The organism is Enterococcus sp. DIV1314a, assembly GCF_051713805.1.
Lineage (GTDB): Bacteria > Bacillota > Bacilli > Lactobacillales > Enterococcaceae > Enterococcus_I > Enterococcus_I aquimarinus.
In genome coordinates this window covers 2,047,228-2,104,898 of sequence record NZ_JBIOQP010000001.1, presented here as the reverse complement: position 1 = coordinate 2,104,898, position 57,671 = coordinate 2,047,228, and the positions used below count along the sequence as shown (strand labels likewise).

Annotated in this window: 58 protein-coding genes and 1 pseudogene (2 of these 59 only partly in view); 18 read left to right on the top strand and 41 right to left on the bottom strand. The window is 38.7% G+C overall.

Annotation, left to right across the window (positions count from 1 at the left end; translation table 11 throughout):
- On the top strand, positions 1–418 hold the 3' portion of the coding sequence (gene recU, locus IGI68_RS10000; protein ID WP_273231189.1) for a Holliday junction resolvase RecU. 257 nt of this gene lie to the left of the window's left edge; only the last 418 of its 675 coding nucleotides appear in the window; its start codon lies beyond the left edge, outside the window; the stop codon is at positions 416–418.
- Positions 364–2,640, top strand: coding sequence for a PBP1A family penicillin-binding protein (locus IGI68_RS09995; RefSeq protein WP_438732570.1), 2,277 nt, complete (start codon positions 364–366; stop codon positions 2,638–2,640). The genes recU and IGI68_RS09995 overlap by 55 nt, the downstream gene beginning before the upstream one ends.
- Positions 2,641–2,696: 56 nt before the next feature.
- Here IGI68_RS09995 and nth read toward each other — a convergent pair whose 3' ends face one another.
- From nth to IGI68_RS09965, 6 genes are all read right to left on the bottom strand, one after another.
- On the bottom strand, positions 2,697–3,359 hold the full coding sequence (gene nth, locus IGI68_RS09990; protein ID WP_273231984.1) for an endonuclease III: 663 nt from the start codon (positions 3,357–3,359) through the stop codon (positions 2,697–2,699).
- Positions 3,352–4,056, bottom strand: a complete 705-nt coding sequence (locus tag IGI68_RS09985; RefSeq protein ID WP_273231985.1) for a DnaD domain protein — start codon at positions 4,054–4,056, stop codon at positions 3,352–3,354. The genes nth and IGI68_RS09985 overlap by 8 nt, the downstream gene beginning before the upstream one ends.
- A 73-nt stretch (positions 4,057–4,129) precedes the next feature.
- Positions 4,130–4,513, bottom strand: a complete 384-nt coding sequence (locus IGI68_RS09980; protein ID WP_273231986.1) for a RidA family protein — start codon at positions 4,511–4,513, stop codon at positions 4,130–4,132.
- A gap of 11 nt (positions 4,514–4,524) precedes the next feature.
- Positions 4,525–4,953, bottom strand: coding sequence for a Fur family transcriptional regulator (locus tag IGI68_RS09975; RefSeq protein ID WP_273231987.1), 429 nt, complete (start codon positions 4,951–4,953; stop codon positions 4,525–4,527).
- Positions 4,954–5,081: 128 nt separating this feature from the next.
- A complete protein-coding gene (gene tkt, locus IGI68_RS09970) occupies positions 5,082–7,076 on the bottom strand; it encodes a transketolase (protein WP_273231988.1) in 1,995 nt (664 codons plus the stop codon).
- Between the two features lie 100 nt (positions 7,077–7,176).
- Positions 7,177–7,419: a DUF896 family protein gene (locus tag IGI68_RS09965; RefSeq protein WP_273231990.1), complete on the bottom strand. Its 243-nt coding sequence runs from the start codon at positions 7,417–7,419 to the stop codon at positions 7,177–7,179.
- Positions 7,420–7,563: 144 nt separating this feature from the next.
- Here IGI68_RS09965 and lexA point away from each other — a divergent pair, with 144 nt between their 5' ends.
- Both lexA and IGI68_RS09955 read left to right on the top strand, forming a co-directional pair.
- A complete protein-coding gene (gene lexA, locus IGI68_RS09960) occupies positions 7,564–8,181 on the top strand; it encodes a transcriptional repressor LexA (RefSeq protein ID WP_071873790.1) in 618 nt (205 codons plus the stop codon).
- Positions 8,182–8,588: 407 nt separating this feature from the next.
- On the top strand, positions 8,589–8,807 hold the full coding sequence (locus IGI68_RS09955) for a hypothetical protein (RefSeq protein WP_273231991.1): 219 nt from the start codon (positions 8,589–8,591) through the stop codon (positions 8,805–8,807).
- Between the two features lie 47 nt (positions 8,808–8,854).
- Here IGI68_RS09955 and IGI68_RS09950 read toward each other — a convergent pair whose 3' ends face one another.
- The 9 genes from IGI68_RS09950 to IGI68_RS09910 form a co-directional block, all read right to left on the bottom strand.
- A complete protein-coding gene (locus IGI68_RS09950; protein ID WP_438732565.1) occupies positions 8,855–9,367 on the bottom strand; it encodes an adenine phosphoribosyltransferase in 513 nt (170 codons plus the stop codon).
- Between the two features lie 14 nt (positions 9,368–9,381).
- Positions 9,382–11,688: a single-stranded-DNA-specific exonuclease RecJ gene (gene recJ / locus IGI68_RS09945; protein WP_438732563.1), complete on the bottom strand. Its 2,307-nt coding sequence runs from the start codon at positions 11,686–11,688 to the stop codon at positions 9,382–9,384.
- A gap of 96 nt (positions 11,689–11,784) precedes the next feature.
- A complete protein-coding gene (locus tag IGI68_RS09940) occupies positions 11,785–12,105 on the bottom strand; it encodes a LapA family protein (RefSeq protein ID WP_071873786.1) in 321 nt (106 codons plus the stop codon).
- 11 nt (positions 12,106–12,116) lie between these two features.
- On the bottom strand, positions 12,117–12,905 hold the full coding sequence (locus tag IGI68_RS09935; protein WP_438732561.1) for an SDR family NAD(P)-dependent oxidoreductase: 789 nt from the start codon (positions 12,903–12,905) through the stop codon (positions 12,117–12,119).
- 1 nt (position 12,906) lies between these two features.
- On the bottom strand, positions 12,907–13,848 hold the full coding sequence (rnz, locus tag IGI68_RS09930; protein ID WP_071873784.1) for a ribonuclease Z: 942 nt from the start codon (positions 13,846–13,848) through the stop codon (positions 12,907–12,909).
- Positions 13,849–13,887: 39 nt separating this feature from the next.
- The gene (locus IGI68_RS09925) at positions 13,888–14,439 is read right to left on the bottom strand and encodes a DUF1269 domain-containing protein (protein WP_438732558.1); all 552 of its coding nucleotides are present in this window, start codon (positions 14,437–14,439) and stop codon (positions 13,888–13,890) included.
- Positions 14,440–14,555: 116 nt separating this feature from the next.
- A complete protein-coding gene (obgE, locus tag IGI68_RS09920; protein WP_438732556.1) occupies positions 14,556–15,869 on the bottom strand; it encodes a GTPase ObgE in 1,314 nt (437 codons plus the stop codon).
- 220 nt (positions 15,870–16,089) lie between these two features.
- Positions 16,090–17,181 (bottom strand): DUF871 domain-containing protein, encoded by a 1,092-nt coding sequence (locus tag IGI68_RS09915; protein ID WP_071873781.1) that lies wholly within the window; start codon positions 17,179–17,181, stop codon positions 16,090–16,092.
- 163 nt (positions 17,182–17,344) lie between these two features.
- The gene (locus IGI68_RS09910; RefSeq protein ID WP_438732553.1) at positions 17,345–17,884 is read right to left on the bottom strand and encodes a guanylate kinase; all 540 of its coding nucleotides are present in this window, start codon (positions 17,882–17,884) and stop codon (positions 17,345–17,347) included.
- 232 nt (positions 17,885–18,116) lie between these two features.
- Here IGI68_RS09910 and IGI68_RS09905 point away from each other — a divergent pair, with 232 nt between their 5' ends.
- Positions 18,117–18,860 (top strand): peptidylprolyl isomerase, encoded by a 744-nt coding sequence (locus IGI68_RS09905; RefSeq protein ID WP_071873779.1) that lies wholly within the window; start codon positions 18,117–18,119, stop codon positions 18,858–18,860.
- 125 nt (positions 18,861–18,985) lie between these two features.
- Here the strand turns inward: IGI68_RS09905 and fabZ are convergent, their stop codons facing one another.
- Positions 18,986–19,435, bottom strand: a complete 450-nt coding sequence (gene fabZ / locus IGI68_RS09900) for a 3-hydroxyacyl-ACP dehydratase FabZ (RefSeq protein ID WP_071873778.1) — start codon at positions 19,433–19,435, stop codon at positions 18,986–18,988.
- Positions 19,436–19,625: 190 nt separating this feature from the next.
- Here fabZ and fabI point away from each other — a divergent pair, with 190 nt between their 5' ends.
- The gene (gene fabI / locus IGI68_RS09895; RefSeq protein WP_071873777.1) at positions 19,626–20,381 is read left to right on the top strand and encodes an enoyl-ACP reductase FabI; all 756 of its coding nucleotides are present in this window, start codon (positions 19,626–19,628) and stop codon (positions 20,379–20,381) included.
- Positions 20,382–20,600: 219 nt separating this feature from the next.
- Entirely contained in the window at positions 20,601–21,500 is a 900-nt protein-coding gene (locus tag IGI68_RS09890; RefSeq protein ID WP_438732550.1) for a mechanosensitive ion channel family protein, read from the top strand.
- A gap of 59 nt (positions 21,501–21,559) precedes the next feature.
- On the opposite strand, the gene cbpB is transcribed toward IGI68_RS09890, so the two are convergent.
- Genes cbpB through racE form a run of 4 tightly spaced genes read right to left on the bottom strand, consistent with a single transcriptional unit; the run spans position 21,560 to position 24,751 of the window.
- The gene (cbpB, locus tag IGI68_RS09885; protein WP_071873874.1) at positions 21,560–22,039 is read right to left on the bottom strand and encodes a cyclic-di-AMP-binding protein CbpB; all 480 of its coding nucleotides are present in this window, start codon (positions 22,037–22,039) and stop codon (positions 21,560–21,562) included.
- Between the two features lie 5 nt (positions 22,040–22,044).
- Entirely contained in the window at positions 22,045–22,590 is a 546-nt protein-coding gene (locus IGI68_RS09880) for a metallophosphoesterase (RefSeq protein ID WP_438732548.1), read from the bottom strand.
- A 1-nt stretch (position 22,591) separates the two neighbouring features.
- Positions 22,592–23,938, bottom strand: a complete 1,347-nt coding sequence (rph, locus tag IGI68_RS09875; RefSeq protein ID WP_438732546.1) for a ribonuclease PH — start codon at positions 23,936–23,938, stop codon at positions 22,592–22,594.
- Entirely contained in the window at positions 23,939–24,751 is an 813-nt protein-coding gene (racE, locus tag IGI68_RS09870; protein WP_273232013.1) for a glutamate racemase, read from the bottom strand.
- 206 nt (positions 24,752–24,957) lie between these two features.
- Between racE and trpS the strand changes: the two genes are divergently transcribed.
- The gene (gene trpS / locus IGI68_RS09865; protein WP_143139402.1) at positions 24,958–25,965 is read left to right on the top strand and encodes a tryptophan--tRNA ligase; all 1,008 of its coding nucleotides are present in this window, start codon (positions 24,958–24,960) and stop codon (positions 25,963–25,965) included.
- Between the two features lie 303 nt (positions 25,966–26,268).
- Here the strand turns inward: trpS and pheT are convergent, their stop codons facing one another.
- The 6 genes from pheT to IGI68_RS09835 all read right to left on the bottom strand — a co-directional run bounded on the left by pheT (position 26,269) and on the right by IGI68_RS09835 (position 38,535).
- Entirely contained in the window at positions 26,269–28,686 is a 2,418-nt protein-coding gene (pheT, locus tag IGI68_RS09860) for a phenylalanine--tRNA ligase subunit beta (protein WP_438732543.1), read from the bottom strand.
- A gap of 6 nt (positions 28,687–28,692) precedes the next feature.
- On the bottom strand, positions 28,693–29,736 hold the full coding sequence (gene pheS, locus IGI68_RS09855) for a phenylalanine--tRNA ligase subunit alpha (protein WP_071873770.1): 1,044 nt from the start codon (positions 29,734–29,736) through the stop codon (positions 28,693–28,695).
- A gap of 337 nt (positions 29,737–30,073) precedes the next feature.
- Entirely contained in the window at positions 30,074–33,781 is a 3,708-nt protein-coding gene (gene addA, locus IGI68_RS09850; protein ID WP_438732541.1) for a helicase-exonuclease AddAB subunit AddA, read from the bottom strand.
- On the bottom strand, positions 33,774–37,352 hold the full coding sequence (locus IGI68_RS09845; protein WP_438732539.1) for a PD-(D/E)XK nuclease family protein: 3,579 nt from the start codon (positions 37,350–37,352) through the stop codon (positions 33,774–33,776). The genes addA and IGI68_RS09845 overlap by 8 nt, the downstream gene beginning before the upstream one ends.
- 21 nt (positions 37,353–37,373) lie before the next feature.
- Positions 37,374–37,889 carry a signal peptidase I gene (lepB, locus tag IGI68_RS09840; RefSeq protein WP_071873767.1) on the bottom strand — a complete coding sequence of 172 codons (516 nt, stop codon included), beginning with the start codon at positions 37,887–37,889 and terminating at the stop codon, positions 37,374–37,376.
- A gap of 166 nt (positions 37,890–38,055) precedes the next feature.
- Positions 38,056–38,535: a hypothetical protein gene (locus tag IGI68_RS09835; RefSeq protein WP_071873766.1), complete on the bottom strand. Its 480-nt coding sequence runs from the start codon at positions 38,533–38,535 to the stop codon at positions 38,056–38,058.
- Between the two features lie 304 nt (positions 38,536–38,839).
- Here IGI68_RS09835 and IGI68_RS09830 point away from each other — a divergent pair, with 304 nt between their 5' ends.
- From IGI68_RS09830 to IGI68_RS09820, 3 genes are all read left to right on the top strand, one after another.
- Complete coding sequence (locus IGI68_RS09830; RefSeq protein WP_438732537.1) at positions 38,840–39,358, top strand: HdeD family acid-resistance protein; 519 nt, start codon at positions 38,840–38,842, stop codon at positions 39,356–39,358.
- An 89-nt stretch (positions 39,359–39,447) separates the two neighbouring features.
- Entirely contained in the window at positions 39,448–39,894 is a 447-nt protein-coding gene (locus IGI68_RS09825) for a hypothetical protein (protein ID WP_273232365.1), read from the top strand.
- A gap of 26 nt (positions 39,895–39,920) precedes the next feature.
- On the top strand, positions 39,921–40,091 hold the full coding sequence (locus IGI68_RS09820; protein WP_273232362.1) for an SPJ_0845 family protein: 171 nt from the start codon (positions 39,921–39,923) through the stop codon (positions 40,089–40,091).
- Positions 40,092–40,129: 38 nt separating this feature from the next.
- On the opposite strand, the gene yihA is transcribed toward IGI68_RS09820, so the two are convergent.
- The 7 genes from yihA to IGI68_RS09785 form a co-directional block, all read right to left on the bottom strand.
- Positions 40,130–40,720, bottom strand: a complete 591-nt coding sequence (gene yihA, locus IGI68_RS09815; RefSeq protein ID WP_071873763.1) for a ribosome biogenesis GTP-binding protein YihA/YsxC — start codon at positions 40,718–40,720, stop codon at positions 40,130–40,132.
- A gap of 69 nt (positions 40,721–40,789) precedes the next feature.
- Positions 40,790–42,028 carry an ATP-dependent Clp protease ATP-binding subunit ClpX gene (gene clpX / locus IGI68_RS09810; protein WP_438732534.1) on the bottom strand — a complete coding sequence of 413 codons (1,239 nt, stop codon included), beginning with the start codon at positions 42,026–42,028 and terminating at the stop codon, positions 40,790–40,792.
- A 238-nt stretch (positions 42,029–42,266) separates the two neighbouring features.
- The gene (tig, locus tag IGI68_RS09805) at positions 42,267–43,550 is read right to left on the bottom strand and encodes a trigger factor (protein ID WP_071873761.1); all 1,284 of its coding nucleotides are present in this window, start codon (positions 43,548–43,550) and stop codon (positions 42,267–42,269) included.
- Between the two features lie 111 nt (positions 43,551–43,661).
- Positions 43,662–44,591 carry a hypothetical protein gene (locus IGI68_RS09800; RefSeq protein ID WP_438732532.1) on the bottom strand — a complete coding sequence of 310 codons (930 nt, stop codon included), beginning with the start codon at positions 44,589–44,591 and terminating at the stop codon, positions 43,662–43,664.
- Between the two features lie 18 nt (positions 44,592–44,609).
- The gene (locus tag IGI68_RS09795; RefSeq protein WP_438732530.1) at positions 44,610–44,894 is read right to left on the bottom strand and encodes a hypothetical protein; all 285 of its coding nucleotides are present in this window, start codon (positions 44,892–44,894) and stop codon (positions 44,610–44,612) included.
- 313 nt (positions 44,895–45,207) lie between these two features.
- Positions 45,208–45,873 carry a Crp/Fnr family transcriptional regulator gene (locus tag IGI68_RS09790; protein ID WP_071873759.1) on the bottom strand — a complete coding sequence of 222 codons (666 nt, stop codon included), beginning with the start codon at positions 45,871–45,873 and terminating at the stop codon, positions 45,208–45,210.
- A gap of 15 nt (positions 45,874–45,888) precedes the next feature.
- Positions 45,889–46,110: a heavy-metal-associated domain-containing protein gene (locus IGI68_RS09785; RefSeq protein WP_071873758.1), complete on the bottom strand. Its 222-nt coding sequence runs from the start codon at positions 46,108–46,110 to the stop codon at positions 45,889–45,891.
- A 151-nt stretch (positions 46,111–46,261) separates the two neighbouring features.
- On the opposite strand from IGI68_RS09785, the gene IGI68_RS09780 reads away from it, so the two are divergent.
- Positions 46,262–46,450, top strand: coding sequence for a hypothetical protein (locus IGI68_RS09780; protein WP_438732528.1), 189 nt, complete (start codon positions 46,262–46,264; stop codon positions 46,448–46,450).
- Between the two features lie 14 nt (positions 46,451–46,464).
- Positions 46,465–46,707, top strand: coding sequence for a hypothetical protein (locus IGI68_RS09775; protein ID WP_438732526.1), 243 nt, complete (start codon positions 46,465–46,467; stop codon positions 46,705–46,707).
- 44 nt (positions 46,708–46,751) lie between these two features.
- Here the strand turns inward: IGI68_RS09775 and IGI68_RS09770 are convergent, their stop codons facing one another.
- The 3 genes and pseudogenes from IGI68_RS09770 to IGI68_RS09760 all read right to left on the bottom strand — a co-directional run.
- Positions 46,752–47,597 (bottom strand): class C sortase, encoded by an 846-nt coding sequence (locus IGI68_RS09770; RefSeq protein ID WP_438732524.1) that lies wholly within the window; start codon positions 47,595–47,597, stop codon positions 46,752–46,754.
- 82 nt (positions 47,598–47,679) lie between these two features.
- Positions 47,680–48,144, bottom strand: a complete 465-nt coding sequence (locus IGI68_RS09765; RefSeq protein ID WP_438733274.1) for an isopeptide-forming domain-containing fimbrial protein — start codon at positions 48,142–48,144, stop codon at positions 47,680–47,682.
- Positions 48,133–48,327 (bottom strand): annotated as a pseudogene (locus tag IGI68_RS09760) (pilin N-terminal domain-containing protein); the annotation flags it as partial. The pseudogene IGI68_RS09760 and the gene IGI68_RS09765, both read right to left, overlap by 12 nt.
- 74 nt (positions 48,328–48,401) lie before the next feature.
- On the opposite strand from IGI68_RS09760, the gene IGI68_RS09755 reads away from it, so the two are divergent.
- The gene (locus tag IGI68_RS09755) at positions 48,402–48,731 is read left to right on the top strand and encodes a hypothetical protein (RefSeq protein ID WP_438732522.1); all 330 of its coding nucleotides are present in this window, start codon (positions 48,402–48,404) and stop codon (positions 48,729–48,731) included.
- 55 nt (positions 48,732–48,786) lie between these two features.
- On the opposite strand, the gene thrC is transcribed toward IGI68_RS09755, so the two are convergent.
- Positions 48,787–50,274, bottom strand: coding sequence for a threonine synthase (thrC, locus tag IGI68_RS09750; RefSeq protein WP_438732520.1), 1,488 nt, complete (start codon positions 50,272–50,274; stop codon positions 48,787–48,789).
- A 77-nt stretch (positions 50,275–50,351) separates the two neighbouring features.
- Entirely contained in the window at positions 50,352–51,581 is a 1,230-nt protein-coding gene (locus IGI68_RS09745) for a M28 family peptidase (RefSeq protein WP_438732518.1), read from the bottom strand.
- A 115-nt stretch (positions 51,582–51,696) separates the two neighbouring features.
- Here IGI68_RS09745 and queG point away from each other — a divergent pair, with 115 nt between their 5' ends.
- Positions 51,697–52,854, top strand: coding sequence for a tRNA epoxyqueuosine(34) reductase QueG (queG, locus tag IGI68_RS09740; RefSeq protein WP_438732516.1), 1,158 nt, complete (start codon positions 51,697–51,699; stop codon positions 52,852–52,854).
- A 131-nt stretch (positions 52,855–52,985) separates the two neighbouring features.
- Here the strand turns inward: queG and IGI68_RS09735 are convergent, their stop codons facing one another.
- Positions 52,986–53,522 (bottom strand): ECF transporter S component, encoded by a 537-nt coding sequence (locus IGI68_RS09735; protein ID WP_438732514.1) that lies wholly within the window; start codon positions 53,520–53,522, stop codon positions 52,986–52,988.
- Between the two features lie 154 nt (positions 53,523–53,676).
- On the opposite strand from IGI68_RS09735, the gene IGI68_RS09730 reads away from it, so the two are divergent.
- Positions 53,677–53,919, top strand: a complete 243-nt coding sequence (locus IGI68_RS09730) for a hypothetical protein (RefSeq protein ID WP_438732512.1) — start codon at positions 53,677–53,679, stop codon at positions 53,917–53,919.
- Between the two features lie 275 nt (positions 53,920–54,194).
- Positions 54,195–55,604: a helix-turn-helix domain-containing protein gene (locus IGI68_RS09725; RefSeq protein ID WP_438733272.1), complete on the top strand. Its 1,410-nt coding sequence runs from the start codon at positions 54,195–54,197 to the stop codon at positions 55,602–55,604.
- A 19-nt stretch (positions 55,605–55,623) separates the two neighbouring features.
- Here IGI68_RS09725 and IGI68_RS09720 read toward each other — a convergent pair whose 3' ends face one another.
- Positions 55,624–56,097 carry a nucleoside 2-deoxyribosyltransferase gene (locus tag IGI68_RS09720; protein ID WP_438732510.1) on the bottom strand — a complete coding sequence of 158 codons (474 nt, stop codon included), beginning with the start codon at positions 56,095–56,097 and terminating at the stop codon, positions 55,624–55,626.
- 61 nt (positions 56,098–56,158) lie between these two features.
- The gene (locus IGI68_RS09715) at positions 56,159–57,379 is read right to left on the bottom strand and encodes a GNAT family N-acetyltransferase (protein WP_071873742.1); all 1,221 of its coding nucleotides are present in this window, start codon (positions 57,377–57,379) and stop codon (positions 56,159–56,161) included.
- A 154-nt stretch (positions 57,380–57,533) separates the two neighbouring features.
- On the opposite strand from IGI68_RS09715, the gene lepA reads away from it, so the two are divergent.
- Positions 57,534–57,671: the 5' portion of a translation elongation factor 4 gene (gene lepA, locus IGI68_RS09710; RefSeq protein ID WP_071873741.1), read on the top strand. The gene runs 1,692 nt beyond the window's last position; the window shows 138 of its 1,830 coding nt (coding positions 1–138); the start codon lies at positions 57,534–57,536; its stop codon lies beyond the right edge, outside the window.

The following is a 57,671-nucleotide window of genomic DNA, read 5'->3' as shown; positions in this document are numbered from 1 at the left end:
TTCAACAACCGACTACAACGGCGTTTATCAAGGGTATTATATTGATTTTGAAGCCAAGGAAACAAAAAATAAAACCTCTTTTCCGTTAAAAAACCTACATGCCCATCAAATTGAGCACATGAAAAAGTGTCTGAGTCATAGAGGAATTTGTTTTGTTTTACTTTGGTTTTCAAGTCTAAATCGTTGCTTTTTTATTGATAGTCATTATATTGTTCATTACTGGGAGCAACAAGCAACCCAAAAAAAATCACTCTCTCTCGCAACCATTGAAGAAATTGGAATTGAAATCATTCCTGGGGTGGCACCAAGAATTCCGTATCTCCAGGCAGTTGATCAATTCATTGAATTAAAGGAGCAAACATCATGTCAAACAATACACGAACACAGCGTCATGAATCACCAAAAAAGAAAACAGTAAAAAATAAAAAGAAACGTTCCACCGGCTCAATTATTTTGAAAATTACTCTTGGTCTTGTTTTTGTCGGCTGTCTCCTTTTTTTATCAGGAGTCGCTCTGTTTTGGAGTTATGCAAAAGATGCTCCTAAATTAGAGGATGCCAAACTTGAATCACCGAACTCTTCAAAATTTTTCGCAGCTAATGGCGACTTATTTCAAGAAGTCGGTGCAGAAAAAAGAGAAACGATCGAAGCGACTGAGATTCCCCGTTTATTAGAAGATGCGATCATCTCAGTTGAAGATCGCCGTTTTTATGAACACGTCGGCATTGACCCGATTCGAATCGTCGGCTCGGTAATTTCAAACGTCAGTACCGGCGGCATGCAAGGCGGTAGTACGTTAACACAGCAATTAATTAAACTCTCTTTCTTCTCAACCGACGCTTCTGATCAAACGCTCGAGCGAAAAGCACAAGAAGCATGGATGGCGGTTCAATTAGAAAAAGAAAAATCAAAACAAGAAATTTTAACCTATTACATTAACAAAGTCTACATGTCAAATGGGCTATACGGGATGCAAACAGCGTCCAAAGCGTTTTATGGGTTGTCGTTAGAAGAGTTAAATCTTCCACAAACCGCACTGATCGCAGGCTTACCAAATGCCCCTTCTTACTTTGATCCGTATGCGAATCCCGAAAACGCCAAATCAAGACGAGATATCGTTCTCTTTTCAATGAGAGAAAACGGAAAAATTACCGACGCTGAATACGAAGAAGCCATTGCGACACCGATTGAGGAAGGGCTAAAACCACTCAGCACTACGAATGATTCTTGGAAGTATTATGATAATTATTTAACAGAAGTTATCAATGAAGTGGAAGAAAAAACCGGAAAAGACGTGTTTACTGACGGACTAGAAATTTATACGAATCTCGATATTGATGCACAAAAACATTTATATGAAGTGACCAATAGTGATACGTATGTGCAATACCCAGATGACGAAATGCAAGTAGCCGCTACTTTAATCGATGCTAAAACCGGAAAAGTCACCGCACAAATTGGGGGGCGAAATATCGAAGAAGGAACACGGTTAGGAGATAACTTAGCAGTGAACACTAAGCGCGATGTCGGATCCACGGTTAAACCGATTACGGTCTACGCGCCTGCTTTTGAATATCTAGATGTTTCGACTGGTAAAACAATTGTCGATGAACCGTATAAGTATGTCGGAACGAATACTCCTGTTCAGAACTGGGATAATAAATATTGGGGAACCATGACGCTTCGTACCGCATTAATCGAATCTCGTAACGTCCCAGCTGTCAAACTTTTTAACGAAGTCGGTGCAGATAAAATTGAAGACTTTTTAAGTCGTTTAGGCATTCAATATGCCAAAATCCAACAAGCCAATGCGATTTCAAGTAATACGGTAGATCAAGACGGGACAAAATACGGCATGTCTAGTTTAAAACTCGCCGCTGCCTACGCCGCTTTATCAAATGGCGGAACATACAATGAACCACAATACGTAAATAAAATTGTTTTTGCTGACGGTTCTGAGGAAGTGGAAGCCTTTAAAACTCCAGGGATTAAAGCAATGGAAGAAACGACAGCCTACATGGTGACAGATATCTTAAAAGGTGTTATTGAATCTGGTACAGGTTACAACGCGACTATCCAAGGACTGTATCAAGCAGGTAAAACGGGGACCTCTAATTACACTGAAGAAGAATTGGAAGCTTTGAATGCTGCTTCTACCGTCTTCCCTGACTCCACTTTTGTAGGGTATACGGTGAATTATTCGCTAGCGGTATGGACGGGTTATCGTGATCAAAAAACACCGATTACCAATGAATATTCAGGAGTAGCAAGTGATGTCTATCGAGAAGTCATGCAACATGTCTCAGCTTCGGTTGTCAACGAAGATTGGGTGATGCCAAAAGGTTTAACTCGAATCGGACGAGAACTCTACTTAGAAGGACAATATGTAGCGCCTCCTGTGGCACCACCAGTTGAATCTAAACCGGCCGAAAGTTCATCAGAAAGTTCCGAGTCGTCGAGTTCTTCAACCACTTCTTCATCAGAAAGTACGACTCCAAGTAGTTCGTCCTCTGAAACGACTCCACCGGCTGTTTCGACACAACCACCAGCAGTTGAACCAACACCGACGCCAAGTACAGAAGAAGTACCACCAACGGTTCCAGAGACACCTGTTAGTCCTGAAACCCCCGCTACACCTTAATGATAAGGACACTAAAAAATCGTAAAGACAATCTCGTCTTTACGATTTTTTTACTTTTATCTTTGCTTTTGTTGTTTGGCTTTCATCCGATCTTTGCCTTCTTGACACATCGTCAATAATGGACACACTTCGCATTTTGGTGCACGCGCAGTACAATGATAGCGGCCGAAAAAAATCATTGTATGGTGCATTTTAACCCAATCTTCTTTTGGAACTTTTCGCATCAGTGTCTCTTCTACTTCACTTACAGAAGCATCCAATTTACAAATTCTGAGCCGTTTTGATACGCGTTCGACATGCGTATCGACTGCAATTGCTGGTGTGTTAAATGCGTCGCCTAAGACAACATTCGCGGTTTTTCGTCCCACACCCGCTAGACGCATTAATTCTTCTCGTGTCTCAGGAACGTTCCCATCAAATTCTTCCATAATTTGTTGCGCGCACCGTTTGATATTTTTCGCCTTATTTCGATATAAGCCAATTGTTCGAATGTATTCAGTGATTGTCTCAAGCGGTGCGTTAGCTAATTGCTCGGCATTTGGATAAGCAGCAAACAAATGAGGTGTCACCTTATTTACCGAGACATCGGTTGCTTGTGCACTTAAAATCACGGCAATTAGTAACTGAAACGGCGTCTGATGTTCTAATTCTCCGACCGCATCTGGAAACATGGCATACATTTTTTCTAAAGCCATTTTTGTCTTTTCTTTACTAATCATTTGACTCCTCTTCTAACCAATTATGAAGGGATATTTTCGGAAGTGTTTTGGTCGTCGGTTCTTCTTTTTGCATCATTTGACGTTTTCTACGTTTTTGCTCATCCATTACTTGCTCAGAAGTCCGAATATTTTTCCGTTCCCATGATAATAAAATACGATCAATATAATTTAAACTGTATGCTTGATTTAATACAGCTTCGCGCAAGGCCAGTTGAATCAGCTCGACTTGATAATGATCCTCTTCCAACCATTGCCCAATTCGTTGGTATTCCATTGGTGATAATGGACGCCCGAATTCTGCTTCAAAATTTTGATATAACTCACTAATTTTTTCTTGTAATTGTTTTTCTTCCACTTGCTTTGTCTTTTGTGACAATAAAAGTGCTAATTTTTGATAGACTAAAGTTAAATCATAGGAATCATGCATCATTCCTCGGAGATCTTTTTGCGAGACAATTTGAATGAATTGTTTTTGAACGAGCTGATTTAACAAATAATAAATTTCTTGCTGGTTATAACTCATATCTTCAGCAATTTTCATTAAATCAGGAAATGAATCGCCTGCCTCAACATAGCGATGTAATTGCAACCAGAGTAAAAATTCTTCGTTTGACATCCCGATACGGCGATAATTTTCTACTAATAAATTGGAAATCGTCGTTTGACCATTTTTTAAAAAAACTTCTAATGAAATCATTGATTGTTCCCTTCTCACATACATAGATGATTAAAAAAAGAGAGACTTCAATCAGCTCTCTTTTTTTATTGACTTATTTTTTTGAGACGTCTGCAATAATCTCAATTTCAATTAACACGTCTTTTGGTAAGCGAGCCACTTCGACCGCCGAACGTGCCGGTAAAACATCATGGAATAATGTGCCATAGACCTGATTAAACGCGACAAAATCATCCATATTTTTTAAGAAACACGTTGTTTTTACGATATCATTTGGGGTAATTCTCGCTTCGGTTAAAATCGCAGAAATATTTTTTAAAACTTGTATTGTTTGTTCTTCAATCGTAGAACCAACAACTTCACCCGTTACCGCATCTAAAGGAACTTGACCCGATGCGAATAAAAATCCATTCGCAATTCTTCCTTGAACGTAAGGTCCGATTGCTTTTGGCGCTTGATTGGTTTGAATGACTGTCATATGAAAACTCCTTATTCTGTTATATTTTTACAAGTTGGGCATAACCCGTAGATTTCTAAACGATGACTTTGAATTTGGTAATCCGTTAGACGCTCAGCCGCCATTTCGACATCATCGAGTCTTGGATAGAAGAAATCAGATACTTTTCCACATTTTTGACAAATGACATGATAATGAGGGTTAATCGCAAAATCATAGCGACTAGAAGAACTTCCATAGTTCATCTCTCTTAGAAATCCAATTTCAGTAAATAATTTTAAGTTATTATAAACCGTTGCTACACTAATGCCAGGAAATTTCTCTTCAATCGCTCGGTACACTTCTTCTGCCGTTGGATGTGTGGGTACTTCTGTCAAGAATTCTAAAATCGCAATCCTTTGAGGTGTAATTCGAATATTTTCGCCTTTTAAATAAGCTAAGGCATCATCAAACGTCGCCATGGTTCTCCCTCCTCTACATTTATTTCTTGTCATTATCATACTATGACTACACTAATTTATCTAGCAAAAAAGAAGGGAAATCTCCAGTTTCGGAAATTCTCCTTCTTTTTTATGTTTATCCTAAAAGATTACAATGATTTATAAGTATTGATCACATTTTCTGTCGTAAAGCCAAACTCAGCTAACACTTTATCTCCTGGAGCAGAAGCGCCAAAGTGATCGATTGCAATGATTTTTCCACGACATTTCGTGTAACGTTCCCAACCAAAAGGCGAACCTGCTTCAATCGCAACACGTTTTTTCACTGATTTTGGTAAGACAGATTCTTTATACTCAGCTGATTGCGCTTCAAATAAATCCATACTCGGCATTGAAACCACAGAGACATCCACGCCTTCAGCAGCTAAAGCTTTTTGGGCTTCAGTAGCGAGGAAGACTTCAGAGCCTGTCGCGATTAAGATTCCTTCTGGTTTTTCACCTTTTTGAGGAGAAACCACGTAAGCACCCTTCGAAACAAAATCATCTGCTAAGGTAGTCGTTCCTTCAATAACAGGTAAATTTTGACGACTTAAGACTAGAACAGTCGGTGTTTCTTTTGAAGTCATTGCGACTTTCCAAGCCGCACGTGTTTCGTTTCCGTCGGCTGGACGAATGACATGTAAGTTAGGGATACTACGTAAACTTGAAAGTTGCTCTACTGGCTCATGTGTCGGACCATCTTCTCCGACAGCCACTGAATCGTGCGTCAATACATAGGTAACAGGTGTTTTTTGAATCGCTGCAAGACGAACTGCTGGACGTAGGTAATCCACGAATACGAAGAAAGTACCACCATAAATACGTGTTCCACCATGTAATTGAATCCCGTTCATTGCGGCTGCCATCGCAAATTCGCGCACGCCAAACCAAATGTTACGGCCTTCATATTGACCAGGTTCAAAATCTTTTTCTGCCGCAACCATCGTATTATTAGAACCTGATAAATCGGCTGATCCACCCCATAAAGACGGTACCGCTTTAGAGAGTGCTTGAATCATATCTTTACTTGAAACGCGACTTGCCTGACTTGAACCCACTTCATAAGTTGGTAAATTATCTGCCCACTCTTCTGGGAGTTCATCTGCAAATGCTTGTCTAAATTGAGCCGCTAATTCTGGATAGGCACCTTCATAACGTGCAAACAATTCATTCCATTCCTCTTCTGCTTTTTGGCCTTCTTCAATCATTGTTTCCTTGAAGCGAGTCGCGACTTCTTCTGGCACTTCAAATTCTGGATAATCCCAGCCATAAATCCCTTTGGCTGCTTGGATTCCTTCGATTCCTAGTGGTGCACCGTGGACAGAAGACGTTCCTTGATTTGGTGCGCCAAAACCAATCACTGTTTTGACTTCAATCAAGGTTGGTTTATTTTTTTCTTGTTTGGCTGCTTCAATCGCAGCTGAAATAGCATTTAAATCACGACCATCTTTTACGAGAATATGTTGCCAACCATACGCTTCATAGCGGGCCCCCACGTTTTCTGTAAAAGCTTTTGAAGTCGGTCCATCTAATGAAATATCATTTGAATCATACAACACAATCAATTTATCTAATTTCATATGACCTGCCATGGAAGACGCTTCATGAGAGATTCCTTCCATTAAATCACCATCACCACAAAGAACATATGTATAGTGATCTACAATTGGAAAATCAGTTTGATTATAAGTTGCCGCTAAATGAGCTTCAGACATCGCCATTCCAACAGCCATTGCAATCCCTTGGCCTAATGGTCCAGTCGTTGCTTCCACACCATCAGTATGAAGAACTTCTGGATGTCCTGGTGTGCGACTATCCCACTGACGGAAGTTTTCTAAATCTTCTTTTTGAACATCGTAACCTGAACAATGTAATAAACTATACAACAACGCTGAACCATGACCTGCTGATATAACAAAGCGATCACGATCAACCCAATTTCTTGACGTTTTTGGATTGACTTTTAAATGTTTTGTCCATAAAGCATAAGCCATTGGAGCTGCTCCCATCGGTAATCCTGGGTGACCTGAATTGGCTTTTTGTACCATGTCAATACTTAACGTACGTAACGTATTAACACCTAACTCATCAATTTTATCAAACAAATGAAGCGCCTCCTATTATTTTAGGTTTTTTTTACCTTTATTCATTCTCATTATAAAAGATATCGAATGTTTTTTCAACCTTTTTCATGTGCAAATATTTTTATTCGCGATTATGAAGCCCTTTTTCTTTCTGAATGGCTTTTAACTTCTCAGGTGTGACGTCATTTCCTAGGGGATCGACTACTTTCATCCCTTCAATATGATGTTTCATCCCACCACGAAATGCACTTAAATACTCTTCTCTTAGTAATTTTTGCTCTTTTTCCTCCGTTGGCGTTAAGCCTTCTTTCTTTTTCTTGCGGGCTAATTCATTGATACGGTTTAATTTTTTTTCTGATAACATATTCCCACTCCTCTCATTTGTTTTATCTTATACAAAATTACCCCAAAAAACAATAAGAACTCCTTTTCAAAACCGAACATCTGTTTGATTATATTGTTTTTTTATGTTAAAATTAACTTAATTATACGAAAGAAGGTGTAAACCTTGGCAAAAAAGACAGAAAGTCGTCAAATGGAAGTCTTACGCTTTATTCATAAGCGAGTACTCGATAAGGGTTATCCTCCGACAGTTCGCGAAATCGGTGAAGCAGTGAACCTCTCTTCGACTTCGACCGTTCACGGACACTTGTCCCGGTTAGAAAAAAATGGTTATATCCAACGCGATGCAACGAAACCTCGAGCCATCGAATTAACGGCACTTGGACTCGAAACTGTTGGTGGAGACCAAAAAAATATTCCATTACTTGGTGTTGTAACCGCTGGTGAACCCATTTTAGCTGTGGAAGATGCCTCTGATTTTTTTCCAATTCCACCTCAGTTAGCCAATAGTGAAAGTCAACATTTCATGCTCACCATCTCTGGCGAAAGTATGATTAACGCTGGGATTTTAGATGGCGATCAAGTTATTGTCCGCAAACAAGACATTGCTCGTAATGGCGATATCGTCATTGCTATGACGGACGAGAACGAAGCAACGTGTAAAAGATTTTACAAAGAAGCCAGTCATGTCCGTTTGCAACCTGAGAATGATTTCATGGAGCCATTAATTTTTCCAAATGTCAAAATTTTAGGATTAGTCGTAGGATTGTATCGTCATTTTTAAAACAAGGCGGACATCCGTAACATCGTTTCAAAAGCGAACACGCTCTACTCTATTTTTCTTGCTATTATTTAGAAGGTGTGACATCCGTCGTTTTGCTCTGAGAAACTGGAGGTACAGTTGAACCATTGGCTCTTTCAATTGCGCGAATATATGGCGGTTCAGAAAGAGCAGACTCTTATCACCCGCTTATCAATCAAAGATTCGTAAAAATCAAAGTAGGCTGTGACTTTTGTCATAGCTTATTTTGATTGCAACAAATTCGCCTTGCATCCCTCTTAAACCAATCCTCCGTATACGATGATATTTCACTTTTTTCTTTTTATTTACTTTCCCTCTTTACAAAGCGAACAAACATTCGTATAATAAAGACACGAACAAACGTTCTATAAGATAAGGAGTGAGTCGAAATGAAAGCAGTACGTCGTTTTGGTTTTTTAATTGGGGTTTTAGTCATCGGAATTATTATTGGGAACTTTGGGAGTTTAATCGCTTTTTTAATTTTAGGACCATTACTCATTTTATGGCTTATTTTGTGGGACGATCAACGACTACGTCAAAAGAAATACCAACAAGAGCATTTCTTAACAGAGAACGATTATTCCTATTCAGAAGATGCTTATCGATAAAAACAAAGATTCCGCCAGTGCATAAGCGCCACTAGCGGAATCTTTTTTTAATAATCCATTAATGCAAAAATATCGTAACCTTTAATCTTGTCGCGACCTTTTAGATCCGTTAACTCAATTAAGAATGCACAGCCGACAACGATTCCACCTAAACGTTCAATTAATTCAATACTTGCTTTGACTGTTCCACCAGTCGCTAATAAGTCATCACACAAGAGAACGCGTTGTCCTGGTTTAATCGCATCTTCATGAATCGTCAACGTATCCGACCCGTATTCTAAATCGTAAGAAACTTCAATTGTTTTACGAGGTAATTTCCCAGGTTTACGGACAGGCGCAAAACCTACTCCCGATTCATACGCTACGGGACAACCCACGATAAAGCCACGAGCTTCGGGTCCAACTACCATATCAATGTTTTTTTCTTTCGCATAGTCCACAATTTGTTTCGTAGCATAACGATAAGCATCGCCATCAGCCATTAGTGGCGAAATATCTCGGAAAGTAATTCCTTCCGATGGATAGTTGGGTATACTTGCAATATAATTTTTTAAATTCATGTTTTTCCTCCTGTTTAATGACAAATCCAACTCTTAATCATCGCGAGATCACTAAGTAATAAGAATTCCTCATTTTTAATTTTTCTTTGGCGCGCTTGATAGATTTCACTCTCAGTTAACGCCCGTTTAACGGGTTCATCAATATTTTTTAACAAGCCATTTTCTAACGTGACAAATTCTAATTCCACAAAAACTTGAATCATAAAGATTAATAATTGGACCGGTATTCCGGTATAAGTTGCCATCGCTGGCAACTTATGTCGAACATCAAGTTGGTCTTGTCCTTTGATTAATTTAAATAGCTTCGCATACTGTTCTCTTGAACCAAGCCCTTCTAAATAAGCCTCATCTGAAGAAAGTCCAAGAATGTAGACGCGTGAAATTTGTGTTTCATGGATAATCACTTTCACCCAATCTAAAACGACTGGCGTATCAATGACGACGAGTTGAGAGCAAGAATGCTCACTTACGTAAAGTTCTTTAAAAGACTCTATATTTTCGACATAAATGACTGGATGCTTTTGCTTTTCTTTAAAAACTTTATAGAGCTTTTTGCTAAAGGCAACAAATAGGGTTTTTTCGGTAAAATCTAATTGTTGGTGGTGTTTTTTTCCTCTAAAATCGAACACTTGAATGGTAGACACTTGATAATCTTGTAGCCTTAACTGCGGAATGGTATGACCGTTCCATTCATTAATCGTTAATTGAGCCACTAAATGGATATTCTCTGTCTCAAATTCACTTTGATCTTGGCCGAAACCAAAACCGATACCGTCAACTTGATGACCCTTATCATTGTCGAGCACAAACTTTAAGTGTTTCTGTTCCGAACCAATACTGCGACTCTCACGTACTGACACATTCTTAAAGACAAATTGCGGAATGGGATTATGCATCCCGTAAGGTGCCAGTCGTTGCAAGGACTGAATCAGTGACAAATCAACGGTTTCAATCGCCAGTTCGCCGTCAATCGCCAAGGGAAGCCCTTTTGTTAAATCAATTTGCTCCTCCAATAGATAGTGATTGATTGCCTCTTGAAGGAGTGGAAGATTCGTTTTAAGCAAACTTAATCCTACAGCCGCATGGTGTCCCCCAAAAGTCGCTAGTAACTCGCGACTTTTTTCTAGCATCTCAAACATATTTAAGGCAGCCGTACTTCGTCCAGAGCCTTTCAGCAGTCCGTCTTCTTTATGCGTTAAGGCAATTGCAGGCTGTCCTGTTTCTTGCATCACACGTCCTGCGACAATCCCTAAAATCCCTTCATGCCAATTTTCACCGACTAAAAGATGAATCTTATTTTCAGGCATGATTTGTTGCAGCGCTTCTTTTGTCGCAATTTCAACTAAATCTTTTCGTTGCTGATTTAATTGATTAAACACTTCCGCTAATTCTTGTGCATGATTTTTATCAAAAGTCGTCATTAAATCAATTGCTGGATTAGGATCTCCTAAGCGTCCAATCGCATTTAAGCGTGGGGCAATCGAAAAACCAATCGTTCCTTCATTGACTTCACTTACTTTTTCTCCACAAATGAGGAGTAACTCATTCAAGCCGATTCGCGCCCCTTGCTTGATTTGTTGGAGTCCCCAAATGACCATTGCACGATTTTCATCGGTTAATGAAACCATATCGGCAATCGTTCCAATCGCAACTAAATCAAGTAATTCTAAGGGAATATCATCGAGTAATGCGCATGCTACCTTAAAAGCAACGCCTACTCCCGCTAGATCTTTAAAAGGATATGCCCCTTTTGGATGACGCGGATGAATAATTCCATAAGCTTGTGGTAGCTCAGACGGCAATTCATGGTGATCGGTCACGATGACGTCAACTCCTTGACTGTTCGCATAGGCAATTGCCTCTTGACCTGAAACACCGTTATCGACTGTTACGATTAATTGAGCGCCCTTTTTGATGAGGTCTTGATAACGTTCCACATTTGGCCCATATCCATCGGTAAAACGATTTGGCAAATAGGTTTCGACATCGGCACCGATTAACTCTAATGCCTCTTTTAAAACCGTTGTACTCGTAATCCCATCTGCATCGTAATCCCCGTAAATGACGATATGCTCTTCTGCGATGACCGCCTCATGCAGGCGCTCAATCACTTTTTCCATATCGTAAAGTAAATAAGGATCATGTAGATCCGTCATTTCCGGTTGGATGAATCGGTGGAGAGCTTCCTTTGTTTTTATTCCGCGATTCCATAGTAATTGTGCTAAAACAGGAGAGAGTTGATACGCTTCGCTTGCTTCAACAAAAGAAGGCGTAGGTTCCTCTATCTTTGGCATCTGCCAATCATATTTTGCTGCTTTCACTTCATCACTCCTAACTTATCAATTATAACAAAGCACTTCACAAAAAAGAAGAGTCTTCTCTTCAGAGAAGGCTCTTTTATAATAAATCTTTAAAAGTTATTCTTCCGGATAGTGCCCATCATGTGTTACATCATCTACTAACGGTGTCTGTACTTGTTGTTGATTTGTCACTTTTAATGCTGTGATTTGTTTTTTTAATTGTTTTATTTCTTTATTTTGTCGCCAATAACTTCCCGTGACCATTAAAGAAACAATCAAAGCACCGATAAAGACAGAACCAAATACGACTAAAATAAGCGGACCACTGAAAGTCGTGAAACCAAAACTAATAGAGACTGTCTGATTATTCAAAATAGCAAAAACAATCATCATAAAAGTAAAAAATAAGCCTAGATATAATCGCCACTGATTTTTCATTCTGACCACTCCTATTTTTTATTAAAGATTCCACCGGCCAAATAATCTCCTAGGCGCGGAAATAACTGATAAAAATGAGCAGCCGCCGACATGATATGCGGACGATTAATTTCTCGTTTTGGAGTATTCATACTTTTTACGATTTCTTTGGCCAGTTTTTGAGGGTCCAACACAAATTGATCGATGGTTAATAAGTAATCCCCGGTAGGATCGGCTAAATCAAAAAAATTCGTTTGAATTGGTCCAGGATTAACAGTTGTGACATAAATATTAAACGGTTTTAATTCTAATCTTAAGGCATTAGAGAAACCAATCACGGCAAATTTTGTTGCGGAATAGACTGTCGATTTAGGTGTCGCCATTTTTCCGGCCATCGAAGCAACATTGATAAAATGTCCCTTTTGATGCGGTAACATGTCAATTGCTAAAGCTTGTGTTAAGTACATCATACCAAAGAGATTGACTTCAAACATTTTCCGGGCTTTTTCCAAATCAAAATCAATAAAATCTTCAAAAATACCAAAACCGGCATTATTAACAACAATATCTACCACTCCAACGGTTTCTTTAATTGATTGGATAAGCGTTTTTATACTATCCGCACTTTCTAAATCGACTGGAAAAGCATAGGCTTCTTTTTGACTCAGTACTTGGCAACGGTCTTTTACTTTTTGAATTAATTCCATTCGACGCGCGCTCACAATGACAATCGCCCCTTGTTTCGCTGCTTCATAGCAAATTGCTTCACCTAAACCTGTCGATCCACCCGTAACGAGTACAATTTTGTTCGTTAATCTCATACTAGAGAGCCTCCTTTTTCTTTAAGGGAATATCAAGCGTATAGAAATCTTTTGCTACCCAGACGTTTTCAAAAATTTCTTTTGCTTCACTTTGAAGCTCTTCCACGTCTTTTCCTAAATAACGCGCACTGATATGCGTTAAAATTAATTTGTCGACTTGAGCTGCTTTGGCAACTTCGGCGGCATCATGCGTTGTTGAATGATAGTAAGCACGCGCTAATTTCGCTTCGTTTTTATTGAATGTACTCTCATGGACTAAAACATCTGCATCACGTGCCAACTCGATTGATTGGCTTGTTTTCCGCGTATCCCCTAAAATCGTAACAATTCGCCCTTTTTTTGACTCGCCAATGTAATTTTTACCATCTATGACACGGCCATCGTCTAACGTCACTTGGTGCCCTTGTTTAATTTTACCAAAGATCGGACCCGGTTTAATCCCTAATTCTTGTAACTGATCGACTTGTAATTCTCCCACATGATCTGCTTCAACCACTCGATATCCGTAACTGTCAATCCCGTGTTCTAATTTCTGACAATACACTTGAAACTGATTATCTTCAAAGAGCAAACCATCTTCTTGTATTTCAATAAATTTTATTGGATAACTCAAACGTGTTTTAGACAAACGTAGCGAGGTTTGAATCCACTCTTGAATCCCTTTTGGACCATAAATTTCTAAGGCGTCTGAACCACCTTGAAATGAACGGCTACTAATCAAACCAGGTAACCCGAAGATATGATCACCATGTAAATGAGTAATAAAAATTTTCTCGATCTTGCGTGGTCGAATTGTCGTCCGTAATATTTGTAATTGTGTTCCTTCACCACAATCAAACAGCCAAACAGCATTGCATTCATCCAGTAATTTTAACGCAATACTACTAACATTCCGGTGTTTAGCGGGAACACCCGCACCTGTTCCTAAAAATTCTAATTCCATAGATAAACCTAACTTTCTATTAATTTTCAACTCATTTACTTACTCAGGATGATTCGCTTCCCAGACTTTTTTAGCATTTTCTTTTGTTGTTTTCTCAATATCTTTAACGGTTTTTAGTTCAGCTTCGACTTCTTCATAATCAAAACGATGAATCCGACCCGCTAAATCATACGTTAATAATTGATTTAACACTCGATTGTCTTCTTCTTCTGCAATCACAATCAATCCGGTATCGCCCTCGCCAATTTCGCGACTAAGTAATTCAAAAATCGTATTAGCACGCTTAATCTCCTGCGCGTCTTGGGATGCCCCAATCATACTGCCACCGAACCAACCTAGCATCATCGCTAGCGGGCCTGCAACAATTCCTAGAAGCATTCCAATCATTCCTCCACGTGACGTTTTGTTTGTTCCGGTAAAATCGATAAAATCTTCTACTTTAAAATGGTGGGTACCTTCATTTTTATGCGTCACCACAGCCATTTGCTCGCCTTTTATTTTCCGTTCGATATGGGCTTTTTTGACATTTGAAAATGCTTGGTACGCTTGAGAACTTACTTCAAAATTTACCACAATCACTCTTTTAGTCATCTGACATCCCTCTTTTCTTCTGTTACTCTCATCTTACCAATAAAACGAAAAAAAGAACATGTTTACTAACTATAAAAAGCAAAAAAGATTGGAACTTTCGCTCCAATCTTTCGGCTTTATTCAACAAATTCGAATTCAAATTCTCCAATGCGAACGATATCGCCATCTTTTGCTCCACGTACTCGTAAGGCTTCATCGACACCCATTGAGCGTAATTGACGGGCAAAACGCATGGCCGTTTCATCATGATCAAAGTTCGTCATTTTGAAGAGTTTCTCTAATTTATCACCATATAAAACCCATGAAGTATCCGGTTGACGCTCAATTGTAAATTCCGGTTCATCGTCAACAAAGTTATATTCCACAACGTATTGATCGATTTCTTCTTCATAAAGAGGGAATTCCGGTGTCACTTCCAACCAGTCAGCTGTGGCACTTAGTAAAGCATCAATTCCTTTTCTAGAAACCCCTGAAATCGGAAACACTGGAATTGGCTCCGCAAATTCATCCTCTTGCTCTTTTGCCAGTTGTTCTTTGAATTTTTTTAAATTCTCTTCCGCATCTGGCATATCCATTTTATTGGCCACAATTAATTGCGGTCGCTCTAATAAACGTAAGTTATGCGTTCTTAATTCATTATTAATCGCTACGTAATCTTCGTATGGATCACGACCTTCCATCCCACTCATATCAATCATATGTAAGATGACACGCGTTCGCTCAATATGACGTAAGAATTGCGTTCCAAGTCCAACACCTTGTGACGCGCCTTCAATTAAGCCGGGTAAATCAGCCACAACAAAGCTGCGGCCATCTGGAATATGAACCATTCCTAAGTTTGGTACAAGCGTTGTGAAGTGATACGCACCAATTTTAGGTCTTGCAGAAGAAATCACGGATAATAACGTCGATTTCCCAACTGAAGGGAATCCAACTAATCCAACGTCGGCTAAAACTTTTAGTTCTAATTCGATTTTACGTTCTTGTCCTGGTTCCCCATTTTCAGCTAACTCAGGCGCAGGATTGGCTGGTGATGCAAAACGAGTGTTGCCTCGTCCGCCACGGCCACCTTGGGCAATCACTAAGCTTTCTCCGTGCTCAATTAAGTCTCCCAGTAATGCACCTGTCTCAGCATCGCGAACAGTGGTTCCTTGCGGGACTTTAATGTACGTATCTTCTGCCCCACGTCCGTGCATACTTTTACTCATTCCGTGTTCTCCTGGATCTGCTCGGAAATGACGATTAAAACGAAAATCCATTAAGGTTCGTAAACCCTCATCAACAACTAAAACAACGGATCCCCCTTTACCACCATCGCCCCCAGCTGGGCCACCATTTGGAACATATTTTTCGCGACGAAACGCCACCATCCCGTCGCCACCGCTACCGGCTTTAACATCGATTGTTACTTGATCTAAAAACATGGACATATTTTGTCCTCCTATCTATCTACTACTAACTATCCAGCATAAAAGTCTTATTTATTGTACCTACCAATCGGCCGTTTGTCTATCATTTCGTAACGAAAACCAGATATTTCATTGATAATGACCGTTTAGTTTACATAATAATAACCTAGTTAACCTTTTTTTGTCAAAAAAATATCATAAGAGGAGGAACGGTTGATTTACCATTCCTCCTCTTATGATGTTATTTGACTTCAACTAATTTAAAACTCGACCAAGGTTTTAAATAATCTAATAAGAATTGCTCATCTGGTGAAATGTGTCCGACAACATTAACACGCCCATCATTTTTCATTGCTTTAAGCGCAATCTGTGTTTCTCCTTTATATTGACCGTAGCCGACATTATCGATTAAGACGTCTCCTCTTACGATGTCACGCGTCGTGTGAGGCGGAAATTCCTTGTCTTTATAAATCACACGAGTCATTGTTGAACGCAACATATAAGCCGAACGATCCCCACGATAACTATGGCGATTATCAAATAAACAAATGCGCTCGTTTTCAGTGATGCTTGCTTCTGGCACGACTTTTAGTGCAGGATACGGCGAGTAAAAGGCTTCTGCCATTGCTTTTAATTCTTCTTCAGAGGCATAAGCGTTTCCAATTGAGATATCATCAATTAAACCGGTTAGTAATAGATGCTTCACTTGTGTCCCAATCGCTAAATCGCGGTGGTCTTCAAGAGAACATAGACCATCTTGTGTCGGCCAAGGTCCGAAAGTTGCGGCATGAGAATTCACAAAAGCCATCGTATTCAAATTGTATTTTCTAAATTTTTCCGAACAAGCCACGAAGTGATTATATTCTAGTCCAGTATAACGATGCGGATAGAAATTATGTGACCCTAGTAAATTTTCGGTATTCGGTGAGTATGCCATAATATTATCAACATAACTTGTTCCTTGGCTCATGTTAATTTCGATTTTAATATTATAAGGATTACGTGTCATGCGAGCTTCTTCCGCGCCAGTAAACCCTAAATCCAAACGGACTCCGTAAGCGCCCATTTCATCAAAGAAAGACAAATCGTCGTATGAAATCTCGAGTTGAGCAAACAAGTCAGGATTAATATCTACCATTACTTCCATATTTAAGGCATTCGCATAATCGACGACCTTTTTAAAATCTGCTAAAACTTTTTCTTTATCTTCTGTAATTTGTAACAAACTCGTAAATACTCGTTTAAATCCATACTGATGCGCTAAGTCTAAGTACGCTTTATCCTTTTCATATGTCGAACGCTCTGGATAGATCGAAATCCCTAATTTCCCCATTGTTATAAAATCCTCCTAAAGTGATGTGTAATCAATAAACCGCTTTGATTATAACAAATCAATCAGTTGGGGTCCATGATTAATGAAAAAAGAGGCTTTCTTCAAATCCTATTCTCATAAGAAAGAAGCCCCTTTCAATGTTAGTTCACCAAAAAAAGCGTGATTAATTATTTTGAGTAATAAATTCAAGTAAATCGCTCAATTGACTGCTTCCAAAGACATCATAAATGAAATCAACTTGCTCAGGTGGCTCAAATTCTCCGGTTTCCTTTGCATGGATAATTCGTTGTTCAACTTGTAACGGACTATCACCGCGTTGTAACATCCTGGTGCGCATCCGTTCTTCTGTAATTGGTAAGAAAATAATTTTCGTTTCATTAGGAAAGGCTTTTTTCAATGCTTTAGCCCCATTTTTTTCAACCACAACGTGTATAACGCCAGCTTCTTCTAATTTTTTTGTTACTTCTTTCACGGGTAATCCATAATAATTCCCATGGTACGTCGTTGTTTCAATAAAATCCGTCGCTTCAAACGCTGATTTCGATAGAAAATAATAATCACGTCCATCGACTTCGCCTTCTGATTCTCTCGGTGAACGAGTCGTGGCTGTAATACATTTTGGAATTCCATGGGACGCTAATTCTTTAGAGAGATGGGTTTTCCCACTACCGCTTGGGCCGACAATCACAATAATTTGATTCATTTTACATTTTGCTCCTTTATTCACTGCCAGTGTGTGTTGGAAGTTTTGATCGAATATCATTCTAGACTTTCAATAACTATATTATAACTTATTTTCCTCTTTTACTGATTGTTACGCCCTATTTTCCTAATAAAAAAGAAAAGTCATCGTATTTTCATATTTAGCTACTTCTCAAGGATAGTGATATTTGATATGATGAAACAGATTCAGCTGAGAAAGGAACGAAATAAATATGACCTACAAACGATTAATTTTACTTTCAACAACAATTCTTACAACGCTTTCCCTTGCAGCATGCACTACTAATAATTCGGATTCTACATCCTCTAGCGAAACTTCAACAAGTGAATCAACTAGAGAAGATTTAAGTCAATTGGAACTTCCACAACTAGACACTGAAATCAAAGAAAATGAAAGTGTCGTTGAATTAACAACAACTGCTGGTGTGATTACGGTAAAACTATTCCCAGAAATCGCTCCAAAAGCTGTGGAAAATTTTGTCACTCATGCAAAAGATGGTTACTACGATGGTACGCCGTTTCATCGCGTCATTGAAGGTTTTATGATTCAAGGCGGTGATCCTGAAGGTACTGGTATGGGCGGTGAAAGTATCTGGGGTGAAGGTTTTGAAGTAGAAATTTCCAACCAACTGTATCATATCAGAGGAGCGTTATCGATGGCACGCGCCCAAGCACTAGATAGTCAAGGTAGTCAATTCTTCATCGTACAAGGGACTGAAGATCAATCAGACGGCATGGCTATTCAATTCACTCCTGAAAGAATTATCGAAGCCTACAAAAATGGTGGCGCTAAATCGTTAGATGGCAACTATACCGTCTTTGGACAAGTAATTGAAGGTATGGATGTGGTCGATAAAATTGCGCAAGCAGAAGTAACAAGTAACGGCAGCGAAGTTTCAACCCCTGTTGATCCTGTAACAATTGAAAGCACCAAAGTCTTACAAGAAGCAAAATAAGATCGCTCAATCGTCTACATAGACTCGCAATCACCAAAATAAAAATTAGCTATCGTTGTTCTAATGAAAAAAAGCTACAAGTGTTGATATATCAGCATTTGTAGCTTTTTTATTTATCCATTTTTTTACTTCGCTTGCTTTTGTTCCCCTACGATGAATGTAAACTCACACTCCGCTACGACTTTACCCTCGACTGTAGCGATGGCATCGGCTGTTCCTACCGAACCCTTGACTTTGATAATTTCAAAGGATAATTTCATTGTATCTCCTGGGACTACTTTTTGACGGAACTTTGCCCGGTTAATGGCTCCGATGTAGGCAGTCCGACCTAAAAATTCTTCTGATTTTAAAATCAAAATTGATCCAGCTTGAGCGAGTGTTTCTAAAATTAGCGCACCTGGCATCACTGGGTTTCCTGGAAAATGGCCTTGGAAGAAATCTTCATTAATCGTCACATTTTTAGTTGCTATAATTTTTTTTCCTGATTCAATCTCGTCTACATAGTCGATATAAATAATAGGAAAGCGATTGGGAATGAGATCCATTACTTGCGTTTCCGTTAAAAATTTTTTCATGCTGTTCCCTCTTTTCAAAAATTTTAAAAATATATTACTTTGATAATCAAAGTATCATATTTTAATGGATTTGGCAACTTTAGATTAAAAAAAGTAAATTTAGTTTGACAATCAAACAATTTTATCTAATAATAAGAAATCATGATACTAATTTGTGAAATTATTTATTCATTTTATGAGGAGTGGAAATATGAGTTTCTTATCTGGAAAAAAAATTGTCGTAATGGGTGTTGCCAATAAAAGAAGTATTGCCTGGGGATGTGCGCAAGCTTTGCGTGACCAAGGAGCAGAAGTGATTTATACTTACCAAAGTGAGCGAATGAAAAAATCATTAGAACGCTTACTTGAAGGCAATGAATTTTTAGTGGAATGTGATGTCGCAAGCGATGAAAGTATCGATACTGCTTTTGAGAAAATCAAAGAATATGCTGGTGAAATCCATGGTGTCGTCCATGCGGTTGCTTATGCGAATAAAGAGGATTTACAAGGTGCCGTAACAGAAATTTCACGTGATGGCTATGCCTTAGCCCAAGATATCAGTGCTTATTCCCTAATTGCAGTCACAAAAGCTGCAAAACCAATCCTAGCAGAAAATAGCGGCATTGTGACGCTTACTTACTTAGGAGCAGATCGCGCTGTGCCAAATTATAATATGATGGGTATTGCGAAAGCGGCTTTAGAATCAGCTGTACGTTATTTAGCAGCGGAATTATCTCCACAAAAAATCCGTGTGAACGCAATTTCTGCTGGTGCGATTAAAACACTCGCTGTGACTGGTGTAACCGATTATCAAAAATTGATTCAATTATCCGAAGATCGTACACCCGATCATATTGGGGTAACGATTGAAGAAGTCGGCAATGCGTGTGCCTTTTTAATTAGCCCACTTTCAAGTGGAATCATTGGTGAAGTAATTTTTGTTGATAAAGGGGTACATCTTTCATAATTTTTCCCATCCATTTTGCACTATTATCGGCAAGGGCCCTTTTCTTAAATGGGCCCTTGCCGATTTGCGTACCACCCACCATTGAGCGCGTTTAATTTCTTAAGAATCTTTTTATTCTTTGAAAAAATCAAAGATGAAGACGGATTACTGATAGAAAAGGGTTGTCAGTCCCCTTTCCCTATTGATACAATGATAGAGAAGGAACGAGGAGGATAAGCAATGTTTTATTTATTAACAACAGATAGCTCAGATTCGCCAATTATCGAACCGGCGGCGCAACAACTGAACGCATTACAGAAATGGTGGAGCGAGATTGACTGGGAGGTCGTCATTGGGATTATTATCCAGCGCTCCCTTTCCATTCTTTTCATTACACTTTTATTTTTTGTGTTAAATCGACTCGTGACGTTTGCGATTAAACATATGTTTGGAAAAAATCCCTATCGTTTTTCGATTGTTCGCTTAACCACGCTTCGGACATTAGTTTTAAATGTTAGTCACTATACCTTGGCGTTTTTCTACACCTACTCTCTCTTAGCAATTCTTGGATTACCTATAGGCTCCTTGATTGCAGGTGCTGGGATAGCAGGGATTGCCATTGGACTTGGCGCACAAGGGTTCATGAATGATTTAATTACTGGGTTTTTTATCATTTTTGAGCAACAAATTGATATCGGAGACTACGTATTATTAAAAGATTTGAATCTTGAGGGAACGGTCAATGCGATTGGTCTGAGACTGGTTGAATTACAGTCACTTGATGGGACGATTCACTTTATCCCAAATCGCCATATCACTACTGTCAGTAACTTTTCTCGAGGTGACCGTCGCGTCGTCGTCGATGTGCGGATCAACCCTTCTGAGGACATTGAATCAATCAAACGTTTGATTGATTCCGTCAATCAACAAGTAGCGGAGGAATATTCGTCGTTTATTAAAGTCAATCCATCAATCTTTGGAATGGTCGATTTAGGCAATAGTAATTACGCGATACGAACAACGCTCTATGTCGAAAATGGGAAGCAAGCACAGATTCAACAAGATTTATTAACCAAATCAATATCCATTTTAACTGATGCCGGTTATTCGATTCCAAACACACCGATCACGTTGAAATAACGCAAGAAAACAAGCCATCATCCGGAATCATTCTCCGTGTGATGGCTTGTTTTCTTGTCCTATTTTTTTAGTACCGTTTTTGGTTCAATCACAAAACGACGATCTAATTCATGAACTAAGTGGTTCACTGATTTTAATATTTCTTTTCGGGTCATAATGCCTTCAAACACATTGTCTTCATTGACAACAGGTAGAAATGAGGCGTCGACTAAAAGGTGTAAAATATCTTCTAATTCTTCTGTCTGCTTCACTTTTGGAACGTTGACTTCCATCACATCTGCAACTGTCAGTCCTTCTAGTAATTGATATTCAAATCCTGTTAGTCCCATCATCTTATTCACAATATTGGCTAAACTAATCAGACCGACTAAGCGATCTTCTGAGTCTAATACCGGAATTTTCGCATAGCCGACTTTCGATAAGACTAATAACGCATGCTCTAACGGATGATTATAGAGCACTGTTGCGACGTTTTCTGCCGGAACAATAAAATTCTCTTGGTTTTCTTTCAATAATTCTTCAGTATATTTGCCTATCAATTGATTCACTCCGATTCGATCTTCTTTATGGTTTGGGATGGTTTGGGGAAAGTAAAGGCTAAATCTGAAATTACCGTAAAATCCTTCCGATAATATTGAACATGAAAGGCCTCTGTTGTACTTTCGATGATACAATAACTCTTTTCTTGAATACTTCCTCTTGGTTGTTCAATACTACCTGGATTCAAGAACAACGTTGGACCGACTTGTTCACAAGCGATTTGGTGGGTATGACCGAACAAAACTAAATCCGCTTGTTCTTCTGCCGCTTTAAAACTTAATGTCTGGAGCCCAAAGCGCACATCATAAAGATGTCCATGTGTGACAAAAATCCGGTCTAGGGGTGTTTCAATCGTTAACGTTTTCGGATACCCACTATCATAGTCACAATTACCCGTGACTTTTTCCACGCCTTCCCATAAGGAATCTTGTGCAGACAATTCTGAATCGCCACAATGGATCATCACGTCGACTGATTGACGATAGTGATTAAATAACGTTTCTAGTACTTCACGATTCCCATGATTATCACTCACTACCAAATATTTCATTCTATTCGTTCCCTTCTAGCCACTGTTGCCACTCATTTTTTAATTTTTTAAGCGCCTTTGCACGATGACTGATGGTATTTTTTTCTTCACTCGAAAGTTCTGCTGCCGTTTTTTCCATCCCTTCGACAACAAATAATGGATCATAACCAAATCCGCCGTCACCACGAGGAATACGACCAATGCGACCATTCCACTGATCTTCTACCACAAGACTTTGCTTTTTAGGAGCCGCAAAGACAAGCGTACAATGGAACTGTGCACCACGTTTTTCGTCAGGAACGTCCGTTAGCTCATACAGTAATTTGGCATTATTAGAAGCGTCATTTTTTTCTTCTCCGGCAAAGCGAGCAGAATAAATACCTGGTAATCCTCCCAAAGCATCCACAGTAAGACCGGAATCATCCGCTAAGACAGGACATTGTAAAATATTGGCAATCGTTTCTGCTTTTAGTCGAGCGTTTTCTTCAAAGGTCTTCCCCGTTTCCTTTACATCAGGTAAATCAGGATAGTCTCTTAACGTTTTGACACGATAGCCGGCTTGAGCAAACATTGCTTCAAACTCTTTTACTTTTCCAAGATTGCCCGTTGCAATCATAATGATTTTGTCTTCATCGATTAATTCTGCTTTTTGTGTGTAAAGTGCTTCTTTTTGTTTCGCAATTAACGCTTGAATCGCGTCTTTTCCAAGCAACAACATTTGATTGAGTTCTTCACCATCAAACGTGGCTTCTTCGCCCGTCCCTTGGATTTCCACAAAACGACCACCTTCTGTCATGACTAAATTCATGTCGACTTTCGCTTGGTGGTCTTCTTCATAATCGAGATCGACTACGCACGTCTGATCGGCTAAAATCCCCACACTAATCGCTGCTAAGTGTTCTTTAATGGGGTCTTGCGCCAGTTCATTGCTTTGGAGTAATTTATCAACCGCCAAACGTAGTGCTACGAAAGCACCTGTGATACTGGCTGTTCGAGTCCCACCATCTGCTTGTAACACATCACAATCGACAATAATACTTTTTTCACCGAGTAATTCTAAATCGACAACAGAACGCAAAGCACGCCCAATCAATCGTTGAATTTCCATGGTTCGACCGCTGAGTTTCCCTTTACTAGATTCGCGGCGATTACGCGTATTGGTAGCACGAGGCAACATGCTATATTCAGCCGTGACCCATCCAGTCCCTGTTCCTCTTAAAAATGGCGGTACGGATTCTTCGACTGTTGCGGAACAGACCACTTCAGTATCCCCGAAAGAAATGACTACTGAGCCTTCCGGTTGTTTATATACATGCGTATGAATTGTTATTTCTCTTAACTGTTGATTATTTCTACCATCATGTCTCATTTATTCGTCTCCTAATTGAATGTGTTTAGATGCAATGGTTGGGCCTTGCAGCCACTCATTGGCAATCTCATCAAATAATTTGGTTGAACCTGTCGTATAACAAGTTAATTCCCCCGTTTTTGTTGCGTAAAGATTCCCTAATTTGAAATAATCAAGAAGCATGCTGACTTCAGTAATTGTTTCGGCACCAGAATCAATCAATTTGACTTGTCTGCCCATCACATTTTGAATAATTGGACGTAGCAACGGGTAATGCGTACATCCTAAAATTAACGTATCAATTTTTTTGTTTTGCAAGGGTACCAATGTTTCAGCTACCACTTTTTTCGCGATTGGGGATTGATATTGATTGCTTTCAACTAATGGCACAAATTTTGGGCAAGCTAAACTGATGACGTGTGCATTTAAATCTCGACTACGAATCGCTTGTTCATACGATTGGCTTTTGATTGTGCCGAGCGTACCAATGACTCCAATACGCTGGTTTTTCGAAGCTTTGACTGCCCCACGTGTTCCCGGTAAAATCACACCGACAACCGGAATATCCAGTTGTTGGCTAATCTCTTCTAATGCAACAGCCGTCGCCGTATTGCAGGCGATCACTAGCATTTTGATTCCTTTTTTCACTAAAAACCGCGTCATTTGCCACGTATATTCAATGACTTGTTCTGCTGGACGTGCCCCATAAGGACAGCGGGCCGTATCACCTAAGTAAATCATATTTTCGTTGGGGAGTTGCTTCATTGCTTCTTTAATAACGGTTAAACCACCCACACCTGAATCGATAAAACCGATTGGTTGCGTATTCTCCATAAAAAAACTTCCTTTATATTCTTCACTCTATCTTCGTTATTGTCTCCTTTTTTGTCGTATTTTTCAAGTAGTAAGTCTGATTCTTTAGTGAGAATTTAGTTTTGTCATTTCGAACTGAAAATAAAGAAAATCCTGGATAGCAATTGTTTATTCTTGAAAAAAAAGGTAAGATGATAGATAGAATAAAAAAAGAAAAGGTGAACTCTTTGAATACAATCTTAACCGGGGACCGTCCGACTGGACAATTGCATTTCGGGCACTACGTTGGTTCTTTAAAAAAACGTGTCGAAATGCAAGCAGATCCTAATAACGAATTATTTGTCATGGTTGCAGACTTACAAGCCCTAACCGACAATGCAAAAAATCCAGAAAAAGTCGCTGCCAATGTGTTACAAGTGGCTTTAGACTATTTAGCAGTGGGGTTAGATCCCGCTAAATCAACGCTTTTCATTCAATCGCAAATTCCACAATTATCGGAACTCACGATGTATTATCTCAATTTAGTCAGTGTTGCTCGTGTTCGACGCAACCCCACAGTCAAAACCGAAATCGAACAAAAGAATTTTGGAGAAGGTGTTCCTGCTGGCTTCTTCATCTATCCAGTTTCTCAAGCAGCCGATATTACCGCCTTTAAAGCGAACCTTGTTCCAGTTGGCGAAGATCAAAAACCGATGCTTGAACAAGCACAAGAAATTGTGCATAGCTTTAACACGACTTATCAAACAGATCTTTTGGTCACACCAAAAGCCGTCATTCCCCCAAAAGGCTTCGGTCGTTTACCGGGAATTGATGGAAATGGAAAAATGAGTAAATCACTCGGGAACGGGATTTACTTAGCAGATTCTGCGGATATTTTACAAAAGAAAGTCATGAGTATGTACACCGATCCGAATCACATCCGAATTGATGATCCAGGACAAGTGGAAGGCAATATGGTTTTCACTTATCTCGATGTTTTTGGGACCGATAAAGCGCATATCGACGAATTAAAAGCACACTACCGTCGTGGCGGTTTAGGTGATGTCAAAATCAAACGCTATCTAATCGATGTTTTAGAAGCAGAATTTGCTCCTATCAGAGCGCGCCGTGAAGAATTCGCGAAAGACCCAGGCGCTGTGATGGAAATGTTACACCAAGGAAGTCTGAAAGCAGAAAAAGTAGCCGCTGAGACCCTTGCTGAAGTGAAACGCGCAATGGGTATTCAGTATTTTTAATGATCGTCTTAACATGAAAAGCAATAATCATCTTTTTTAGCTGATTGTTGCTTTTTTTCCTTACACAATCGAAAATACGTCAGCGAGTCTATCATTCCTGATTAAAACGTTCTTTCTATCTACAAAATGTTATGGATGAACGCTTCGGCAAAGATTTTCAGTTGAAGCTAGCTGAATGTTTTAGAAGGAAATGATGGTGCTTAAAGAAGGTTAAAAACAAGAGAATCAAATGATGTTACCGATAGCTTGAATCACTAAAAAACAGGAATGAGTACGTGCTTGTACTCATTCCTGTTTTGATTGTTAACGAATCACGGCACTTAATTCATCCGTTAAACGTTTTGTAACTTTATCCATTGCAAGATTAATTTCTTCATCGGTCAATGTCGCTTCAGGGTTAGCAAACGTTAAACTATAGGCCAAAGATTTATGCCCTTTTTCGATGTTTTCCCCTTGATAGACGTCAAAGATTGTCACATCTGTTAGATATTTCCCTGCAACAGCTTGAATGACTTGAACAATCGCTTGGTTCGTTACGGTTTCTTCCACTAATAACGCAATGTCACGAGAGACACTTGGGAATTTACTTACTGGTTGATAAACGAAGGTTTTTTCATAAGCAATAATCGCCTCTACGTTTATTTCAGCCACATACGTTTCCGGAATGTCATAAGCTTTGGCTGTCGTTGGATGTACTTGACCAATGAAACCAATATATTGTTCCCCTAAATAAATCGTTGCGGTTCTTCCCGGATGCATTTCTTTAATATCCGTACTCGCTTGATACGTAATGTGATCGACAAGCGACAAACTTTCGAATAAGTGATCAAGCGCACCTTTTAAGTGGAAGTAGTTCACTTTTTCAGCTTTTCCTTGCCAATCTTTTTGGACCCATTCACCTGAAAGTGCGAGTGCCAGATGATTTTCCTCCACAGGTAATTCATTTTTCACTTCGCTTGCTTGGTGGAAGACATTGCCAATTTCATAAAACGCCAGTTGTTGATTTTTACGAGCGACATTATAAGCGACATCATCGAGTAACCCACTAATTAAATTCATGCGTAAGACACTGCGCTCTTCCGTCATCGGCCAATCTAAACGTGTCGGATGGCTTGGAGTGAATAAAAATTCACTTGACTTTTGCTCTGTAGTTAGCGCGTAACTAATCGCTTCGCTGAGTCCAATTCCTTCAAGGACACTCCGGATTTTACGAGTCATCCGTTGATTTTTCGTTAACGATCCGGCAATTGTTTCACCACTTGGTAATGTTGAAGGTAAATTGTTATAGCCATAAATCCGAGCGACTTCTTCAATCAAGTCTGCTTCGATTTGAATATCCCAACGTCTTGGTGGCACAGTCACACTATAGGTTCCTTCACTGACTGTTGCGGTGAAACCTAATGCTTCAAAAATCTCACTCACGATTTCCTCCGTCAAGGTAGTTCCTAAATAGCCATTGATTCGCTCTAACGTAATTGTGACAGTGACTGCTTGGGCCGTCACTTCTGAGCCAACGACTGCCCCTGTAAGAACTTCTCCTCCTGCAAGAGAGGCAATCATCGCTGCGGCAACATCACACGCTTGGGCAATGGTTGCTTGGTTAATGCCTTTTTCAAAGCGCGCAGAAGATTCGCTTCGTAAATTAAATTGTTTCGACGTACGGCGAACGGATAATGCGTCAAATAAAGCGGCTTCTAGCGCAATCGTCGTCGTTTCTTCCGTCACTTCCGAGTCTAATCCTCCCATAACACCCGCTAACGCGACTGGGACTTGCCCATTCGTGATCACGGTATTTTCAGGTGTTAATTGTCTTTTTTCGCCATCTAATGTGACAAATTCTTCCGCTGCTTTTGCCCGTCGAACGACAATTTCTTGACTACCTAGGCGGTCATAATCAAACGCATGCAACGGTTGGCCAAATAAGATTAACACGTAATTTGTCACGTCTACGACATTATTAATCGGACGAATGCCAGCATTCATCAAACGATTTTGTAACCACTGGGGACTTGGCGCAATCTTAACGTTTTCGATAATACGAATTTGATAAGCTGGCGCATCTTGGTTGTCTTCAACGGTGACTTGAATCTTATCTTTTGCTAGGCGAGGTACTTCCACGAGTGCTTCATCATGAAACTTCGGCTCTTGACGATAAATCGCGCCAACTTCATAAGCCACCCCACGCATGCTTAAAGCGTCTGCTCGGTTTGGCGTAATCGATAGCTCAATGATTGCATCGTCCATATCTAAGTAAGAAAAGACTTCCTCACCCGGAACAGCGTCAGCTGGTAAATATTGAATGCCTTCAGAATACTCTTTTGGAATTACGGAATCGCTATAGCCAATTTCTGCTAATGAACAAATCATACCGTTTGAAACTTCTCCACGGATTTTACCCTTTTTAATTTTGGTATTGCCGACAATTCGAGCGCCTGGCAATGCCACGATTACTTTAATGCCTGCTTTGACATTTGGTGCGCCACACACAATTTGCGAAAGTTCTTCTTCCCCAATATTGACTTGGCAAATATGTAAATGATCAGAGTCAGGATGGTCGACACATTCAATAACTTCCCCTACGATGATTTTCTTTAAGTTTTCAGCTGGCGTTTCGATGCCTTCTACTTCAATTCCCGTAATGGACATCATATCACCGAGTTCTTTTGGTGAAACGCTTGATAAATCTAAATATTCATTTAACCATTTATATGAAACTAACATATGTTCTTATTCCCCCTTAAACTGATGAATGAAACGGATATCATTTTGGTAGAAGTTACGGATGTCATTCACACCATAGCGTAACATGGCAATTCGGTCAGGTCCTAACCCAAAAGCAAACCCTGAATACACACTCGAATCAATACCAGACATTTCTAAGACATTCGGATGTACCATACCCGCGCCGAGTATCTCAATCCATCCAGTTTGCTTACACACATTACACCCTTCTCCGCCACATTTAAAGCAACTCACGTCAACTTCAACAGAGGGCTCTGTAAATGGGAAATAACTTGGGCGTAAGCGGATTTCACGATCTGCACCAAACATCTCTTGCATTAAGACTTCAAGGGTTCCTTTTAAGTCTCCCATTGTAATGTGCTTATCAATGACTAACCCTTCAATTTGGTGGAATTGGTGACTATGGGTTGCATCATCCGTATCACGTCGGAAAACTTTCCCTGGTGAAACCATTCGTAAAGGTCCCTTTGAAAAGTCATGTTGTTCCATCGTCCGTGCTTGAACAGGTGAGGTATGCGTCCGTAACAACACTTCTTCTGTAATGTAAAAAGTATCTTGCATATCACGGGCTGGATGGTCTTTTGGTAAATTCATTCGTTCAAAGTTATAATGATCCCGCTCAACTTCGTATCCTTCAATGACTTGATACCCCATCCCCACAAAGATGTCTTCGATTTCTTCCATAATTTGCGTTAGCACATGACGTGTTCCGATTGGCATTTGTTTGCCAGATAGCGTAACATCTAAACGTTCTTTCGCTAATGCAGCGTCTAACGCACTGGCTTCTAACGCTGATTTTCTCGCTTCAAGGCTTTCTGATAATAAATCACGTATTTCATTGGCAAAACTTCCAACTTTTGGTCGCTCTTCAGCCGATAAGTCTTTCATCCCGCGTAATACTTCTGTAATCGGACCCTTTTTCCCTAACGTTTCAACTCGAATTTGATTTAACACCGCTAAATCTGTTACTTCTTCAATTTTTGCTAATGTTTGGTCTTTTAACGCTTCTAATTTTTCTTGTAAAGACATGGAAACCCTCCTTAATAAATCATCATAGAAAAGAAAACGACTAAAAAAGAATAAAAAAAACACGAGAAACGTCCTCCTTTATCCAAAGGAACGAATTCTCGTGTTACCATCCTAATTCACAGCTTAAAAAAACTATGCACTTTATTTCTTAACGATTATACTAGATAACCGGCTTATCCCTAAGCAAGCTCCGGAAGTGAACTTCATTTTTCGAATACTTACACTGCTTTCAGTCTATGACAGTGCTCCCTTATTAGTATCAACCAAATTACTCTTTTCCATCGAGGCTTTTTTTTCTATTGAATTACTGCTAGTGTACTAGACTTAATCCCAGAAATCAATAGGGAAGTTCATCAACAAACATGGGAAAAATGGTATTCGTACTTAAAGCAACGAGAAACGTTCGAGTGACAGGCTTGCCTAATGCTTCTTCTAGTGCCTTTTTATATAATCGTAATTGGCCCTGATAATTCGCTTGAAACGCCGCACTATTCCCGTTTATCTTATCCGTTTTAAAATCATATAAGACAATTTCATCTGCATATTCAATGTACCCATCGATCATCCCATGGACTAGTAACTCCGCACCAGGCTCATCAAAATCTAAATAGACTTCTCGGGCATCTTTAATCATCGAAAAAGGTTGTTCCCGTTTCACTTTCTCCGGATTCGCTAAGATTTCTTTTCCTAAGTCCGTTTCAAAAAACCATAGAATGTCCGTCAATGGAATGTTTTTGGCTAACGCCAATGGTAATTGATGACTCGCGACGAGTTCTTGCAATTTCTGCTTTAAATCAGCTAACGTTGGTTTATTCGTCAAAGGAAGTAATTGCAGTAAAGTATGGGTTGCACTCCCCACGGCTGCGCCATCGATTGCCTGTTCTTGAATAAAGTGAGGCTTTGTCAAACGTTCACTTACGTAACGGTAGTGCTGTCGCTGACTTTGTTCGAATGTACTTTCCCAAGCTAGTTTTGCAATCTCATTTTCATCTGGATCATTATACAGGCGCTTCATTTCCGAAACACTTTGGTAACTGGTCGTCATTGTTGATTTTTTTAACGGATAATCAAATTCCAATAATTGGAAGACCGGTGCTAAATCGACTTCTTGCTCTGCTTTTGTTTCATTACCAGTAGAGGCATCGACTTGAAGAGCTTCGGTTAGTTGCTTAATCCGTGCTTCATCCCACCAATCAATTGAAAAAATGGCTTCATGATGGCGCGGTTTGATCGGATTGACCTCATCGTCAAAGAAAGTTTGCATGAGTGGGTGACGCATGAGTGTCATCCCAATCCAATTCATCAAATTCCCACCAGGAGTAAAACGAATCGGTTGCGCCAATAACCAGGCTTCTTCATTCAAGGACACAGACCATTTCTTATAAGCATCTGCCTGGTCTTTATATGAGCCCACAAGATACAGTTTTTGTTCCGCCCGCGTCAACGCAACGTAAAGTTTGCGCATTTCTTCAGACAAGGCTTTTTCAAGACGCAATTGGCGGATGACCTGATATGGTAACGTATCGTAGCGCACCCGTTCCTCATCAATATATTGAATCCCTGCGCCTAGCGATTCTTCTAATACAAAGCGTTTGCTTAAATCTTGATTATTAAAACCTTTGTTTAAATCAAGTAGGAAAACAACTGGAAATTCGAGGCCTTTACTCCCGTGAATTGTCATTAATTTCACACAGTCTTCCACCGAATTCACAAAAGGTTGCGCTAAATCTTTTTCTTTTTCTTGAATTTTTTCAATAAAGCGAATGAATTGATACAAACCGCGGAAACTGCTTGATTCATATGCTTCCGCCCGATTCACTAAGGCAATTAGATTCGCATGACGTTGGGCACCAGAAGGTAAGCCAATCACATAATCAAGATAAGCAGTCTCCTCATAGATTTGCCAAAGAAGGGTCGCAATCGATTGTCGACGGGCCATTTCCCGCCAGTCTTCAAGTTGTTTAGCAAACGTTTGTAATCGTTTCGCTAACGGTGTATCTTGCGTTAAAGCCACTAAAAAAGCTTCATAATAGCTACTGTTTTTATTCGCTAGACGAATAGTCGCTAGCTCTTTTTCATTTAATCCCACAATTGGCGAACGTAAAACAGCTGCTAGGGGAATATCTTGATACGGATTATCAATCAGCTGTAAAAGAGCAATGATGATTTGAATTTCAGTCGCTTGAAAGTAATTCTGGGCATCGTTAATCTCGAGTGGAATCGCAAATGTTTGAAAAATATCTAAAATGGTCAAATGATTTTTCCTTGTAGGGGCTAATAACACAATATCACGATACGTAATCGGGCGATCTTGTTTTAATTTCTTATCGTAAATCAAAAATTCCGAATCAATTAATTCTCTGATTTTTAAAGCAACAATATGCAGTTCGCCTTCTGTTTTATCGTCTAATCCCCATTCACCCGAAAGTTCATCGGGATCTTCTATCACTTCGGATCCTTTTTCATAAAGCAATAATTCCGGTGCGAATGATTCGCTTTTTGGAAAATGCGGAAACCCTGGAATAAGTTGTGCAGCTTGATCATACGGGATTTGTCCGAGTTCTTCATCCATTAGTTGTTGAAAAATATAGTTGGTAAAGTGTAACACTTCTGGTCGAGAGCGGAAGTTTTCGGCTAAAATAATGCGGCGCCCATTTTCTTCTTTTTCATACGCTAAGTATTTTTCAATAAATAAAGTCGGATCGGCTAAACGAAAGGCATAAATGGATTGTTTGACGTCCCCCACCATAAATTGATTGCCATGATGATCATCCGCTTGGCGCACCCAAGATAAAATCGCCTCTTGCAAGCGATTGACATCTTGATATTCATCGACTAAGACTTCCTTAAATTGTTGACGATAATAACTGGAGGCTTCGCTACCTTCTCCTGATTCTCCTTGTAAGATTTGCAGCGCATAGTGCTCAAGATCATTAAACTCTAAAACGGCTTTATCTTTTTTCCGTTGTTGTAATTTGTCCATAAAGGCGAGTGTCACTTGCGCCAATTCTTCAACTAAGGGACTCGCTGCCGCCATTAATTCAAGCATTTTTTCTGGTGGGATTGAAAACAGTTCTTTTAAATGATCCAGCCGTGCTTTCACTGCGTCGCGTTGAATTTTAATCGGCTGAGCGACTTCTTTTTCTTCTGCTTTGCGATATCCCGGAAATCTAGCATACGAGAGCGCTGCTAGTAGCTGATAAAACATATCTAACTGATCACTTTCAAGTGCTTGTAATAAGGCAAGTACTTGCTGTTGATCATCTTCAAGCACTGCCACTAATTTATCAAACCCCTGTTGTTGACTAAGCGTCGCTAAACTGACTTGTAATTGCTGCTTGGCATTTTGCAATTGGTGAACAAAAACCGGTTTTAAGTACTCAATATACAAGGGATTTTGACTTAAATCATCGCTTGCTTGATATAAATTGGCTAAATTGGTTAACCAGGCTTTGGGATTCGGACTCGCTTGGGCAAAGCGATGCAAATTCATCACAACATCGGTTAAGCCTTCATCTGAGCGGTCATTTGAAAAATTTTCGGTTAAACGATAAAAAATATCCGATTTTGCTTCATATTTTTCATCACGTAAGGCTTCCCAGACTTCTTCATTCATTAAGAGGCGCTCGGTTTCATCAGACATGAGTCGAAAGACCGGATCGATTCCTAACAAATAATAATAACGGCGAATGACCGCTAAACAAAACGAATGCAACGTCGAGATATGCGCCATTGGTAATAAGGTTAACTGGCGAACGTAGTGATTACGACGCTCAGAATCACTTTCTTGATTGACGGCCGCTTGTAACGCTACTTGAATTCTTTCTTTCATTTCTTGCGCTGCCGCATCGGTAAACGTCACAATTAATAACTCATCAATATTAGTGCCACTTTTTAATTTTTCAATGACCCGCCGAACCAAGACCGTTGTTTTACCCGAACCTGCCGAAGCAGATACTAACAAATGATCGCCTTCGTCAAAAATCGCTTGCCACTGGGTATCAGTGAACGTCTCATTTTGTGGTTTTAAAGGAATCTTACTCATCTTCTTCTCCTCCAATCCGTTTCATAATTTCTTGTTTTTCAAGTTTTTCAATTCGATGATACTGATTTTCTTTTAGCATCACATCAAAATGACAAACACTGCGAAACGGACATAATTCACACGCTCGTTTTTTATCTTTAACCTTATAATAAGGATTGAGCTTCACTTCTCCTGATAAAATCTGTTGGCCTCCATGCACCAAATTCTTCTCATTGTGTTTACGAAGCCAATCAATTTCTTCTTCTGTATAAAAACGGGCATCATTTTTTTTCGATTTCGTAATGACCTCCTCTTTATTTTTTCTCAAAGGAAACAATACCGAATGCTTCGACGGTTCAATCGATTGATCATAAAGCTCAAATGCCGTTTGATCATCGACAAAAAGACCATTGTATTTAAAGGCTTTTAAGCGCTCTTCTTCCTGCGTTTCTTTTGGATCAATCAAAGGATTATGCACATGGAAATAATACGCTCCAGCGGCTTTAATCTGTTGTTCGCCAATTCCTAAGAGTTGTGTCGCATCTCTTAGTGCCACATCGAGATAAGTAATCAATTGCATCGCTAAACCAAAGTAGGCTTCCGTGAGATCAAACTGGCGACTGCTTGATTTGTAGTCTATCACTGACAGCCAGAGCGCATCGTTTGCTTCCGCCGTATCAATGCGGTCTATTTTCCCACGAACGTACAAGGTGCTTTGTTCATTTAACGAAAGCTCTAATCCTGGAATGCCGACATTTTTGCCAATTTGACCAAACAAGACTTCCGTTTTTTGTGGGTGCAATGCCGTTTTATCACTTTGCTTATGCAGCGCCCACGTCACACGTTCAATCGTTTTGGCTAATTGATAGCGAATAAATTGCATTCGCGGCGAAGCGTCTAGCACATGGTACTGCTGCAAGCCAAAGACTTCTTTTAAGACGCGATCGACAAAGTCATTTTTTTGATTTTCGGTCAAAGAAGTCAACTGTTGCCCTTCTTGCAAGACTAAATGTAAAAAGCGATCTAAGACATCATGAAAAAACTCACCGGTTACTAACGCGTTTAAGCCGTAAATTTCGCGTTCTTTTAGACGCAAACCATAATTCGCAAAATACTTGTATTCACATTCATAAAATGTTTCCATCCGAGAAACAGACGTATAGAGATCTTGCCCATATAAGGCTTGTGCCATGACAGCTGTTAACGGCTGAGGAATATTTTTCTTCACTTGACTGGCTAATACTTTTTTTGCAAGCGGTCCATATGAAGATTGTAATAAGGCTTCTTGTAAGACGCGCCACGGTTTCGGTAACATCGTTTTTTCTTCTTGGACTTGACGATGAATACTATTTAGTTGGCGCACTAGGCCACGATACGAACCAATATGATGCGTGAAAGGACTCGCTAAGGTTAACGTGTCGCGTCTTTGTTCAGGCACGTGACACCACTGAATCAGCCGTTTCACATAAGGCGAAGCTTGGATATTTTGTTTCTCATCTTGATTTTTAGCGTACGTCAAATATACTTTTTGGCTCGCTGATAAGAAGACGCTATAGGCAACAAAAGGTTCATTACGAATCGTGGTTTCATGATGATCGCGAATGAATTGTTCTGGTGGTAAATAAGAATTTAGATACGTCCGTTCATCACTTGACAACAAGGTCTTATTTTCCACTTTGCGCGGGAAGCTTCCTTCGTCAAGCCCAATTGCAAACGTAATTTTACTTTGAAGCGGTCTTGCTAAATCAAGCGGATTAATCTGAATTTGATCAATCGCCGTGGGAATTTTCCCGAATTGTAAATTGGCTAAGCCAGCTGTTAACATATCTTCAAACAAACTGAGTTCAAAGGTTTCTTCTCCGTAAATCTCAACAAACTGATCCAATAACGTCATGAGGGCATCCCACGTTTGTTCGTGATTACGCGCAGCTTCTAAATTCCCGCGTTCAACTTCTTGGTTACGCCAAAAAATTAATTGTTGCTCGATTCCGTTATCTACTAGAAATTCATAAAAAAGAGTCACACCTTGCGTCATGGTTTGAGCGTTATTTAAGCGCGTCGCAAACGAAACGATATCCCGACGAAAAGCTCGTCGGACTTGGTTGGTTTCTTCCGTTAATCTTTTGGTATCTTCTAGTTGCTCCGCTTCAAAATCATAGGCGATGAGCTGCCAATCTTGCTCTTTGATCCAGGCATTTCCTTGGAATTGATGAGCTAACGCCACATTTTCGGTTAAATCAAGTTGGCGACGAAACGCATTGCGTCCTTGCTGCCAGTTTTTTTCAGATAGTTGCCAATCGCTCGGAATATAGAGTTCACTACGTAAAAAACGGAAAATATCTTTCAAGCGATAATGATATTTTGGTAGCGCAAATAACCCTTGAACCAATTCGACTAATGGATGCTGATCCATTTTTTTATTTTCATCTAAGTAATAAGGAAGAGCCATTTCTTTAAAAATCGTTGGAATCAACGGATAATACACTTGTGGATTCAACGTCAGTAATTGGATATCACGATAAGACAAAGGTGTTGGGGTGTGTTTTGAATTTACTACTAAACGCTTAATCTCAACGGCGATTTGTCTTAATTCTTCACTCGGTGTTTGGGCTTGCCAGATTTCAACAAAATCATCGATTCTTTCATTAAGCAGCTCATGCTGTTGCTGGCTTTTTTGCCAATACGACGCTAACGCATGATATCCTGGAGCAACTTCTGTTAAGATTTGGGCTTTTTTATCAAAGTAGACAGGGATTTTTTGTTGCTGCGCAGATGTCTTCAAAAGCTGATACGTTTCTTTTCCCTCATAAAAAAGGTCTAATGGATCCGTCTGATCATTGGGTCGATCCATTAACAAATCAATACAAACATTCGATTTCTCCATTAATACTTGAACGAGTGATTGCTCTTGCGCTGAAAAACTAGAAAAGCCACTAATAATAAATAACGTATTCGTTAACGAACTCTCACCCGTTGAGGAATCGTTATCCAATTCCTGTAAATACTGCGTTAGAAGAGATAATGGTTGGGAAACTTCTAATTCACGCTTCATTAATTCTTGTTCGTAGACCGAAAAAATCAGCTGTAATTCGCGCAACTTCATCTGAACGTCGTTTTCTCGTGGCGCTTTCGTCATCCCCGTTTCTGATGAAGTGAATAAGAAATCCTCTAACTGCACATTCCCAATTTGAAATTCTTGGTATAACTCAAGCAATTGCGCCACAAAACCACCTTGCTCAATTTCTCTGCGATACAGCAGGAGATCTTCTTTTACTTGCGAAAGTACTTTACGCATCAGCAGCAACGCACCTGCTTCGTTGACTTGTTCTTTTCCTAATTTCCCGGTCCTTTGTAGAAAATACCAAGCCAAACGATGAAAACTATAGACTTGGCTATGAATGGTACTAAAATGAACTTGGTTCCGTTTGTTTTTTAAACCACTTAATAGTTCCATTTCTCTTTCAAACTTATTATAGTTTGGCACTAGAAAAAAAACTTCGTGACCTGAAGTTTCTAGCCATGTTGATGCTTGCTCTAAAACGGCCTCGTGGTGATTGGTTTCTCCTCCACCAATGATAAATTGTAAGGTCAAATTGAGCCCTCCTTTTCTTTTTTACGGAAAGCGATTGATTTTATTCGGTGGCCAAAACCGGAATTTGACCTCCCCAATCACTTCTTCTTGTATGACAACACCAAATATGCGACTATCGCGCGAAATTTTCCGATTGTCTCCTAATACAAAATACGCATCATAAGGAATTCTTGTCTCGAATATATCGTCGGTTAAAACCGTGTTTTTAGCTAACGTCGTTTTTAAATCTGCTAAAAAAGGTTCTTCTATTTTCTTCCCATCGACATAAAGAATGTCATTCTCATAACGGATCGTTTCCCCCGGCAAGCCAATAACACGCTTAATTAAGGGTTTATTGGTTTCTTCTTCTCTAAAAACAATAATATCAAATCGGTCTAACTGTCGCCTTTTTAAGACGAATAACCGTTGATTCTCCATTAAATTCGGCACCATCGAATCGCCCTTGACGACTACTGGAACAATATAGCGCAGGAAACCGATGAATAACAATAAACACAGAATCACTGGACTCCATTTTATCAACTTTTTACGAAACATCAGGTCTCCCCTTTCTTTTTAGATCCTTTTAGTCTAACACAGCTTGGATCATGGTCTTTCGATGAATAAAAAAAGAAAATCCCTGAATCAAATGGAAAGTGACACCCAAAAGATAGATTGTCCGTCTATTTTCGAGGTCGCTACAAATGTGCATTCAGGGTCTTTTTTACGATTGGTTTAAGATAATATCAATAGTTGTCCCTTTTTTCAAACGCTTCGTTAAAAAAGGCAATAGTTCTTCCAATGATTGGTTAAAACGAAAGAGCGGTAAACGCAATCCTTTACGAAAGAAATTAATTTTAATTTCTTTACTTTGAAGATTATGAAGAATGACAACACGGTCAATCTCCTCGTATTGAACCCCCTTATTATCTAGCGAATGAAGGACAATCCGATTTTTAGCCAAGCCGCGATTATTATAAATATAACTTAAAACGACGAGCGCAGAAATCGCACCACGAAAGAGTTCTGCGAATGAACTGGCACTAAGATACATTGAAAAAACAAGCAATGCCGCAAAAATAGGGAAAAAAATACTATTCATTGATTTCCGCTTCGTCACGAAAACCAATTCTTTATGAAGTAAAGTTAAATAAATATATAAGATAAGCGTAAATACACTTAAGAGCAACGTTAAAAAATCCATCGCGATTCATTCCTTTCTAAGCAACTGCCTTCTTGTAGCCCTAGCCAAGTGAAACCGTCCTTCATTCAATCGTTTTTGAACGGATAAAAAAACATGACTGACAAGACTTTCTATCTTCTATTCTATCGTTAAATGAGAAAGATGTAAATGTTTAACCTAGCTAGTCATCTCCACTAATCTTCAAAGATTATCTCTTTTATAAGATATGTAAAATTCAAATTAAAATACGGACAAATCGTACATAACAAGGACATAATTTGTTACAATATAGAAAAAGACAGACAAACAGAATGGGGTCTTCAAAATGCAAAGACGATGGCAAACATTTCAACGTTATCCATTATTACGAGCAACACTTTACTTATTAACAGGGCTACTGGCCTTATTGTATCCGCAGCAATTAACACAATGGTTGATTTATCTGATTGCTATTTACGTCGCATTTTTTGGGATGATCAATATTCTTTCTGGTTTGAGAGAAAAAAGCCGTAGCAATCAATTTGGTTTTGAAATGTACGTAGGACTCTTTTTGGTGGTGATTGCGCTACTCATCTTGGCTTTAGCTAAACCATTATTGACTTTAGCAACCATCTTTTTAGGAATTTTCATTTTAATCAATGGCTTTTTACGTCTATCCCAAGTATTTGAACTTAAAAAAATGAATCAACCTTTCTTACCACTCCTCTTTTATAGCGTGATCCTAATCATTGCGGGCTTCATTTTAATGTTTAATGCGATTACCAGTATCATGACCCTCGTCGGTAGTGTGTTTATTTTTATGGGGCTTTCTGAAATCATTCGCTCATTTTCGTTACGTAAATGATACGAAGATAAACGAATAATCTTGAGATAGTATTTTCATGTTTCGTGTAGTATAGTAAGTTTAAGTAAGCGATAAAGAAGGTGAGTACGATGGAAAAAATTTCAAAAGAAACCTGTCATCCAAATGATGTCCCCGTGATATTCATTTATAATCATCAAGATGAAATTATCGGTAAACTATCCATTAATGAATGGAAAGCCCAGAAAAAAGCGGCTCAACTGTTAAATGAGCTTGAAATCAAACTTTACCGCGAAGCGATTAACTATTACACTTCGAATGATTTTGACAAAGCAGAAGATATTTTACTATTTTTAATTTTACAAACGGATTATACTCACTACGAGTATGTAGAACGGCTTGCAAATTTGTATCGTCGCAATCAGCGACACTCGAAAGAAAAAGATATTTTATTAAAAGCGCGAAAAAACATGCTTGCATTTGAGGCTACAGAAGGAATTATTCGACGGATTGATAAACGTCTCCTTAGACATGAGACAAGTGATCATACCGCGTCACATTCTTATTTATTGCAATAGGTTCACTAAAAGGAGGACATTATAATATGGGATTAAAATTCCAACGCGAGGATTCACTAGATAAGATGTTCGAAAACTTTGCTTTTTTACCAGAAGAAGAAAAAGAGAATACCACTGAAGAACGAAACAAAGACATTGAGCGCTTTTTAAATCCTCAACCAAAAGAAAACAAACAAAAAACAGAAAATCAAGCCTAGGGCCTTCACCCTTCTTGATTTTCTGTTTTTTTATTTGATTATTCGGCGAATAGTCGTTGCTCAATCGCAGCCCAAGCTTCTTCTTTCCCCATTTTTGTTTCAGAAGAAAACAGGATGAAATCATCGTTATTATCAAAATCAAGTGCTTTTTTAACGATACTTTCGTGTTTATTCCATTTTCCACGGGGAATTTTATCCGCTTTTGTTGCGACCACAATGACAGGAATATCGTAATATTTCAAAAATTGATACATTTGAATATCTTCTTCGCTAGGTTTATGACGTAAATCAACGAGTGAAACGACAGCTCTTAGTTGCTCTCTTGAGGCTAAATACGTTTCAATCATTTTGCCCCATTTTTCTCGTTCTGTTTTGGAAACTTTTGCATACCCATATCCAGGAACATCAACAAAATGTAAGGCATTTTCAATCAAATAAAAGTTTAGCGTTTGCGTCTTTCCAGGTTTTGAAGACGTTCTTGCTAAATTTTTACGATTAATTAATGTGTTGATAAATGATGATTTCCCAACATTTGAGCGGCCTGCTAAGGCGATTTCAGGTAATTGAGTATCAGGATATTGCGCTGGTGAAACAGCACTAATCACAATTTCAGCTGAATGGACGTTCATTTGATTCACTCCTTTTCTCAGACAATTAGCCAGATTGGCAAACACCCAATCTGGCTATCTGTTATCGGTTTATCCGACTTTTTTTTCTTTATAGAAGATTTCTGGTTGCCCTTCTTCTTTAGCTGCTGCTTCGGTAATCACAACTTTTTGCACTTCTTCTTGTGACGGTATTTCAAACATGACGTCCATCATAATATCTTCAATGATAGAACGTAGGCCACGAGCGCCAGTATTTCTTTCAATCGCTTTTGCCGCAATTGCATGCAGTGCTTTTTCTTCAAATTCAAGCGTTGTTTCATCAAGTTCTAGTAATTTTTTGTATTGTTTGACAAGCGCATTTTTCGGTTCGGTTAAAATGCGAACCAAATCATTTTCAGTTAATTTATCTAACGCTGCCATTACTGGTAAGCGACCAATAAATTCAGGAATTAAACCAAATTTTAAAAGGTCTTCCGGAATAATATATTTCATCATACTTTCCTCGTCACCAATTTTTTGGTTATTAGCGCCAAAACCAATCGTTTTTTCACCCATCCGATTTTTCGCGATTGTTTCGATACCATCAAAAGCACCACCAACGATAAATAGAATATTCGTGGTGTCAATTTGAATCATTTCTTGTTGCGGATGTTTCCGTCCCCCTTGAGGCGGTACGGAAGCCACAGTTCCTTCTAAAATTTTCAATAAGGCTTGTTGGACTCCTTCACCAGAGACATCACGTGTAATTGACACGTTCTCACCTTTGCGGGCAATTTTATCAATTTCATCGATATAGATAATGCCTTTTTCAGCACGTTCCACATCATAATCTGCTGCTTGCAATAATTTTAATAAAATGTTCTCAACGTCTTCGCCAACATAGCCAGCCTCTGTTAAGCTTGTCGCATCTGCAATCGCAAACGGCACGTTTAAACTCCGCGCTAATGTTTGAGCTAAGAATGTTTTTCCTGATCCAGTTGGACCAATCAGGCAGATATTACTTTTTTGAAGTTCGACTTCATCTTCTGTCATTTCTGAATTCACGCGTTTATAGTGATTATAAACTGCAACAGATAAAGCGCGTTTTGCGCGATCTTGACCGATTACATATTGATTTAAAATTTCTAACAATTCTTTTGGTTTTGGAACATCCATAAACTCAAAAACTGCTTCTTCATAAAATTCTTCATCAATAATATCTTTGCATAATTCGATACATTCATCACAGATGTAGACACCTGGACCAGCAACGATTTTACGTACTTCTTCTTGTGCTTTTCCACAAAATGAGCAACGTACTGGATCATTTCCTTTTGTATTTTCGTACACGGTGTTCACTCCTTGTTTTTCTCTCTAAAAAATTGTGAAAGAAAAGCTTAATTTAACAATCTTTGCACATTCTATCATAGTTTATTTAAAAGCAAAAGCCTTTGATTCGATTGGCTTAAAGAATTCTAAAGACAACGACGCAATCAATCGCCCCTGTCTTCTTCCGTTAGGCCATTATCAATCATAAGAAAAAACTGCCTGAGTACAATCCCTCAGACAGTTTAATGCTTCGTTTAAATTACTCTGCTTCAACAGCTGTAGAAGTGATAATTTCAACGGCTTTTTTCATTGTAATATCATGTTTTAACATGTCTTCTGACAACACACGACGAACTTGCGCTTCTGGCATATTGTAGCTTTCAGCTAATTCTTTGATTTCCGCTTCGATTTCTTCAGCAGTTGCTTCGAAACCTTCTGCTTTAGCAATTGCTTCAATTACTAAGTTTGTTTTTACGCGGTTATCTGCTTCGCCTTCAAATTGTTTATGAAGATCTGCTTCAGTAGAACCTGTTAATTGGTAGTACATTTCAGGAGCGATTCCTTGACGTTGCATATTGTTTAGGAATTCATCCATTGCACGGTGTACTTCGTCATGAACCATTACGTGTGGTAATTCAACGATTTCTGCATTTTCAACTGCGGCACGAATAGCTGCTTCTTCTACTGCATCTTTCGCTGCTTCTTCTTTGCTGTCTTTAATTTCAGCAAGGAATTTTTCACGTAATGCTGCTAATGTTTCAACAGAATCATCGATATCTTTTGCAAATTCATCATCTAATTCAGGTAATTCTTTTGCTTTTACTTCATGAACGGTTACTTTGAAAGTTGCTTCTTTACCAGCTAAATCTTCTGCTTGGTATTCTTCAGGGAAAGTAACGACTACATCCACGTTTTCGCCTGCTTTTTTACCAATTAATTGATCTTCGAATCCTGGAATAAATGAACCTGAACCTAATTCTAATGAATAGTTCTCGCCTTTTCCACCTTCAAATGCTTCTTCGCCAACGAATCCTTCGTAGTCGATAACAACAGTGTCGCCTTCAACTGCTTCTTCTTCTTTGACAACTAATTCAGCGTGTTGTTTTTGTAAATCAGCTAAACGTGCATCAACATCTGCTTCTGATGCTTCACGATCTTGTTTCGCAACTGTTAAGTTTTTGTATTCGCCTAATTTTACTTCAGGTTTTACAGTAACTTTTGCAGTAATGACCCAATCTTCGCCTTTGTTCATGCTTTTTACATCGATTTCAGGTTGTGATACTGGGTTAATTCCCGCTTCCGCAACTGCTGCATCGTAGTTTGCTGGTAAAACAGCATTTAGAGCATCCTCATACAATGATTCTTCTCCATACATACGATCAAAAACTGTACGGCTAACTTTCCCTTTACGGAAGCCAGGTACGTTTAAGTTTTTCTTTACACGGTTAAAAGCGACCGTTAAGCCTTTTTGAATTTCTTTTTGATCAACAGAAAATGTTAGTACGCCTTCATTAGTGGCTGTTTTTTCCCATTTTGCAGTCATGTGTTTCCCTCCGAATAACTAATAATTTACATATAAAATAACTCTATGCATACCTTTAAATAGTACACTAAGCCGGGTTAAAAGTAAACACGATAAGCATAAAATTCTTGATTAAAACAACTCTTGATAAATTTCACGTAATATTTGTTTTATTTCGTGAATCTCAGGGTATTTTTCAAGCTGTATAGTTGCTTGTTCGTCACCAAACATCGCGCGATATTCCAAATGATAACTTTGTGCCCAATCAGGTATAGCGGTAATTTCTGGCAACACAGGATAGAGTAACGCCAAGTGCGCTTGGGCTTCTAAAGCGATTGCTTCCGCCATTTGTGGATCGTCGTTTTCCCATTTTTCAGCGATTAATTTCAAAAGTAACTGTAATTGAGGAGTTTGTGCTAAAGGTTGTAGCTTTGAAAGATCAATGTCTACTTCTTGATTCGCAATTGTTTTAACAAAAATCGTTTCTTTGACACCACAGCTCAGTAACATTTCGACTAATTTCGGTGACAAAAATGGATTTTGTGACCGAACGAGGTAGGCTCGTGCTAATGAAACAAACCGAGTCAAAGACAGGCGCTTTAACCATTGGTGCCACTGGTTACCTAAAATCGGCAATCGTTGTTGATCCCATAACTGTAATTGAGACTCTTTCACAAGATACGTTTGTTCGCCAATTAAATCTTGCGTGCTTTCCAATAGAAGTAAATCGCGTTGCACCTTTTCATTCGGATATTGTTGCAAAAGACGATGAACGGTTAAATACTGTTCATCTAATAGAAGTAGATGGAGATATTTTTCTAACGTTTGCTCCTGCCCCAAGTACTCTGCTTGATACTCTTCAGCGTAATAGAGCGCTCTTTCAATGTCTCCCAGTAGTCGATACGATTCAACCAACAATTGAACATGATCAAACGTATTGGTTTGTTCATATAACTTTTCAAAATCCTTTTTCGCTGCTAGATAGTCATGGGCCAATAATTTCCGGGTCCCGCTCGCTAGTAATTGTTCTTCTTTTTCTGGGAATGGAATCAACTCAGACACGTCGTTCACCTTTCCTTCTTAGTATAAATGCTTCAATACAATCACTTCTTCAATGGGTCCATCGGCTTTCATTTTAGCCGCTTTTTCTAATAAACTATAGCCCGTAAAAATTTCCCCATTTAATTCATCTTCAATTTGAAAAATTTGTGCTTTTTCTAAAGCAATTGTTTCAGTTAATACTTCTTGAATACTATCCCAACCGGTATCGATAAAGACCTTCGTATCATCCGGTACATTTGCTTCATCTAAACGCTGAATCGCCATTTTTAATTCTTTTAATGTCATTTGATTATATTCTTGCATCAAAATCCCTCCTGTCTCCTTCATTGTAACGAATATTCCACTAAAAAAATAGAAAAAAGAAAAAAAAAGATTTTTTTGCACTAGAATAGACGATTCCTTCATCACTAAAAGTCATAAGCGTTTATCTAAGCAAAGCATAAAATGCTCCTTGTCCAATCGTTTGAACGATTAAACAAGGAGCGATTTTATCGATGTATCCTCTTCACAAAACATGAAAGAAGCGATTAACGTGCTATCAGAATCAGTCGTCTTGATGACAAGTATTCGATCTAAAAATTCGATACTTCCTTTATTTTTCGAACTGATGATTGCCCTACCAAATCATCTCTTCTAAACCATCAACATCGAGTAATGTCACTTGTTGGCGATTGATTGTTAAATATTTTTTTTCAGCTAATAACTTAAACTTTCTTGATAACGTTTCAGGCGTCGTTCCAAGGAAAGTCGCCAATTCTTTTTTTCTCATAGGTAATGTCAAGTGAGGACCTCCCTCAACTTTAGCTAGGTTCATTAAGTAGGTCGCCAAGCGCTCTTCCACCCGTTCCATCATCAAGAACTGGGATTGTTGTTCTAATGTAGTCATTTTTTGCGCACTAAACATCAATAATTTGAGACTTAGTTGTGGAAATTGTTGCAATAATGCTTGAAAATCGGTTCTTCGAATCATACAAATATCGGTTTGTTGGAGTGCTTCCGCAAATAAATGATGAGAATTAGCACCAAACAGCATATTTTCGCCTTCGTATCCGCCTGGTTCGACGATACGTAATAATTGTTCTTTTCCATTTGAAGACAACTGATACACTTTCATCGAACCACGGGCTACAATGGCTAAGCGATCTTCACTATCAGGCGTGATTATTTGCTCACCTTTTTCAAAAACCTTATGAAAGGCTACTTGGTTAATTAATCGTTGTTCTTCTAGTGCCAAGTGATTAAATAATGGCACAACCGTTACGCATAAATGGTCGCTCAACATTCTTCATCCTCCGTTTTACTTAATTTTTTGACTCAGTACATTAAATCCTATTGACTCGATTGCGCTGCCAATTTCCTCCGCTGATGTTTTGCTAGGATCAATCTCCGCTTTTACTTTACTTGCGTTAAAAAGAACTTTAAACTGCAACACGCCTTCAATTCTCCCCACAGCAGCTTCAATTTTTTGTAAACATGATGGACAAACCAATTCTTCTAATTGTAATATAATTTTTTGCATCCTTTAACACTCCTTCTTCTCTTTTCTTAAGTATACTCATCTTCTTCATCGTTTTACTTGATAGCTATCAAGTTTTTATGAAAAAGATTATTTTTACTTTTTTTATTTTTCCGTTACAATAATAGTATTATTGTGCAAAGAAGGTTAGGGAATGTCTATCAAACGGTTTGTTCAGTTATTCGTTTTATATTTTTTATCAATTGTTATCGCGGTTCCCCTTACAAATTTATTAAAGGTTGACAATGCTCTCTTGTCTTATTTTATCATTAGTGTGATTGGTTATATCACATTAACATTACCATTAACCATTATGACAATAAAGAAAGAAAAAAACAAATAAAAGGAAGTGTCTTTATGCCTGAATATGCAGATAATTTCAAAGCAACAGGAATGATTAACGCGTTAATCGAACAGTTCAATCAGCTAGAAAAAGAGTATCCTAACCAACAAGTCATTATTCTAGATGAACATCAACAACGTATCCGTGATATCAAAAAAATTAATTCGGATTTTATTCAACTGACTCTAGATGAAGCGATGCCTACGATTCGTTTTATCCATGCAAGTCAATTTAATCTCACGGTAAAAGTAACCTAACTGAAAAAAGGAAGAGATTTTCATCAGTCTCTTCCTTTTTTTTGTTAGGTCCCCATCAGAACACTGACGGGTGATGGTTTTTGATTGCGTTGTTTTTTCGAATAAATTTTTGTTGCTTGTCCTTTTTTCTTGATGCCAACTTTTATTTTTTGCTTTTCCCATTCAATTGCGATTTGATACAGTCCTCCTGGCAAATTTTTAAAGATTGCTTTCCCAGAAGTATCCGTCGTTCGAATAAACGGTTGATGATCACGTATCAAAGGTTTTTTTCCCTGTCGATTGTACAATTGAATCGCTTTTTGTGTGTTAGCTAGATCAGAGTTCAATTGAATCGCTAAATCAAAACGCGTTCGACGAAGTGCCTCTTTGCGAATCACTCGAACTAGTAACCACAAACTTAATACAACAATCATGCTCACTCCTGTTAAAATCGCAAACTGCTTGAATCGACGGAAACGATCACCGTTTTGAATGGCTTGTTTGATTTCTGGTGTATAGGGTACTCGTTTACCCGTTACTAATAGCCGATGCGAGTTAATCATATAAGGTGTACAGGTCACGAGTGTCACCAAGTCTTGGTCGTCAATGATTTTTAAGGAGGACGTCTCGTTAGGTTCTACTACCTCACTACTGATGACTTCATACGCTAACGTCTCGCCCAAAACTTCCAACAAAAACAGATCCCCGTTGTTTAATTTTGGTAAATTCGTGAACAACTCACGCTCTGGTAACCCTCGATGCGCAGAAATGACCGCGTGTGTTCCAGGCCCGCCAACTGGAAAAGACGTACCATTAATGACGGTAGCGCCAACTTCGAATAAATTCGGAGTGGTCGTATCAAAAAGTGGGATTTCAATCGCCAACTTAGGGATATTCACTTGTCCAATCACATGCTTGTCATATTGCTCCTTTGAAAGACGCCCCCCGCATTATCTTCAAAAGGATCTGTCGTAAAATGAATCCCTGTTTCCGCTAATTTTCGATTAGCCTCAGCGAGTTGTGCTTGTTGACTGGCGTACTGCTCCTCACTTTGATGGTATCAGGTACGGCATCTTCGGTTAGTACCATATTGTAAGTAATTACCAATGCATCGCCCGCTAAGGCTTTCACATTAGTACTACCTGGTACTAAGTTAATCGTTAATTCATTTCTTGTCGGTGAGATAGTCACCGTGTAATCTGTCGGAGAAGTTAATCCGGTAACCACTAGATTTTCTGGATTAGCCACGGCCATCCCTACTCCTGGTGTATCTTTAATCACAAAACTCGTTCTGGTTCCAATGTTAGTTGGAATTTGAATGGTAAGTTTGTAACTTAACACATCGCCAATTTGAACATTCGGATATTCTTTTCCATTAATCGTTACACTGCCAAACACATCAACATTGGTCATTTCTTTGATATTTTCTGCGCTAACATTCTTTGGATAGACATGAATATCTGTATTTAATTGACCGGCACTGCCCATTGCGGTGTAGATTGGCATTGCTAAAATAAAGGGTGCTGCTTTTTCAATAATGGTTGGACTATCTGGTGTAGTTGTTTCAACAAATAAGTACGCGGCATCTTTAACACTAGAGATTAATGGTAATCCTGTAAACGTTGTTTTTCCACCGGGATCGACTGTTAACTGTTCTGCTTTTGCGACTGGGAAAACGGTAGGATAGTAATTCTTTTAAATTTACAAGTTTGATGTTGGCTTCTTACTTTTCCCCGCTCGATACGCAGCTCTACTCTGTTAAAATCGCGGTCTATTCCGAGGTGTCCAGTCATTTTAATTACTATTTAGCCAATCGCTTGAAAAGCCAGTTTAAAACAAAATATGATTTTGTTTTTATTACTGATTTCCAACAAGCAGATTTGATTATTACAACCTTTGAATTACCTGCAGAGGAGTGTTATGAAACGCCACAAATTATTATTGATCCGCTTTTAACGAGCAACGATTTACTCCTAATCGATCAGTGGATTGAAAAAATGATTATGAAAGAGTCAGATTTACTTCTTTCAATGTCAGATATTTGATTTCAATAAAAAAGATTCAAGCGAGTGTTCTCGCTTGAATCTTTTTGACTAAAATTTAGAGATGTAAGATCCTTTCAACCGCTTGTTGCATTTCTGTGACTTCAACGACTTGCGTATGTAAAATTGGCAAATCCGTTAGTTCTTTGACAGCTTGCGGTAACGCAATTCCTGTTAATGCTTCTAGTTGATGGACTAAAGTAAAATCATCCGCCTCTGAGACGCGTCCAGTAATCGCTTCGACAACGATTCGTGGGAATTTATACGGACTAGCTGTTGAAATCACCACCATTTTTAATGGACTTCCCTTCTCTTCTTGATACTTTATAGCGACACTTTTAGCGACTGCGGTATGAGGGTCAATCGCATACGCCTCTTCTTTAAAGACGGAAGTAATCGTTTCTTCAACTTCCTTCTCTGTTGCAAAAGCGCCGTAAAACTCAGCTAATTCCGCTAACATTGTGGATGAAATTTGGTACTGACCATCGACAAGAAGTGCGTCCATCCATTCTTTCGTTTGTTTCGCATCGTCACCACTCAAATGGTAAATCAGGCGCTCCAAGTTACTTGAAACTAAAATATCCATCGATGGCGATGTGGTTAAGTAGAAAGGACGTTTGCGATTGTACTCGCCTGTTGTAAAGAAATCCGTTAAGACATTATTCGTGTTTGAAGCACAAATCAATTGATTAATCGGCACACCAATTTTCTTAGCGTAATAAGCAGCTAAGATATTCCCAAAATTCCCTGTTGGTACGGAAACGTTGATTGGTTCACCAATGGTAATCTCGTTGCTCTTCACTAGTTGAGCATACGTATAAACATAATAAACAACTTGGGGCAGTAAACGTCCAATATTCATTGAATTCGCAGAAGAAAATTGTTGATTATTTTTTGCTAATTTTTCTTTTAATTCGGTATCATTGAACATCACTTTTACGGCGCTTTGAGCATCGTCAAAATTCCCTTTTACCGCAATCACATGGGTATTTGCCCCTTTTTGGGTAATCATTTGTGTCTCTTGAATTTTACTAACGCCTTTTTCAGGATAAAACACAATGATTCGTGTGCCAGAAACATCGGCAAAGCCAGCCATCGCGGCTTTCCCTGTATCGCCAGACGTCGCTGTTAAAATCACGATTTCTTTTTCTACTTGATTTTTTTTAGCAGCCGTTGTCGTTAAATACGGCAAAATAGATAACGCTAAATCTTTGAAGGCGAATGTTGGACCATGAAATAGTTCCAAATAGTAACTATCGCCCTTTTTTTCAAGCGGAGCAATGACCGGATCGTCAAATTTCGCATCGTAAGCACCTGCAACACAGGCTTTAATTTCTTCGGCGGTAAAGTCCGTTAGAAATGCTTGTAAAATGAATTCTGCTACTTCTTGATATGTTTGGGTAGCCAGTTTCGCAAAGTCCAAATGTAAATCTGGAAATTGCGTCGGGACATAGAGACCTCCGTCTGTAGCGAGTCCTTGTAAAATCGCTTCTGAAGCCGTCACAATATTTTTTTCATCTCGTGTACTTTGATATAATAGAGGCATCATTTTCAACTCCTTAGAATTTTTCTTATTAATTTCATTATTCTATCATTTTTCATTCTAAAGAACTAGTCATTTTTTTATTCTGCGATTTTCCGCATTAAGTAGTCATCTAATTCTTCAAGCATTTTCTTTGGCATCGTGGAAGGAATCGGACAAACTTCCGCTTCAATTACACGACTAGCAAACGCTTGGATAAATTCAACGGTCTGATTAAAGCTTTCGACACTAATAAAATCAATCACGTCTTTTTTAGAATGGATTTGGGCACCGCCTACAACCGCCCCTCGCGCAAACGTAATGGCAGGGACTCCACCGTCGGCAAAAGGTGTCGAGTCACTTGGATAAACGCCTGTTGATGTTTTAATGGCGAAATTTAACTCTTTTGCAACAAAATCAATATAGTTAGTAATGGCTTCTTCACCCGTCACACAGGCAATATCCTTTCCTAACACAACACCAAGCATATCTAAATTAATATTTAATTTATACTGATCGATGGTCTCTTGATGTGCTTTCACGTACTGTGTTGCACCAATCAATCCACGTTCTTCCGTACCTAACCAAAGAAATTTCAACGTTCTTTTCGGTTTCTTTTGACTAAAGTATTTTAAGAAATCTAACACAGCGAGTGCACCTGTCGCGTTATCATAGACACCTTTAGAATGGCGAACAGAATCATAGTGTCCAGAAAAACAAATGATTTCATCCTCGATATCACCCGGTAATGTGACGACAAGATTGTGTGAAGTACGCGTACTTTCTTTTGCGTTAACCGTTAGTCTTACTGTCGCAGGATTCAATCTGACAAGTGTCTGAGCATCATGAATACTCATCGTGACACCAGGTATTTTCCCTAATTCTTGCAACTTCGGCCGTAAGTAACGATCTTCTACTTCGATTTCTGCGTCATAAACACTTCCGTTAAAGGTAATAAAACCTACCGCACCGGCTTGAATAATTTTTTTATACGAGTCATAGCGCAACGCCCCATTAAATAAAACGATTTTGCCTTTCATTTGACTTAAACTAATTTCATCTAAATCTTGCCCGTAATAAAAAGGCGCTTCTAAGCCTTTTGTGACACCTGCCATTCCAACACCCGTGACTTCAAAGCTTTGATTTTGAGGTGCGGTGATTTCAAAAGTAGCCGTGACTTCTTCAGGAAATTCAATTTCAAACGGCTCGAGCGTCGCATTCAAACCCATTTTCTCAATTTCCTCTTTGATAATCATCGCCGCACGGTACTCTTCCTTTGAACCGGCAATCCGTTCAAAAGATAATTTTTCTAAAAGTGCTAAATTTTCCAATACTTGACACTCCCTACTTCTATTCTTACATTTTAGTATACCTTTCTTGTGGACTAGAAACAAACCAAAAAAATATGCTATAGTAGAAAAAAGAATCGCTTTGGAGGTGCTTGACTTGTTGAGCTTAAAAGAAAAAATTATTCAAAAAAGCAAAGAATTAGGAATTGATAAAATTGGCTTTGCGACAGCTGAACCCTTTGATCATTTAAAAGAGTCCTTAATGGAACAAAAAGAAAAAGGCTTTACTTCGGGATTCGAACATCAAAACATTGACGAGCGTCTGTATCCCGAGTTAACGTTTGAACAACCCAAAAGCATTATCTCGATTGCCTTAGCGTATCCGAATAAATTCCACGGGGAAGTCCCGCGCGATGTGAAGCGTGGTCAGTTTGCCCGAGCTTCATGGGGGGAAGACTATCACTCGATTTTGCAAGATCGACTCAAAAAGTTGGTTGCTTATATCGAAAGTGAAGCAAGTTCCGAAGAAGAAAAAAACAAATGGCGTTTTTCACCGCAAGTCGATACTGGAGAATATGTCGATGTGGCTGTCGCCCAACGTGCAGGGTTAGGTTTCATTGGACTGAATGGTTTATTGATTACCAAAGAATTTGGTTCTTTCGTTTACCTCGGTGAAATTACGACCAATATTCAATTTGAACCTGACGAACCGGTCCCAAATGGCTGTGGTGATTGCACGCGTTGTATTACCGCTTGTCCAACGAAAGCCCTCTTAGGGGATGGTCGAATGAACGCCAAGCTATGTCTATCTTATCAAACGCAGACCAAAGGAATGATGCCGCGTGAGTTTCGTAAAAAAACACGAAATGTGCTCTACGGATGTGATATTTGTCAGCTTGTTTGTCCCTATAATCAAGGAATTGATTCTCACTTTCATCCAGAAATGGAACCTGTTGTCGACGAAGTTTTTCCAAAGCTTGAACCGATTTTAACGCTTTCTAATCGAGAATTTAAAGCGCAATTTGGACGACTTGCCGGATCGTGGCGTGGTAAAAAACCACTCCAAAGAAATGCGCTGATTGCCTTAGCCAATTTAGGCGGTCGGGAATCACTACCAGCCATCATTAACTGTCTAGACGATCCACGACCAGTCATTCGTGGGACAGCCGTTTGGGCAATCACTGAACTGACCAAACGTGATCCAAAGGAAACGATTGGTTTATTCGAACAATTACAAGCCAAAGAAACTGATCCAGAAGTCTTGCTTGAAATTACTGAAGCATTTGAGACCTTTAAAAATCCACGACGGAAATAAATGATGGTACAACAAAAGTTTTTTTGTGCTAAGAAACGAATACGAAATCCAAACAAATAGTACTACGAATTTCTCTAAAAGCACAAATCTTGACTACTCGTGGGTAGCACTATGAGAGGCTATGACTGTTGTCATAGCCTGTTCTTTTGGTTATTTTTGTTATTCATGAGACGTTGAAAGACCGGTGCTAGCAGAATATAAAAAACAAAATTCCCTAATCCGTGCAACGTATCAAATGAAAGACCTGCAAGGTAATACGCCCAAAAATTAGTCAACCCGTAAATTTGCGTATCAATCACCGCTAAAACGAAGCCGTAGAGATAACCTGCCAGCAAACTATAAATCGCTTGAAGCCAAATAAAACGTTTGAAAAAGGGAATGGCATTTAACAAACAAGCAAATAAGAGAATCAGGGAAAAACCTGTAATCTGCGAAAAAGTCCAGACTCCCATCCCTAAATAAAAATTCGTAATCAAAAGCGAAAGCACAGTGACGATCACACCTCGCGAAAAGCCAAAATGCAAGGTAATCATAATCAGTAGCGTCGTCATCGGTTGTACATTCGGAATAAATTGAAACATTAAGCGCCCCACCACACAAGCAGCTGTCAGCAATGATAAAAAAGCAATCTCTTGCGTCGTAAAGGGTCTGATCGTATTTCCTCTCATAATGCTCCTCCTTCTAAAAAAAGATAGCACATCTTATCAAAAGAAGAAAGTAAGAAAAAAGACAACGATTATGAAAGCTCTTTCTTTGCGTAATGACCATTTTCTTGATAGAATACAAGTGTACCATGAATTTATTTTGAAGGAGGAAATAATGATGCCTGATTCTACAGAACGCTTAAATAAATTAGCGGAAGAAACAAGAGAAGAACGTCCTTTTGCAAAATTAGATAAGATGGAAAAAGAACTAAATTTAGATGAATCACCGGATGTCGACTTAGAAGATGCGGACGTGAATCCTGAACACCTTACGAAAAAAGCCTTTCTTGATGAGGAAGCAATCATTGAATTAACTGCGACACAACAACAAGCAAAATTTAATAATCAACCCCCGCGGTAGTCTTTTTTTATCCACCTAGTCATATTACCAATGCCATTTTTAAGTATTGATAACAGATATCACTTTCTGTTATCAATACTTTTTTTATTAGCCTTAATCTTCTTAAGAACATGGTTTAAAAGTCTATAAAATAACTTTTTTATTTTAACAAGTAATCAAGACTTCTAAATACAATCAGTTACTTAAACTATTACTCGAGTAGCCGATACTTTAAGTGAATCGCATCATATACTATTAATTTTAACTATAAAGGTGGTTATATCGTTTTGTTTCGAATGACAAAAGATGTCTGGCTAAAAATTGATTTATTAGAATTACTAGATAACCATACGGGGGCACTTTATTTTCATGAAATACTTGTTGCCTTCCCACAAATCAGTCTTTCAACACTTCAAAAAAAATGTCATGAATTGCAACAAGAAATTAAGAATTGTTACCTACAAGAAGAAGTACAACTAATTATTGATCGTCGAAACGGAATTGAACTAATCCGTGAAACAACCACTCTCCAAAAAATAATAGAGCGTCTTATTACTAAAGAGCTTCCCTATCAAATTAGTCAAAAATTTATTTATGAAGACTTGTTTAACACCGAAGATTTATGTCATGAGTTAGGAATCAGCCTTTCTCAACTGCGCAGAAAGATTACAGGGATCAATCACTTTATCAATGAGTATGATTTACATATTACTGTCTCGCATCAAATGAAATTATTTGGAAGTGAAAAACGAAGACGCTCCCTCTTGGTTTCAATGTTGTCACTGGCACATCGACAATTTTCTACTATAAATTGGATTGAAAACTCCACTTTTTATTTAAAACAGGCAGCTAAAATAATAGATTACTTAAAGCTCCCTAGCAGTTATCATTATCTCGAGACAATCGCTATTATTTCATTTGTGAATGAACAAGCAATCAAACGTTCCCGTAAAATCATTTTCCAAAATGACGAAAATGTTCTTCTACAAGCGATTCGGTTTCCTAAAAAACCATACTTTCTACTTCACTGGGACGAAAATGATTGGGGGTTCTTGATACTAACAATATATAGCATGCCTTTTACGACCGTCTCTCTTGGAATCGAAGAGTCTTTTAAACGTTCTTTTCGTAAAAATGCTATTTTTCTTGACTGGAAAATACTTTTTCAAACCTATTTTTCGCCTTTACAAACAGAACAAGAAGATATGCTATATCAGGAACTATTACGTCAATATATAACAATTCGACTTTTAAAAGTAAATTATATTTTTTCCAGTACGTATACCTTAAGCATTTTAAAAACCTTAGAAATATCTTATCAACACTATTTTCAAATTTTTTCCGATTTTTGGCAAGATTATGCCAAGCTCCACCCCTTCTTTAACTTGCTTCATGCTCAAGTAAATGCTTTATTGATTTGTGAAAATTTTGTAGCGTGGAATCACTATTTACCGCAAGTTACGCTCTTTGTGGATACACATCTCATGCCGACACTTGAAAAATGGATTGCTTCCAAAATCGCCAGTTCATTATCCGGAAAATACCACATTACTTTCACACAAAACCAAGAAAACGCTGATTTTATTATCACAACGTATCATGATACTCATTTTTTTAAAAAAGAAAAAATCATTTTAGTAGAACCGATTTTTTCCGCGAATGACTTGACGATCATCGAAAAAAGACTCGATGCTTTTTATCAATAAGCATCGAGTCTTTTCTTTTTTATATTTTTTGTTCTAAGGCCTGTAACAACGCCTCTTTGTCAGAAACAATTTCACCATTTAACTTGATGAGACCGGTTGTATAAAGATTTAAATAATGGAATTGATTTTCAGCAATTTCATTTAAAGCCGCAATTTTTTTAGGATGTGTTCCTCCTTGTTGACGAGAATCCGTATATAACCCAATAATCGGAATCCCTTTAGCATAAGCGACTCCGATTTCAGAAGCCACACCTGGATCGATGGCTAAACCATCTAAAACAGCAATCATTAATTGACTTTCGAGAATTTTATTCGTGTCTGCCAGAGCGATCATTTCGCTATTAGCATAAGCTGTTTTGTCATTAATCGCTAAATTTTCTTGTGGGAGATAGATTGCTAATTGTGGATAAGCTTTCCGAATTTCCTCAACAATAAAGGTATTATACAATCGTTCGCTTTCGGCAAACATCGGTGCTGCAAAATAAATATTCATCTTTTTTCTCCTTCATGTCCCCATTTTTAAAAGGTCTTTTAATCGTCAGATAAGTCTTTCATTAGAAGTAGTCACTGAAATATGGCGTGTTATCAGGGATAATTTCTTCTAATATCCGCAACGTGCTTTTGCTCGTTTGAATCCTCTCAACAAGTGACAAATAAGCTGCCCTACGATAATTCATTAACAAACAAGTGAGCGTTTGAATATCAAGATGCACCGCTTCACCAATTGCCTCACGAAGAACTTCTACTTGATTCGTTTCTTCATCCCAACGCAATCCAAAAACACCACGATTCCACTCCGCTAACGGATCAGAGACAACAAAATGAAACGAACTTTTAAAAGACTTAAACGGAAAGACTTTTAAGAATTCTTCCACATCGACAATTCGAGCCATGTAATACGGTTCAATCGTTTCTTTAATTTTACTATCTTCAAGTAAGAAAGATAATGGTTCGTTTTTATAAATATCGCCTTCAATGCGATAAACCATCGAAAAATGAGCCCCAATAAAATTCCATAGCCCATTTCTTGCCTCTTGGTTTAAATAAAACATTTCTTTCACGTGAAAAACTTCTTCGGCTACCCAATAAAAAAGAACCCCTTTTGCAACACCTGATGCATCATAATAAACAGCTGCAGTTCGTTCTTCTTCATTTTCATAACGCCAATATTCTTCCCAGTGGAAATCCGTTCGACTTAAAGCACCGTGATTTTTTTCGGCAAATTGCTGATAAACGTGGATAACATCTACATGATCAACGACATGTCTTTCAACTGTTCCTGAAACGTTCACGTGTTTCGGTAACTGGGTATCGCGAATGCTAAATGATAATTTATCCGACATGATTTCCCATCCTTTAGCCCGATAATAAGGAATACTATACGGATATAAATAAGAAATCCATTGTTTCTCCGCACGCATACTCTCTAAAGCCACTTTCACCAGTTCCAGGATTAATCCTTGTCTAGCATATTCCGGATAGGTACCCACGCCGGTGATGCCGCCCATTTTGTATTGTTTCCCATGGATATTCACTTCACACGGATAAATGGCAATTTGTGAAATCAACTGATCTTGATCAAACCAACCAAAAACTTTGGAATACAATAAAATTGGTTTTTTAGATTTGATCATTTCTCTCTTATCAGCATAACCACTCTCTTCAATATCGGATTCTGTAATTTGGAAAACATAACTTAATAATTCGTTAAATTGATTGAGATCTTTTTCTTCTAAGACTCTAATTTCTAATCCTTCAGCAAATTTTCGCTCCATCTACGTTCACTCCATTGATACTTTTTTTATAGTATAACAAAAACTCCATCAATTGTTTATCTTTTTCAAACGAATGTTATAACAAAAGGCTTTTATTCTCATTCTTTCGTTGGTATAATGAAAGAGCTGACTAATAGAAATGAGGAATAAATGAATGACTACTTTAGATGAAATGAAAAAACGCCAGCAGTTGATTCGAAACTTTTCGATTATTGCTCATATTGACCATGGAAAGTCTACACTAGCAGACCGTATTTTGGAACAAACCGCTACTGTGACTTCGCGTGAAATG

What these genes read in the sequence shown, in the direction of transcription:
- IGI68_RS09995 (WP_438732570.1), top strand. Translation starts at nt 364, where the DNA reads ATGTCAAACAATACACGAACACAGCGTCATGAATCACCAAAAAAGAAA.
- nth (WP_273231984.1), bottom strand. Translation starts at nt 3,359, where the DNA reads ATGATTAGTAAAGAAAAGACAAAAATGGCTTTAGAAAAAATGTATGCC.
- IGI68_RS09985 (WP_273231985.1), bottom strand. Translation starts at nt 4,056, where the DNA reads ATGATTTCATTAGAAGTTTTTTTAAAAAATGGTCAAACGACGATTTCC.
- IGI68_RS09980 (WP_273231986.1), bottom strand. Translation starts at nt 4,513, where the DNA reads ATGACAGTCATTCAAACCAATCAAGCGCCAAAAGCAATCGGACCTTAC.
- IGI68_RS09975 (WP_273231987.1), bottom strand. Translation starts at nt 4,953, where the DNA reads ATGGCGACGTTTGATGATGCCTTAGCTTATTTAAAAGGCGAAAATATT.
- IGI68_RS09965 (WP_273231990.1), bottom strand. Translation starts at nt 7,419, where the DNA reads ATGTTATCAGAAAAAAAATTAAACCGTATCAATGAATTAGCCCGCAAG.
- IGI68_RS09955 (WP_273231991.1), top strand. Translation starts at nt 8,589, where the DNA reads ATGAAAGCAGTACGTCGTTTTGGTTTTTTAATTGGGGTTTTAGTCATC.
- IGI68_RS09950 (WP_438732565.1), bottom strand. Translation starts at nt 9,367, where the DNA reads ATGAATTTAAAAAATTATATTGCAAGTATACCCAACTATCCATCGGAA.
- IGI68_RS09940 (WP_071873786.1), bottom strand. Translation starts at nt 12,105, where the DNA reads ATGAAAAATCAGTGGCGATTATATCTAGGCTTATTTTTTACTTTTATG.
- IGI68_RS09935 (WP_438732561.1), bottom strand. Translation starts at nt 12,905, where the DNA reads ATGAGATTAACGAACAAAATTGTACTCGTTACGGGTGGATCGACAGGT.
- rnz (WP_071873784.1), bottom strand. Translation starts at nt 13,848, where the DNA reads ATGGAATTAGAATTTTTAGGAACAGGTGCGGGTGTTCCCGCTAAACAC.
- IGI68_RS09925 (WP_438732558.1), bottom strand. Translation starts at nt 14,439, where the DNA reads ATGACTAAAAGAGTGATTGTGGTAAATTTTGAAGTAAGTTCTCAAGCG.
- obgE (WP_438732556.1), bottom strand. Translation starts at nt 15,869, where the DNA reads ATGTCCATGTTTTTAGATCAAGTAACAATCGATGTTAAAGCCGGTAGC.
- IGI68_RS09915 (WP_071873781.1), bottom strand. Translation starts at nt 17,181, where the DNA reads ATGGGGAAATTAGGGATTTCGATCTATCCAGAGCGTTCGACATATGAA.
- IGI68_RS09910 (WP_438732553.1), bottom strand. Translation starts at nt 17,884, where the DNA reads ATGAATCAAATTATTGTGATTGTCGGCCCAAGCGGTAGTGGGAAAACC.
- IGI68_RS09905 (WP_071873779.1), top strand. Translation starts at nt 18,117, where the DNA reads ATGACCTACAAACGATTAATTTTACTTTCAACAACAATTCTTACAACG.
- fabZ (WP_071873778.1), bottom strand. Translation starts at nt 19,435, where the DNA reads ATGAAAAAATTTTTAACGGAAACGCAAGTAATGGATCTCATTCCCAAT.
- fabI (WP_071873777.1), top strand. Translation starts at nt 19,626, where the DNA reads ATGAGTTTCTTATCTGGAAAAAAAATTGTCGTAATGGGTGTTGCCAAT.
- IGI68_RS09890 (WP_438732550.1), top strand. Translation starts at nt 20,601, where the DNA reads ATGTTTTATTTATTAACAACAGATAGCTCAGATTCGCCAATTATCGAA.
- IGI68_RS09880 (WP_438732548.1), bottom strand. Translation starts at nt 22,590, where the DNA reads ATGAAATATTTGGTAGTGAGTGATAATCATGGGAATCGTGAAGTACTA.
- rph (WP_438732546.1), bottom strand. Translation starts at nt 23,938, where the DNA reads ATGAGACATGATGGTAGAAATAATCAACAGTTAAGAGAAATAACAATT.
- racE (WP_273232013.1), bottom strand. Translation starts at nt 24,751, where the DNA reads ATGGAGAATACGCAACCAATCGGTTTTATCGATTCAGGTGTGGGTGGT.
- pheT (WP_438732543.1), bottom strand. Translation starts at nt 28,686, where the DNA reads ATGTTAGTTTCATATAAATGGTTAAATGAATATTTAGATTTATCAAGC.
- pheS (WP_071873770.1), bottom strand. Translation starts at nt 29,736, where the DNA reads ATGTCTTTACAAGAAAAATTAGAAGCGTTAAAAGACCAAACATTAGCA.
- addA (WP_438732541.1), bottom strand. Translation starts at nt 33,781, where the DNA reads ATGAGTAAGATTCCTTTAAAACCACAAAATGAGACGTTCACTGATACC.
- lepB (WP_071873767.1), bottom strand. Translation starts at nt 37,889, where the DNA reads ATGTTTCGTAAAAAGTTGATAAAATGGAGTCCAGTGATTCTGTGTTTA.
- IGI68_RS09835 (WP_071873766.1), bottom strand. Translation starts at nt 38,535, where the DNA reads ATGGATTTTTTAACGTTGCTCTTAAGTGTATTTACGCTTATCTTATAT.
- IGI68_RS09830 (WP_438732537.1), top strand. Translation starts at nt 38,840, where the DNA reads ATGCAAAGACGATGGCAAACATTTCAACGTTATCCATTATTACGAGCA.
- IGI68_RS09825 (WP_273232365.1), top strand. Translation starts at nt 39,448, where the DNA reads ATGGAAAAAATTTCAAAAGAAACCTGTCATCCAAATGATGTCCCCGTG.
- IGI68_RS09820 (WP_273232362.1), top strand. Translation starts at nt 39,921, where the DNA reads ATGGGATTAAAATTCCAACGCGAGGATTCACTAGATAAGATGTTCGAA.
- yihA (WP_071873763.1), bottom strand. Translation starts at nt 40,720, where the DNA reads ATGAACGTCCATTCAGCTGAAATTGTGATTAGTGCTGTTTCACCAGCG.
- tig (WP_071873761.1), bottom strand. Translation starts at nt 43,550, where the DNA reads ATGACTGCAAAATGGGAAAAAACAGCCACTAATGAAGGCGTACTAACA.
- IGI68_RS09795 (WP_438732530.1), bottom strand. Translation starts at nt 44,894, where the DNA reads ATGCAAGAATATAATCAAATGACATTAAAAGAATTAAAAATGGCGATT.
- IGI68_RS09790 (WP_071873759.1), bottom strand. Translation starts at nt 45,873, where the DNA reads ATGTTGAGCGACCATTTATGCGTAACGGTTGTGCCATTATTTAATCAC.
- IGI68_RS09785 (WP_071873758.1), bottom strand. Translation starts at nt 46,110, where the DNA reads ATGCAAAAAATTATATTACAATTAGAAGAATTGGTTTGTCCATCATGT.
- IGI68_RS09780 (WP_438732528.1), top strand. Translation starts at nt 46,262, where the DNA reads ATGTCTATCAAACGGTTTGTTCAGTTATTCGTTTTATATTTTTTATCA.
- IGI68_RS09775 (WP_438732526.1), top strand. Translation starts at nt 46,465, where the DNA reads ATGCCTGAATATGCAGATAATTTCAAAGCAACAGGAATGATTAACGCG.
- thrC (WP_438732520.1), bottom strand. Translation starts at nt 50,274, where the DNA reads ATGCCTCTATTATATCAAAGTACACGAGATGAAAAAAATATTGTGACG.
- IGI68_RS09735 (WP_438732514.1), bottom strand. Translation starts at nt 53,522, where the DNA reads ATGAGAGGAAATACGATCAGACCCTTTACGACGCAAGAGATTGCTTTT.
- IGI68_RS09730 (WP_438732512.1), top strand. Translation starts at nt 53,677, where the DNA reads ATGCCTGATTCTACAGAACGCTTAAATAAATTAGCGGAAGAAACAAGA.
- IGI68_RS09725 (WP_438733272.1), top strand. Translation starts at nt 54,195, where the DNA reads ATGACAAAAGATGTCTGGCTAAAAATTGATTTATTAGAATTACTAGAT.
- IGI68_RS09720 (WP_438732510.1), bottom strand. Translation starts at nt 56,097, where the DNA reads ATGAATATTTATTTTGCAGCACCGATGTTTGCCGAAAGCGAACGATTG.
- IGI68_RS09715 (WP_071873742.1), bottom strand. Translation starts at nt 57,379, where the DNA reads ATGGAGCGAAAATTTGCTGAAGGATTAGAAATTAGAGTCTTAGAAGAA.